At 65.7% G+C, this 57,128-nt stretch carries 49 protein-coding genes (1 of these 49 running past the window's edge); 29 read left to right on the top strand and 20 right to left on the bottom strand.

Annotated features, from left to right (window positions below):
* On the bottom strand, positions 1-1,401 hold the 5' portion of the coding sequence (locus ABWW33_RS30080) for an alkaline phosphatase D family protein (RefSeq protein ID WP_353405123.1). Its footprint begins 1,140 nt before the window's first position; only the first 1,401 of its 2,541 coding nucleotides appear in the window; the start codon lies at positions 1,399-1,401; its stop codon lies beyond the left edge, outside the window.
* A 204-nt stretch (positions 1,402-1,605) separates the two neighbouring features.
* Here ABWW33_RS30080 and ABWW33_RS30075 point away from each other — a divergent pair, with 204 nt between their 5' ends.
* The 8 genes from ABWW33_RS30075 (at position 1,606) to rng (ending at position 8,555) form a co-directional block, all read left to right on the top strand.
* A complete protein-coding gene (locus tag ABWW33_RS30075; RefSeq protein ID WP_176652658.1) occupies positions 1,606-2,331 on the top strand; it encodes a YebC/PmpR family DNA-binding transcriptional regulator in 726 nt (241 codons plus the stop codon).
* A 6-nt stretch (positions 2,332-2,337) separates the two neighbouring features.
* Positions 2,338-3,606 carry a phosphoribosylamine--glycine ligase gene (gene purD / locus ABWW33_RS30070; protein WP_176652657.1) on the top strand — a complete coding sequence of 423 codons (1,269 nt, stop codon included), beginning with the start codon at positions 2,338-2,340 and terminating at the stop codon, positions 3,604-3,606.
* Between the two features lie 6 nt (positions 3,607-3,612).
* Entirely contained in the window at positions 3,613-4,527 is a 915-nt protein-coding gene (hemF, locus tag ABWW33_RS30065; RefSeq protein ID WP_353405122.1) for an oxygen-dependent coproporphyrinogen oxidase, read from the top strand.
* 13 nt (positions 4,528-4,540) lie between these two features.
* Positions 4,541-5,200 (top strand): nicotinate-nucleotide adenylyltransferase, encoded by a 660-nt coding sequence (locus ABWW33_RS30060; protein ID WP_353405121.1) that lies wholly within the window; start codon positions 4,541-4,543, stop codon positions 5,198-5,200.
* Positions 5,201-5,905, top strand: coding sequence for a ribosome silencing factor (gene rsfS, locus ABWW33_RS30055; RefSeq protein WP_353405119.1), 705 nt, complete (start codon positions 5,201-5,203; stop codon positions 5,903-5,905).
* Positions 5,906-5,911: 6 nt separating this feature from the next.
* A complete protein-coding gene (gene rlmH, locus ABWW33_RS30050; protein WP_008451768.1) occupies positions 5,912-6,382 on the top strand; it encodes a 23S rRNA (pseudouridine(1915)-N(3))-methyltransferase RlmH in 471 nt (156 codons plus the stop codon).
* Positions 6,383-6,393: 11 nt separating this feature from the next.
* Positions 6,394-7,014, top strand: coding sequence for a Maf family protein (locus tag ABWW33_RS30045; RefSeq protein WP_353405118.1), 621 nt, complete (start codon positions 6,394-6,396; stop codon positions 7,012-7,014).
* Between the two features lie 74 nt (positions 7,015-7,088).
* A complete protein-coding gene (rng, locus tag ABWW33_RS30040) occupies positions 7,089-8,555 on the top strand; it encodes a ribonuclease G (protein WP_353405116.1) in 1,467 nt (488 codons plus the stop codon).
* Between the two features lie 34 nt (positions 8,556-8,589).
* On the opposite strand, the gene ABWW33_RS30035 is transcribed toward rng, so the two are convergent.
* The 4 genes from ABWW33_RS30035 to ABWW33_RS30020 all read right to left on the bottom strand — a co-directional run bounded on the left by ABWW33_RS30035 (position 8,590) and on the right by ABWW33_RS30020 (position 11,596).
* On the bottom strand, positions 8,590-8,976 hold the full coding sequence (locus ABWW33_RS30035; protein WP_353405114.1) for a hypothetical protein: 387 nt from the start codon (positions 8,974-8,976) through the stop codon (positions 8,590-8,592).
* On the bottom strand, positions 8,973-9,497 hold the full coding sequence (locus ABWW33_RS30030; protein ID WP_353405112.1) for a hypothetical protein: 525 nt from the start codon (positions 9,495-9,497) through the stop codon (positions 8,973-8,975). Before ABWW33_RS30030 ends, ABWW33_RS30035 begins: the two co-directional genes overlap by 4 nt.
* 112 nt (positions 9,498-9,609) lie before the next feature.
* A complete protein-coding gene (torT, locus tag ABWW33_RS30025) occupies positions 9,610-10,758 on the bottom strand; it encodes a TMAO reductase system periplasmic protein TorT (protein WP_176652651.1) in 1,149 nt (382 codons plus the stop codon).
* Positions 10,759-10,855: 97 nt separating this feature from the next.
* Positions 10,856-11,596, bottom strand: a complete 741-nt coding sequence (locus ABWW33_RS30020) for an SDR family oxidoreductase (RefSeq protein ID WP_353405110.1) — start codon at positions 11,594-11,596, stop codon at positions 10,856-10,858.
* Between the two features lie 98 nt (positions 11,597-11,694).
* On the opposite strand from ABWW33_RS30020, the gene ABWW33_RS30015 reads away from it, so the two are divergent.
* The 3 genes from ABWW33_RS30015 to ABWW33_RS30005 are packed head-to-tail and all read left to right on the top strand — an operon-like array spanning position 11,695 to position 14,074.
* On the top strand, positions 11,695-12,594 hold the full coding sequence (locus ABWW33_RS30015; protein ID WP_353405108.1) for an AraC family transcriptional regulator: 900 nt from the start codon (positions 11,695-11,697) through the stop codon (positions 12,592-12,594).
* A gap of 34 nt (positions 12,595-12,628) precedes the next feature.
* On the top strand, positions 12,629-13,285 hold the full coding sequence (locus ABWW33_RS30010; protein WP_353405107.1) for a hypothetical protein: 657 nt from the start codon (positions 12,629-12,631) through the stop codon (positions 13,283-13,285).
* A 60-nt stretch (positions 13,286-13,345) separates the two neighbouring features.
* Entirely contained in the window at positions 13,346-14,074 is a 729-nt protein-coding gene (locus ABWW33_RS30005; RefSeq protein ID WP_353405106.1) for an alpha/beta hydrolase, read from the top strand.
* Positions 14,075-14,090: 16 nt separating this feature from the next.
* On the opposite strand, the gene ABWW33_RS30000 is transcribed toward ABWW33_RS30005, so the two are convergent.
* The 3 genes from ABWW33_RS30000 to ABWW33_RS29990 all read right to left on the bottom strand — a co-directional run bounded on the left by ABWW33_RS30000 (position 14,091) and on the right by ABWW33_RS29990 (position 18,048).
* On the bottom strand, positions 14,091-15,656 hold the full coding sequence (locus ABWW33_RS30000) for a diguanylate cyclase (RefSeq protein ID WP_353405105.1): 1,566 nt from the start codon (positions 15,654-15,656) through the stop codon (positions 14,091-14,093).
* Between the two features lie 98 nt (positions 15,657-15,754).
* The gene (gene waaF, locus ABWW33_RS29995; RefSeq protein WP_353405104.1) at positions 15,755-16,807 is read right to left on the bottom strand and encodes a lipopolysaccharide heptosyltransferase II; all 1,053 of its coding nucleotides are present in this window, start codon (positions 16,805-16,807) and stop codon (positions 15,755-15,757) included.
* Positions 16,804-18,048 carry an O-antigen ligase family protein gene (locus tag ABWW33_RS29990; RefSeq protein WP_353405103.1) on the bottom strand — a complete coding sequence of 415 codons (1,245 nt, stop codon included), beginning with the start codon at positions 18,046-18,048 and terminating at the stop codon, positions 16,804-16,806. The genes waaF and ABWW33_RS29990 overlap by 4 nt, the downstream gene beginning before the upstream one ends.
* 75 nt (positions 18,049-18,123) lie before the next feature.
* Between ABWW33_RS29990 and ABWW33_RS29985 the strand changes: the two genes are divergently transcribed.
* A complete protein-coding gene (locus ABWW33_RS29985) occupies positions 18,124-18,936 on the top strand; it encodes a glycosyltransferase family 2 protein (protein ID WP_353405102.1) in 813 nt (270 codons plus the stop codon).
* A 17-nt stretch (positions 18,937-18,953) separates the two neighbouring features.
* Here the strand turns inward: ABWW33_RS29985 and ABWW33_RS29980 are convergent, their stop codons facing one another.
* A complete protein-coding gene (locus ABWW33_RS29980) occupies positions 18,954-19,565 on the bottom strand; it encodes a response regulator transcription factor (RefSeq protein WP_353405101.1) in 612 nt (203 codons plus the stop codon).
* Positions 19,555-21,177, bottom strand: a complete 1,623-nt coding sequence (locus ABWW33_RS29975; RefSeq protein ID WP_353405099.1) for a sensor histidine kinase — start codon at positions 21,175-21,177, stop codon at positions 19,555-19,557. The genes ABWW33_RS29980 and ABWW33_RS29975 overlap by 11 nt, the downstream gene beginning before the upstream one ends.
* Before the next feature lie 365 nt (positions 21,178-21,542).
* On the opposite strand from ABWW33_RS29975, the gene ABWW33_RS29970 reads away from it, so the two are divergent.
* Together ABWW33_RS29970 and ABWW33_RS29965 are read left to right on the top strand one after the other, a co-directional pair.
* A complete protein-coding gene (locus ABWW33_RS29970; protein ID WP_353405098.1) occupies positions 21,543-22,517 on the top strand; it encodes a VirK/YbjX family protein in 975 nt (324 codons plus the stop codon).
* A gap of 40 nt (positions 22,518-22,557) precedes the next feature.
* Positions 22,558-22,791, top strand: a complete 234-nt coding sequence (locus ABWW33_RS29965; protein WP_353405097.1) for a DUF6139 family protein — start codon at positions 22,558-22,560, stop codon at positions 22,789-22,791.
* A 7-nt stretch (positions 22,792-22,798) separates the two neighbouring features.
* Here ABWW33_RS29965 and dnaE read toward each other — a convergent pair whose 3' ends face one another.
* Positions 22,799-26,356: a DNA polymerase III subunit alpha gene (gene dnaE / locus ABWW33_RS29960; RefSeq protein ID WP_353405096.1), complete on the bottom strand. Its 3,558-nt coding sequence runs from the start codon at positions 26,354-26,356 to the stop codon at positions 22,799-22,801.
* Positions 26,357-26,485: 129 nt separating this feature from the next.
* Between dnaE and ABWW33_RS29955 the strand changes: the two genes are divergently transcribed.
* Positions 26,486-27,196, top strand: coding sequence for a hypothetical protein (locus ABWW33_RS29955; protein WP_353405095.1), 711 nt, complete (start codon positions 26,486-26,488; stop codon positions 27,194-27,196).
* A gap of 11 nt (positions 27,197-27,207) precedes the next feature.
* On the opposite strand, the gene ABWW33_RS29950 is transcribed toward ABWW33_RS29955, so the two are convergent.
* On the bottom strand, positions 27,208-27,627 hold the full coding sequence (locus ABWW33_RS29950) for a type II toxin-antitoxin system VapC family toxin (RefSeq protein ID WP_353405093.1): 420 nt from the start codon (positions 27,625-27,627) through the stop codon (positions 27,208-27,210).
* On the bottom strand, positions 27,624-27,866 hold the full coding sequence (locus ABWW33_RS29945) for a type II toxin-antitoxin system Phd/YefM family antitoxin (protein WP_353405091.1): 243 nt from the start codon (positions 27,864-27,866) through the stop codon (positions 27,624-27,626). Before ABWW33_RS29945 ends, ABWW33_RS29950 begins: the two co-directional genes overlap by 4 nt.
* A 141-nt stretch (positions 27,867-28,007) precedes the next feature.
* On the opposite strand from ABWW33_RS29945, the gene ABWW33_RS29940 reads away from it, so the two are divergent.
* The 7 genes from ABWW33_RS29940 (at position 28,008) to ABWW33_RS29910 (ending at position 34,945) form a co-directional block, all read left to right on the top strand.
* Complete coding sequence (locus tag ABWW33_RS29940; protein WP_353405090.1) at positions 28,008-28,895, top strand: sulfurtransferase; 888 nt, start codon at positions 28,008-28,010, stop codon at positions 28,893-28,895.
* Positions 28,896-28,982: 87 nt separating this feature from the next.
* A complete protein-coding gene (locus ABWW33_RS29935) occupies positions 28,983-30,629 on the top strand; it encodes a hypothetical protein (RefSeq protein ID WP_353405088.1) in 1,647 nt (548 codons plus the stop codon).
* Positions 30,626-31,003, top strand: coding sequence for a GtrA family protein (locus ABWW33_RS29930; protein WP_353405086.1), 378 nt, complete (start codon positions 30,626-30,628; stop codon positions 31,001-31,003). The genes ABWW33_RS29935 and ABWW33_RS29930 overlap by 4 nt, the downstream gene beginning before the upstream one ends.
* Positions 31,004-31,007: 4 nt before the next feature.
* On the top strand, positions 31,008-31,853 hold the full coding sequence (locus tag ABWW33_RS29925; RefSeq protein ID WP_353405085.1) for a glycosyltransferase family 2 protein: 846 nt from the start codon (positions 31,008-31,010) through the stop codon (positions 31,851-31,853).
* Entirely contained in the window at positions 31,850-32,731 is an 882-nt protein-coding gene (locus tag ABWW33_RS29920; RefSeq protein WP_353405083.1) for a lysylphosphatidylglycerol synthase domain-containing protein, read from the top strand. Before ABWW33_RS29925 ends, ABWW33_RS29920 begins: the two co-directional genes overlap by 4 nt.
* Position 32,732: 1 nt before the next feature.
* On the top strand, positions 32,733-34,196 hold the full coding sequence (locus tag ABWW33_RS29915) for a hypothetical protein (RefSeq protein WP_353405082.1): 1,464 nt from the start codon (positions 32,733-32,735) through the stop codon (positions 34,194-34,196).
* The gene (locus ABWW33_RS29910) at positions 34,193-34,945 is read left to right on the top strand and encodes a glycosyltransferase family 2 protein (protein WP_353405081.1); all 753 of its coding nucleotides are present in this window, start codon (positions 34,193-34,195) and stop codon (positions 34,943-34,945) included. Before ABWW33_RS29915 ends, ABWW33_RS29910 begins: the two co-directional genes overlap by 4 nt.
* Before the next feature lie 3 nt (positions 34,946-34,948).
* On the opposite strand, the gene ABWW33_RS29905 is transcribed toward ABWW33_RS29910, so the two are convergent.
* The 6 genes from ABWW33_RS29905 to ABWW33_RS29880 all read right to left on the bottom strand — a co-directional run bounded on the left by ABWW33_RS29905 (position 34,949) and on the right by ABWW33_RS29880 (position 45,046).
* Positions 34,949-35,152, bottom strand: coding sequence for a hypothetical protein (locus tag ABWW33_RS29905; protein WP_353405080.1), 204 nt, complete (start codon positions 35,150-35,152; stop codon positions 34,949-34,951).
* Between the two features lie 21 nt (positions 35,153-35,173).
* Positions 35,174-36,505 (bottom strand): TolC family outer membrane protein, encoded by a 1,332-nt coding sequence (locus ABWW33_RS29900; RefSeq protein WP_353405079.1) that lies wholly within the window; start codon positions 36,503-36,505, stop codon positions 35,174-35,176.
* A gap of 11 nt (positions 36,506-36,516) precedes the next feature.
* Positions 36,517-37,881, bottom strand: a complete 1,365-nt coding sequence (locus ABWW33_RS29895; protein ID WP_353405078.1) for an HlyD family type I secretion periplasmic adaptor subunit — start codon at positions 37,879-37,881, stop codon at positions 36,517-36,519.
* 3 nt (positions 37,882-37,884) lie between these two features.
* Complete coding sequence (locus ABWW33_RS29890; RefSeq protein ID WP_353405077.1) at positions 37,885-39,780, bottom strand: type I secretion system permease/ATPase; 1,896 nt, start codon at positions 39,778-39,780, stop codon at positions 37,885-37,887.
* Positions 39,781-40,122: 342 nt separating this feature from the next.
* Positions 40,123-43,248, bottom strand: a complete 3,126-nt coding sequence (locus tag ABWW33_RS29885) for a beta strand repeat-containing protein (protein WP_353405076.1) — start codon at positions 43,246-43,248, stop codon at positions 40,123-40,125.
* A 394-nt stretch (positions 43,249-43,642) separates the two neighbouring features.
* Positions 43,643-45,046 (bottom strand): FecR family protein, encoded by a 1,404-nt coding sequence (locus tag ABWW33_RS29880; protein ID WP_353405075.1) that lies wholly within the window; start codon positions 45,044-45,046, stop codon positions 43,643-43,645.
* A gap of 261 nt (positions 45,047-45,307) precedes the next feature.
* Here ABWW33_RS29880 and ABWW33_RS29875 point away from each other — a divergent pair, with 261 nt between their 5' ends.
* From ABWW33_RS29875 to ABWW33_RS29865, 3 genes are read left to right on the top strand one after another with little or no spacing between them, the layout of a single operon-like run.
* Positions 45,308-47,128: a CHASE2 domain-containing protein gene (locus ABWW33_RS29875; RefSeq protein WP_353405073.1), complete on the top strand. Its 1,821-nt coding sequence runs from the start codon at positions 45,308-45,310 to the stop codon at positions 47,126-47,128.
* Positions 47,116-48,423: a tetratricopeptide repeat protein gene (locus ABWW33_RS29870; RefSeq protein WP_353405071.1), complete on the top strand. Its 1,308-nt coding sequence runs from the start codon at positions 47,116-47,118 to the stop codon at positions 48,421-48,423. The genes ABWW33_RS29875 and ABWW33_RS29870 overlap by 13 nt, the downstream gene beginning before the upstream one ends.
* Before the next feature lie 54 nt (positions 48,424-48,477).
* Complete coding sequence (locus tag ABWW33_RS29865) at positions 48,478-49,230, top strand: Crp/Fnr family transcriptional regulator (RefSeq protein ID WP_353405069.1); 753 nt, start codon at positions 48,478-48,480, stop codon at positions 49,228-49,230.
* An 18-nt stretch (positions 49,231-49,248) separates the two neighbouring features.
* Here ABWW33_RS29865 and ABWW33_RS29860 read toward each other — a convergent pair whose 3' ends face one another.
* Positions 49,249-51,018, bottom strand: a complete 1,770-nt coding sequence (locus ABWW33_RS29860; RefSeq protein WP_353405067.1) for a radical SAM protein — start codon at positions 51,016-51,018, stop codon at positions 49,249-49,251.
* A 238-nt stretch (positions 51,019-51,256) separates the two neighbouring features.
* Here ABWW33_RS29860 and ABWW33_RS29855 point away from each other — a divergent pair, with 238 nt between their 5' ends.
* From ABWW33_RS29855 to ABWW33_RS29840, 4 genes are all read left to right on the top strand, one after another.
* Complete coding sequence (locus ABWW33_RS29855) at positions 51,257-52,057, top strand: ABC transporter permease (protein WP_353405065.1); 801 nt, start codon at positions 51,257-51,259, stop codon at positions 52,055-52,057.
* 21 nt (positions 52,058-52,078) lie between these two features.
* Complete coding sequence (locus ABWW33_RS29850) at positions 52,079-53,299, top strand: ABC transporter ATP-binding protein (protein ID WP_353405063.1); 1,221 nt, start codon at positions 52,079-52,081, stop codon at positions 53,297-53,299.
* Positions 53,296-54,669, top strand: a complete 1,374-nt coding sequence (locus ABWW33_RS29845; RefSeq protein ID WP_353405062.1) for a class I SAM-dependent methyltransferase — start codon at positions 53,296-53,298, stop codon at positions 54,667-54,669. Before ABWW33_RS29850 ends, ABWW33_RS29845 begins: the two co-directional genes overlap by 4 nt.
* The coding region (locus ABWW33_RS29840) for a glycosyltransferase (protein WP_353405061.1) at positions 54,669-57,128 on the top strand (2,460 nt) is incomplete at its 3' end. The genes ABWW33_RS29845 and ABWW33_RS29840, both read left to right, overlap by 1 nt.

Below are 57,128 nucleotides of genomic sequence, written 5' to 3'. Positions count from 1 at the left end.
GGTCGGCACCGCGTTCAGCGCCAGCAAGGTGGCGATGGCGTCGACCCCGTTCAATCCCATGCGCAGCAGCGATACCTCGTTGCCCCACAATTTCCAGGTCGAGGTGGCGGCCTTCATCTTGTCCATCCACCACTGGCGCTGGGTCGAGCCCAGCATCGACACGGTATCCAGCGGCGAAGCCAGGCCGATGGCGGTGGCGCCGGCCATCTTCTGCGCCTCCACGGTGTTGAAGATATCCTGTGGCACCAGGTAGCGCGCGCCGATGCGGCCCAGCGGCAGGCCGGTGGCCGGATTGATCGACGATTCCGGGATCACGTGGTCGGAGCGGTACAGGCGCTCGTCGGTCATCACCAGCTGCATCAGCTTGCCGAACTGGAAGTCGCGGTAGATCTTGATGTTCTGGAAGCTGGTGGTGGCCGTGTCGAGGCCGACGTCGGCCGGCATGTATTCGAACCAGGCCTGGTTGGCGTTGCGGCGGCGGCCCGTCTGGTGCAGGTCCGAGCCGTCGGCGGTGCTGAAGGAGCCGTCGTAGGTCTGCGCGTCCTGCCAGGCGTCGTCGGTGAACTCGTGGTCGTCCCAGATGGCGATGAAGGCGAAGCGCTCGTGCAGCGCCTGCAGGCGCGTATCGGTGCGGTACTTCTTGTACAGGTAGCGGTAGTCGGCCAGCGTGGTGGCGTACTTGGCGCCCGAGGTGCCGCTCTTGAAGGCGCCGTCCGGCAGCTTCAGCGCGTCGTGGCGCGACTCGACGGCGCCGAGCTGAAAGTCCTCGCCGACGGTCTCGTAGATGTAGTCGCCCAGGTGGACGATGAAGTCCAGGTTTTCGCCGGCGATGCTGCTCATCGCGCCCCAGTGGTTGACGCTCCAGTCCTGGCAGGTCATGTAGGCGAACTGCAGCTGCGCGACGTCGGCGTCGGCGGCCGGCGCGGTCTTGCAGCGGCCGACGTTGGAACGCGTGTCGCCGGCCACGAACTGGTAGTAGTAGACCGTATTGGCGGACAGCCCGGTCACCTTGTGCCGCACCGTGTTGTCGTATTGCGACTGCAACGGCAGCTTGACGTCGACCACGGTGGCGCCGCTGAGCGCCGTGTCGCCGCCCAGGGCGGCGCTGTTGTCGGCGGCCGTCATCACCAGGCGGATCGCGCTGTCGGCGGCGCTTGGCGCGGCGGCCACGCTGTCGGCGCCGGACGGCACGGCGCGGGTCCACAGCATGATGCTGTCGGCTTTGGGGTCGCCCGAGGCCACGCTCTGCGGGAACTTCCACGGACCGCTGGCCAGCGGCAGGTCGCCCGCCGCGCCGTCGGCGGGGGCGGAACCGCTGCCGCCGCAGGCACTCAGGCCGGCGCCCGATGCTACCGATACCGTGATGAAGCTGCCGTACTTGAGAAACTGCCTTCTGTCCATGTCGTCTCCGTGGTTTTTATAATAATGTTTAAAAAATAAATGTTAGCATCGGCATGTGACAGGCGCCCTACAAAAAGTCGAGGTGGCCCTCTAGTATCCGGGCCGATGGCCGACGCCGCCCCAGCGGCGGTTTCTGAGGGCCAGCCTATGGTAAAATACTGCCCTCACCGCATACCAACGAACACCGCCGAAGGAAGACCGAACATGGCTGGACACAGCAAATGGGCCAACATCAAGCACAAAAAGGCTGCCACCGACGCTAAACGCGGCAAGATCTGGACCCGTCTCATCAAGGAAATCACCGTGGCTGCGCGCATGGGCGGCGGCGACCTGACCTCGAATCCGCGCCTGCGACTGGCCGTGGACAAGGCGGCCGACGCCAATATGCCGAAGGATAACGTGCAGCGCGCGATCACCCGCGGCACCGGCGGCGAGGACGGCGCGGCCTACGAGGAAGTCCGCTACGAAGGCTACGGCGTCGGCGGCGCGGCCGTCATCGTCGACTGCATGACCGACAACCGCGTGCGCACCGTGGCGGAAGTACGCAATGCGTTCAACAAAAACGGCGGCAACATGGGCAACGAGGGCTCGGTGGCCTTCATGTTCAAGCACTGCGGCCAGTTCCTGTTCGCGCCCGGCACCAACGAGGACGCGCTGATGGAAGTGGCGCTCGAAGCGGGCGCCGAAGACGTGGTGGCCGATGAAGAAGGCGGCTTCGAAGTGCTGTGCGGCCCGCACGACTTCGCCACCGTCAAGGATGCGCTGGAAGCGGCGGGCTTCAAGGCCGAAGTGGCCGAGATCATCATGAAGCCGGCCACCGAGACCGTATTCACCGGCGATAACGCCGTCAAGATGCAAAAACTGCTGGACGCGCTGGAAGCACTGGACGATGTCCAGGAAGTCTATTCCAACACGCTGATCGAAGACTGAGGATTTATGAAAATATTGGTAGTCGGCTCCGGCGGCCGTGAACACGCGCTGGCCTGGAAATTGGCGCAATCGGAACGTATCCAGATGGTGTATGTCGCTCCGGGCAATGGCGGCACCGCGCGCGATTCGCGCCTGGTCAACGTTAACATCACGGACCTGCATGAACTGGCGAACTTCGTCGAGCAGGAGCACATCGGCCTGACCGTCGTCGGTCCCGAGACGCCCCTGGCCGGCGGCATCGTCAACCTGTTCCGCGCGCGCGGCCTGAAGGTGTTCGGCCCGACCAAGGAAGCGGCGCAGCTGGAATCGTCGAAGGACTTCGCCAAGGCCTTCATGCAGCGCCACGGCATCCCGACCGCCAAGTACCAGACCTTCTCCGACGTGGCGCAGGCGCACGCCTACATCGACGCCAACGGCGCACCGATCGTCATCAAGGCCGACGGCCTGGCCGCCGGCAAGGGCGTGGTGGTGGCGATGTCGCTGGAAGAAGCGCACCGCGCGGTGGACGACATGCTGGCCGATAACCGCTTCGGCGACGCCGGCGCGCGCATCGTCATCGAGGAATTCCTGGCCGGCGAGGAAGCGAGCTTCATCGTCATGTGCGACGGCAAGCACGTGCTGCCGCTGGCCACCAGCCAGGATCACAAGCGCCTGAAGGACAACGACGAAGGCCCGAACACCGGCGGCATGGGTGCCTACTCCCCCGCCCCCATCGTCACGCCGGCCATGCACGCTCGCGTGATGCGCGAGATTATCAACCCGACCATCGCCGGCATGGCCAAGGACGGCATCGTCTTCACCGGCTTCCTGTACGCCGGCCTGATGATCGACGCCCAGGGCAATCCGCGCACCCTGGAATTCAACTGCCGCATGGGCGATCCCGAGACGCAGCCGATCATGTCGCGCCTGAAGACCGACCTGGTGGCGGTGATGGAACACGCCGTCAACGGCACGCTGGACCAGATCGAGCTGGAATGGGACCGCCGCACCGCCGTCGGCGTGGTGCTGGCAGCCGCCGGCTACCCGGACACGCCGCAAAAAGGCGCCGTCATCGAAGGCATCCCGGCCGAAACGCCGGAATCGGTGACCTTCCACGCCGGCACCGCCGACGTCAACGGCCAGCTGCAGGTCACCGGCGGCCGCGTGCTGTGCGTGGTCGGCCTGGGCGACAGCATCAAGATGGCGCAGAAGCAGGCCTACGACGTGGTCGACCAGATCGCGTTCGACGGCATGCAGTGCCGCCGCGATATTGGCTGGCGCGGCCTGAAGCATTAGGATAAGATGTCGTCCTTTCCGAACCCCGAAGCCGTCAAGGCCTACCTGCTCGGCCTGCAGGACCGCATCGTGCAGGCGCTGGAGGCCGTGGACGGCAAGTCCTTCCTGCGCGACGCGTGGGATCGGCCCGAAGGCGGCGGCGGCATTTCGCGGCTGGTCGAGGAAGGCAACGTCATCGAGCGCGGCGGCGTCAACTTCTCGCACGTGATGGGCGCCAGGCTGCCGCCATCGGCGTCGGCGCACCGGCCCGACCTGGGCGGCAAGCCGTGGGAGGCGATGGGCGTGTCGCTGGTGATCCACCCACGCAACCCGTACGCGCCGACGGTGCACATGAACGTGCGCTTCTTCACCACGACCACCGCCGACGGCGAACCGGCGTGGTGGTTCGGCGGCGGCATGGACCTGACGCCGTACTACGGCAACAGGGAAGACGTCAGGCACTTCCACCAGAGCTGCGCCGACGCGCTGGCGCCGTTCGGCGACGAACTGCATCCGCGCTTCAAGAAATGGTGCGACGAGTATTTTTACCTGAAACACCGCCAGGAAGCGCGCGGCGTCGGCGGCATCTTCTTCGATGATTTCAACGAAGCGGGCTTCGAGCGGAGCTTCGCCATGATGCAGAGCGTCGGCGACGCCTTCCTCAAGGCCTACCAGCCGATACTGGAAGCGCGCAAGGACACGCCGTACGGCGAACGCGAACGCGACTTCCAGGCCTATCGCCGCGGGCGCTACGTCGAGTTCAACCTGGTGTTCGACCGCGGCACGCTGTTCGGCCTGCAGTCGGGCGGACGCACCGAGGCGATCCTGATGTCGATGCCGCCCATCGTCAAATGGCGCTATCGCTGGGAGCCCGAGGCCGGCACGCCGGAAGCGGCGCTCTACACCGACTTCCTGCCGCATCGCGACTGGCTCGCGGCGTGACGATGGCCTGCTGATGGTCTACCGAACCGCACTGCTGGGAGGCAGCTACGATCCGGTGCATCAGGGCCACATCGCATTGGGCGCGCATTTCGCGGGCCTGCTGCAGGTGGACCAGTTGCGCGTGATCCCAGCCGGCCTGCCATGGCAGAAATCCACGCTGAAAGCGACGCCCCGGCAGCGCGCCGACATGGTGGCGCTGGCCTTTGCCGGCCAGCCGTACAGCGTCGTGGTCGATCTGCAGGAAATCGAGCGCGGCGAACAGGGGCTTGCCACCTACACGATCGACACGCTGCGCCAGGTGCGCGCCGAGCTGGGGCCGTCGGCCTCCATCGCCTTTTTGATGGGCGCCGACCAGCTGCAGCGGCTCGACACCTGGCATGAATGGCAGGCGCTGTTCGACTACGCCCATATCTGCGTGGCCGCCCGCCCTGGTTTCAGCATTGCCACCGCCGGCCTGCCGCCGGCTGTGGCCGAGGCGTTTTCCAGCCGACTGGGAACGCCTGAACAAATCCGCAACACGCCGCACGGTCTGACTTATCTGGCACAAGACTTCGCGGTGGATATCTCCGCCACCGAAATACGTGCGGCATTACAACGGGGGGAACCGGCAAACTCGCTTATCCCGCCGCTAGTGCTAGACTATATTGAACAACACAATCTATACAAAAGCTAAATGGACATCAAAAAACTGCAATCCCTCGTCGTTGACGCACTCGAAGACGTCAAGGCCCAAGATATCGCCCTGTTCGATACCACCCACCTGACCAGCCTGTTCGACCGCATCGCCATCGCCTCCGGTACCTCCAACCGCCAGACCAAGGCGCTGGCCGCCTCGGTGCGCGACAAGGTCAAGGCCGCCGGCGGCGACGTCTACGGCATGGAAGGCGAGGACACCGGCGAATGGGTGCTGGTCGACCTGGGCGACATGATCGTCCACATCATGCAGGCGCCGATCCGCGCCTACTACCGCCTGGAAGAGATCTGGGGCGACAAGCCGGTCAAGATGGGCGCGGCCAAGCGCAAGTCGACCAAGGAAGGCGAGGAAGCCGACGCGCCGAAGAAAGTCAGCAGCCACCTGGCCGCCGGCAAGAAGGCCGTCGACGCGTCGCCGGTGATCGAGAAGAAGACCCCGGCCCGCAAAGCCGCCGCCGCCAAACCGGCCGCCGCGAAGAAGCCTGCCGCCAAGAAGGCAGCCGCCGTCCCGGCCGGCAAGACCATCAAGGTCGGCAAGACCAAGTCGGCTGTCGCCGCCGCCGAAGTGCTGAAAGCGCTGCCGCCTAAACGTAAAGTAGCCAAGCCAAAGGGAGATTCGGCGCTCGCCTCCGCCGCAGCGCCAGCCAAGACCGTCATCAAGCGCATCAAAAAAGTCGCAGAGTAAACCGCCATGCAGCTGATCATCGCTGCGGTCGGCCACAAGATGCCGGCCTGGATCGAAACCGGCTTCGCCGAATACGCGAAGCGCATGCCGCCGGAACTGAAGATCGTGCTGAAGGAGATCAAGCCGGTCGACCGTTCGGGCAGCAAGACCGCCGCCACCGCGATGGCGCTCGAACGCGAGCGCATCGAGGCGGCGCTGCCGAAATCGGTACGCATCATCGCGCTCGACGAACGCGGCAAGGACCTGACCTCGGTCGGCCTGTCGCAGCAGCTGGAAGCCTGGCAGCAGGACGGCCGCGACACGGCCTTCCTGATCGGCGGCGCCGACGGACTCGATCCCGAGCTGAAGGCGCGCGCCGAAGGTTTGATACGCATCTCCAGCATGACGCTGCCGCACGGCATGGTGCGCGTGATGCTGGCCGAGCAGCTCTACCGTGCCTGGTCGATTACACAGAACCACCCCTATCACCGCGTTTAAAACATAACTATATGAAGCCGGTCGACAAAAAGATTTACCTCGCCTCCAAAAGCCCGCGCCGGCGCGAACTGCTGCGCCAGGTGGGCATCGATTTCGAACTGCTGCTGCTGCGCAGCGACGGCCCGCGCGGCCCCGACGTCACCGAGGACGTGCTGCCCGGCGAGGCGCCGATGGACTACGTGGCCCGCGTGGCGCGCGAAAAAGCCGCCTTCGCGGCCGACCTGGTGGTCAAGCGCCGCATGGCGCCGCGCGTGGTGCTGTCGGCCGACACCACCGTCACCATCGACGGCGCCATCCTCGGCAAGCCGGCCAACGCCAACGAAGCGATCGCCATGCTGGGCCAGCTGTCGGGCCGCACGCACCAGGTGCTGACCGCCATCGCCGTGCAGTCGGCTGACTTCGCCGGCCAGCTCACGCAGGTGTCGGAAGTGCGCTTCGGCGTGCTGACGCCGGCCGCCATCGCCGCCTACTGCGCCACCCAGGAACCCTACGACAAGGCCGGCGGCTACGGCATCCAGGGCCCGGCCGCCCAGTTCATCGAACACATCGCCGGCAGCCATTCCGGCATCATGGGCCTGCCGGTGTACGAGACGGTACAGCTGCTCAGGCAGGCCGGTTTGCCGCTACCCTGAGCGGCGTGTATGATCGTCGTTCAGTCAACAGGGAATACAGAAGCCGATTTTCACCTAACCGGCCGTAGAGACAAATGAACGAAGACATCCTGATCAACATCACCCCGCAGGAAACCCGGGTCGCCCTCATCCTGCAGGGCGCCGTGCAGGAGCTGCACATCGAGCGCACCCTGACGCGCGGCCTGGCCGGCAACGTCTATTCGGGCAAGGTGGTGCGGGTGCTGCCCGGCATGCAGTCGGCCTTCATCGACATCGGCCTCGAACGCGCCGCCTTCCTGCACGTGGCCGACATCTGGGAAGCCCGCCCGCACGACGGCGGCCAGAACGCCGCGCCGACGCCGATCGAAAAGATCCTGTTCGACGGCCAGGTGCTGACGGTGCAGGTGATCAAGGACCCGATCGGCACCAAGGGCGCGCGCCTGTCGACGCAGATCTCGATCGCCGGCCGCATGCTGGTCTACCTGCCGCAGGACTCCCACATCGGCATCTCGCAGAAGATCGAAAAGGAAGCGGAGCGCGAAGCGCTGCGCGCGCGGCTGCAAGGCCTGCTGCCGACCGAGGAAAAGGGCGGCTACATCGTGCGCACGCAGGCGGAAGACGCGTCCGACTCCGACATCGCCGCCGACGTCGAGTACCTGCGCAAGACCTGGGGCGCCATCGTCCACGGCGCCAAGACCAAGCCCGCCACCACCCTGCTGCACCAGGACTTGAGCCTGGCCCAGCGCGTGCTGCGCGACTTCGTCCATGACGACACCGCCACCATCCAGGTCGACTCGCGCGAGAACTACCTGAACCTGGTCGAATTCGGCCAGGCCTACACGCCGGGCGTGCTGCCCCGCTTGCAGCACTACACCGGCGAGCGGCCGCTGTTCGACCTGTACGGCGTGGAGGAAGAGATCCTGCGCGCGCTGGGGCGGCGCGTCGACCTCAAGTCCGGCGGCTACCTGATCGTCGACCAGACCGAGGCGATGACCACCATCGACGTCAACACCGGCGGCTTCGTCGGCGGGCGCAACTTCGCCGACACCATCTTCAAGACCAACCTGGAGGCGGCGCACGCGATCGCCCGCCAGCTGCGGCTGCGCAACCTGGGCGGCATCATCATCCTCGACTTCATCGACATGGAAAACACCGAGCACCGCAACGCGGTGCTGCTGGAGCTGAAGAAGACCCTGTCGCGCGACCGCACCAAGGTGTCGGTGTCGGGCTTCTCGGCGCTGGGGCTGGTGGAAATGACGCGCAAGCGCACCCGCGAATCGCTGGCGCACATCCTGTGCGAGCCGTGCCCGGCCTGCAGCGGCAAGGGCCAGGTGAAGACCTCGCGCACCATCTGCTACGAAATCCTGCGCGAACTGCTGCGCGAAGCCAAGCAATTCAACCCGCGCGAATTCCGCATCCTCGCCTCGCAGGAAGTGGTGGACATGTTCCTGGAAGAGGAATCGCAGCACCTGGCGATGCTCGGCGACTTCATCGGCAAGAAAATCTCGCTGCAGGTGGAGACGGCCTACCACCAGGAGCAGTACGACGTCATCCTGATGTGATTGAAAAGACGCTAAAGGCAATCCCCTGGACGCCCTATGATGCCGCTACGCTCGGTATCCTGGGCAGTGTTTCCAGGCGTATTTCATCGTCAACGAACCGCATCCGTTGACACAATGCGTCGTCGACAATGAGCCGGCCTTCGCTGTCGATAAAGAATGCAAGATAAACCGTGCTGGCAAGGGCGGAGCGATATTGATCACGCAAATTATCAAGCTGGCGGGGAATGGAATTTTCGTCGCGAATGACTTTTACCTCAACAATAAAAGTCTCTTCGGTTTTCTTTTCTGCGCCCTTCCCCACCACCAAAATAGCAGTCCTGTGCTCGCCGCCACCCGGAACATCCTTGAATGTTTCGTAGCCGTTTCTTACCAAAGCAAGCGATATCAGTGACGTCGCAAATTTCTCGGAATTGTTCGTCATTTCCCCTCCTTACGGACGCTGAAAGCATACGCTTTCCGCGTCAATTGCGACTCAAATACCGGCATCTCGGCTTGGAAATAGGCGTGGACCTCATCATAAATCCTCAACCTGGTTTCCTTCATTGAAAGAGAAAAGATCCTGGGCACCACAGCAACGCCGCCTTGAAGTGATGCATCGACCGCCATCGCAAAAATCTCTTCCGAGTCGTCGCTCAAGCAGCCGACAGCGACCAAATATACAGGCACTTTGCGAGCGCAGGCCGTCCTCACTTCCTTTGCACTAAACCGTGCGGATATGCCTCGCCCCTGTCCCGGCACTTTGGTGGTTGTCTTGACCTGCAAAAAGAAGAATGGTCCGTACTCCGCCCCCTCTCCATCGAGCAAATTCACAATAAAATCCAGGAACTGTGTTTTCTCTCCAAGAAAAGTGACGGAGAATCGATAGACGTCATTGATTTTTCGCCGGAACAGCTGCGAAACAACGTCTTCACCAAGATTTCCAAGATGATTTGTTGTATTCACGATCTTTGACTAAGGTGACTGGATTTAGTTTATCGCAATGCGTCGAGTCTAGCGAATAGATGCAAGCGGTGCTTGCGCTGCCCCATGAAAGCGTACCGCTGCGGCGGCGTTGTCAATTCCGTGCCGGGTCGTAGGACAGCACCGGCTTGTAGCCGTCCGGCGCGATCGAGGTGTCGAACGGGTAGGTGGAGAAATTCGACTGGTCGACCACGCCCAGCTGCACCAGGATGGTGTGCGGCAGCTCCTTGCCGCGCCCTTCGAGCAGGTTGACGGCGGCGTTGATCACCACCCTGCCCTGGCTGACGCCCTTGGTGTCGGCGGCGGCGTAGATTTCCTTGTTGCGGATCAGGTGCGCGATGTCGCCCGTCAGGTCGTAGGCCACCAGCCGGATCTTGCCGTCCAGGCCGGCCTTTTTGAGCGGCGCCAGCGCGGCCGGCGCGCAGCCGGTGCAGCCGATCAGGTAATCGAGCTTGGCGCCATGCTTGGCCAGCATTTGCGTCGCCAGCTGCGCCTGCAGCGCGAAGTCGCTGTCGCCGTAGCGGATGTCGATGATGTTGACGGCGATAGGCGCTTCCTGCGCGGCGATCCGCGTGCCGTCCACCTCGCCCTTGACCCAGCCCGCCCCCATCGGCCCCGGCAGCAGCGCGATGTTGACCGACTTCAGGCCGCGCTGCTGGGCGTCGCGCACCACCCAGCGGGTCGCCTCCTGGCCCATGCCGCGCAGCGAGGTGGTGACCTTGATGTTCAGGTCGTCGCTGCGGCTGTCGTTGGCCAGCTCGAATACCGCGATGCCGGCCGCGCGCGCCTTGGCGATCGAGGCGTTGTTGGCCGTCATGCCGATCGGCGAGATGACGATGGCGTCGTATTTGGCCGCGATGGCCTGGTCCATCAGGCGCAACTGGCCCCGCAGATCGTCGTAGCCCGTGGCCGGCAGGATGTCGGCAGCGACGCCCAGCCGGCGGGCTTCGCTGACGACGGCGTAGGCGCATCCGGTCCAGTACGGGTCTTTCAGGTGCGGGAACAGAAAGGCGATGCGCCAGCGCTTGCCGGCCCGCGGCGCCATCGCATAATGGCCGGGCACGACGCGGCCGCTGGCCAGCGCATCGTCGGCCGAGCCGTTGGCCTGCAGCGGGCGGAAAATCGACAGCACCGGTATCGGCGCGAATTTCGCCGGCGCGGCGGCCTGCTCGGCGCCGGCGCGAAGGATGCCTAGCCCGAGCACGCTCAGGACCATCAGTTTTCGCACGCTGGGTATAGGCATCGGTACTTCTCATCCTGTGGGGCTTAACGCAATGTTACCTGTTGCGCGTCGATGCCGCCACCGCCGGCGCCAAAATCCCCACAAAGAACCAACACCGCTATGCCGCCGCCAGCGCCACCGCGTCGGCGCCGGCCGGGAAGCGCAGCTGCCCCGTCACATCGCTCGCCGCGCGCCACACCGCTTCGGCCACGTCGGCCTCGGTGGTCACCGCCGCCGGACTGGTGAAGGCGGCAAACACCGACTGCGCGAACGGCGCGTAGGCCGGCGGTATCAAGCCCTCCAGGCGCGGACCGGTGTTGCTGGAAAACGCGGTCGTCGGCCCATAGCCCGGCTCCACCAGCTTGACCCGCACGTCAAACGCGGCCAGCTCGTGGGCCAGCGACGCCGTGAAGGCTTCGATCGCCATCTTGCTGGCGGTGTACACGGCCACCATCGGCAGCGGCGCAAGCGTCGCGCTGGAAGTCACGTTGACCACGACGCCCGCGCGGCGTTCGCGAAATTGCGGCAGCAGCGCCTGCGTCACCGCCATCACGCCGAAGGTGTTGGTCTCGAACACCTCGCGCACCGTCGCCATCGGCGTCGCCTCGAAGGCGCCGAACAGGCCGATGCCGGCGTTGTTGACGAGCACATCGACCGGGCCGCAGGCGGCGACCGCGGCGGCGATGCTGTCCGCGCTGGTGACGTCCAGCGCCAGCACGCGCAGCCGGTCCGAGCGTGGCAGCACGTCCGCGCGCGGCGTGCGCATCGTGGCGATCACGTTCCAGCCCTGCAGCAGGAAATAGGACGCCGTCTCGCGGCCGTAGCCCGAAGAACAGCCGGTGATGAGGACGGTTTTCATGGTGATACTCCCTTGTGGTTTCGATGATGAAACGATAGTGGAGCCGTGCAGGATTGACTACAATGAGGCGTCCAGATTTCATTTGCGAGCGTCCAATCATGAACGATCCACTGTCCGAGGTCATCGCGCTGCTGCGGCCGCGGTCTGTGCTGTCGAAAGGCATCAGCGGCGCCGGCCGCTGGGGCGTGCGCTATTCGGACTTCGGCCAGCCCAGCTTCTGCGCGGTGCTGGAAGGCAGCTGCCGGCTGGCGGTCGACGGCGAGCCGGCCATCGACCTGGCGGCGGGCGACTTCGTGCTGCTGCCGGCCACGCCCGGCTTCACGCTGTCCGGCTTCGACCCGGTGACGCCCGAATACTACGACCCCAACGCCATGGCGGCGCAGAGCGGCGACGTCCGCCACGGCGTCCAGGCCGGAGCGCCCGACGTGCGCCTGCTGGGCGGCTACTTCATGTTCGACTCGCCCGACGCGGCCCTGATGGTGTCGCTGCTGCCGGCGCTGGTGCACGTGCGCGGCGCGCAGCGCCTGTCGGCATTGGTCGGGATGGTCGGCGAGGAGGCGGGCGCGCAACTGGCGGGGCGCGAGCTGGTGCTCACGCGGCTGGTGGAGGTGCTGCTGATCGAGGCGCTGCGCTCGACGTCGGAAGCGGGCGCCAGTCCGGGATTGCTGCGCGGCCTGGCCGACAGCCGCCTGGCGGCGGCGATGCGGCACATGCACGACACGCCGTCGCGCCCATGGACGGTGGCCGAGCTGGCCAAATCGGCCGCGTTGTCGCGCTCAGCGTTCTGTGCCCGCTTCCTGCGCGAGGTGGGCCTGGCGCCGATGGCCTACCTGCTGTCCTGGCGCATGGCGCTGGCCAAGGATCTGCTGCGCGGCCAGGAACTCGGTATCGAGGAGGTCGCCGGGCGGGTCGGCTACAGCTCGGCCAGTACCTTCAGCACCGCCTTCTGTCGCCACGTTGGCCAGCCGCCGCGCAGTTACGCGCGGGCGATGTTGTGATAATATAATCTTATCATAATACCAAGGAGACAGCATGACTTCGATCCAGCGGACGCTTGCCGCTCTCGCCCTCGCAGCCACCGCGCCTTTCGCGCTGGCCGACAACAACGCGCCGGTGGCCGCGCCCACGCCCGCCGTCGGCGATTCCTGGACCTACCAGTACACCGACGTGTGGAAAGGCGTGAAGGGCGGCCTCAACCGGCTGGAGGTGGCCGGCATCGACAACGCCGGCATCCACATCGACATCAAGCGCGCCGCCAGCGGAGCGCTGCTGAGCAAGCAGCTGCTCAGCGCCGAAATGAATCCCATCGATCGCGGCGCCATGCACTTCGCGCCGTCGTTCACGCGCTACGCCTTTCCGCTGGCGCCGGGCAAGGAGTGGAGCAGCGAAGTCGACGGCGACAATCCGAAATCCGGCAAGCGCTGGCGCTACTACGTCAAGGGCAAGGTGCTGAACTGGGAAAAAATCAAGGTGGCGGCCGGTGAATTCGACGCCTTGAAGATCGAGGTCGAGGCGCTGTATCGCGGCGAAGAGCCCGGCAGCAACGGCGGCAACGGCCAGCTGACCGAAACCGTGTGGTTCGCGCCGGCGGTCAACAACTTCGTCAAGATGGACTATCACGATACCGACTGGATGGGCCGGATCTACAACCGCGACAACTGGGAGCTGACCGCCTACGTGCGCAAATGAGCGCCGGCGCGGCGGGGACGGAGTAAACTAGTCCCAAAAAACCGCCACGCAGGAGGCGTGATGGCAACCGCTCCGCCCGACGCATCGCCGCCACCGCCCTACAGCGACGGCCGCCTGCACGCCCGTCCCGCCCTGCTGCATGCCGGCCTGCCGGCCGCGCCGCCGCTGCCGGCGGGCACCCACAAGCTGGCCTTCCCGGACGGCCGCCACGCGCGCCTGCATGTGCCGACACAGGATCCGCTCCAGCCGCCGAAGCCGCTGCCGCTGCTGGTGCTGCTGCACGGCGCCGGCGGCCAGCACGGCGGTGGCGACGCCATCGCGCTGGCGCACGCGGCGCGCCAAGGCTCGCTGCTGCTGATCCCCGATGCGCTGTCGACCAGCTGGGACGTGCTGCGCGGCGGCTACGGGCCGGACCTGGCCTTCGTCGACCGCGCGCTGGGCTGGATCATGCGCCGCTACGAGGTCGACGCGAGCGCCGTCGCCATCGGCGGCTTTTCCGACGGCGCCTCGTACGCGCTGTCGGTCGGCCTGATGAACGGCGACCTGTTCGGCGACATCCTGGCCTTTTCGCCCGGCTTCATGGCGCCGCTGCGGCGCACCGGCCAGCCGCGCGTGTTCGTCGCGCACGGCGTGGCGGACAAGGTGCTGCTGGTCGAACGCGGCAAAGGCATCGCGCTGCGCCTGGCCGGCGAAGGCTATGAGGTCAGGTATGCGGAGTTCGACGGCGCCCACGTCGTCTCGCCGCCGGTCGCGCGCGAGGCCTTGCGGCTGCTGGCGCAGCAGCGCTAGGCGCCAGACGACGAGGCTAGGCGCCGGGCGGCGGCGGGGACGCCGACGGCACGATAGGCGGCGCGGCAAGCACGCGGTTGCGGCCGGCCGACTTGGCGGCGTACAGCGCCTTGTCCGCCGCCTCCACCAGCATCCCCGGCAGGTGCACGCCGCGCTGCGGCGACAGCGTCGCCACGCCGGCGCTGATGGTCACCATGCCGAACGGGCTGCCGCTGTGCGGCGTGTTCTGCGCCACGATCGCCTGCCGGATGCGCTCGGCCACCGCCAGCGCGCCGTCCATGCCGGTGTCCGGCATCAGGATGCCGATCTCCTCGCCGCCGTAGCGCGCCACCACGTCGCCCGGACGCTTGGGCGTCAGCGCGCGTATCAGCTTGCTCAGCGAACGCAGGCAGTCGTCGCCGGTGCTGTGGCCGTAGACGTCGTTGTACTGCTTGAAGTAGTCGACGTCGATCATCACGAAGGCCAGCACGTGCTGGTGCCGCATCGCGCGGCTGAACTCATTGCCCAGCGTGACGTCGAACTGGCGGCGGTTGGCCAGCCCGGTCAGGCCGTCCTGCATCGCCAGCCGCTCCAGCGTGCGGTTGGCGCTTTCCAGCGCGTCGCGCGCCTGGCGCAACTCGGTCTCGGCCTGCGCCCGCAGATTGATCTGCCCCACCAGCCGCTTGCCGAAAAAGCCCAGCAGCGCCGCCAGCACCACCGCGCCGATCGAGCGGGTGAAACTGTCGTGCCGCCAGTGCTCCAGCATCTCCTGCTTCGACAGCGCCGCCGTCACGAACAGCGGATAGTATTCGAGCCTGCGGAAGTTATTCAGGCGCAGCTCGCCGTCGTTGGGCGAGGCGAAGAAGCCGCTGCCGCTTACCTCGCCGGCGCGCAGGTCGTGGATCGCGTGGAACACCTCGGTGCCGCGCAGGTTCATGCCGACCCGCTTCTCGTCGAAGGGGCGGCGCAGCAGCAGCACGCCGCTGTCGGAGATCAGCGCCACCGCTCCGCGCGCGCCGATGTCGAAGCTTTGGTAGTAGCGGCGGAAGTAATCGATGTCCAGCGTCGCCAGCGCCACGCCGCCGAAACTGCCGTCAGGCTTGTCCAGCCGGCGCGACACCGGAATGACCCACTTGCCGCTGCTGCGGCTGACCACCGGCTCGCCCACGTGCGCCTCGCTGCCGGCATGGGTGCGGTGATAGACGAAATACTCGCGGTCCGCGTTGTTGTTGGTCGGCGCCAGCATGTTGCGCGAGTTGACCACCCATGCACCGTTTTCGTCATAGACAAACAGGCCGGCCAGCTGCGGCAGGTTGGCCACGTGCACCATCATCTGGGCGTACACGCGCGCCCGTTGCGGCGCGGCGAGGCCGTCATGCTCGATGCGCTCGACGATGTCGGCCAGCGCGGTGTCGGCGGCCTTGATGGTGTCGTCCGCGTGCTGCGCCATCGCGCGCGCGACGTTGGACGTCAGGCGCTCCATCTCCTGCAACTGGGCGTCGCGGGCGGACAGGCTGCGCCAGATGTCGACGGCCACCAGCGACACGCACACGGCGCCGACAAATACGGTGGCCCAGAAAGTGATGGAAAATCGTTTAAACATGGCGAAGTGGCCCGTGATCGCGGGGCGAGGGTATTTCTGCTTTATACAGCAAATTGGAGCAACTGCGCCGTTTTGGAGGGCGCTGTTGCACAGCCGCCCTAGGGTGCCGACAGCATCGGCTGCAAACGGTGCCAGACCAGGTCCGGCGTCATCTTGACCATGCAATCCTGGTGGCCGAGCGGGCATTCGCGCTGCTTGCAGGGCGCGCAATCGAGGCGCAGCGAAATCGAGGCGGCGAGGTCGGAAAACGGCGGCGCATGATCGGGATCGGTGGGGCCGTACAGCGCCACCACCGGGCGGTTCAGCGCCGAGGCGATATGCAGCAGGCCGGAGTCGTTGCTGACCACGGCGGCGGCGCGCGCGATCAGCGCGATCGCTTCGGCCAGGCTGGTGGCGCCGGCCAGGTTGAACACCGCCTGCGCCGGCAGATCTTGCGCCACCTCGGCGCAGGCCTCCTTGTCCTTCGGCGATCCGAGCAGGGCGATCTGCGTGGCCGGGTCGCGCGCCAGGATGGCTTGCGCCAGGCCGGCGAAGTGGCGCGCCGGCCAGCGCTTGGCGCCGCCGAATTCCGCTCCCGGCGCAAACGCCACCAGCGGCCGCGCCTCATCGATGCCGGTGCGGACGCAAACGGCGGCGATCTGCGCCGCGCTGGCCGCCATCCGCGGCCGCGGCAGCGCCGCGCGCGTGGCCGCGCCCTGCACCGTCACCGGCGGCGCCGCCAGCGCCGCGTAGAACGCCGTCATCGGGCGCGGCGGCGCTTCGTCGAAGTGCATCACGTTGATCAGGCCATGGCGGCTCTCGCCCTTGTAGCCGACGCGGCGCCTGATGCCGGCCAGCCAGGGGATCAGCGCGTACTTGATGGTGTTCGGCAGCACATAGGCGTCGGCATAGCCGCGCCGGCGCAGCATGCGCGCATATTTCCAGCGCTCCTTGAGCTGCAGGGCGCCGTGGCGGAACGGCGTCTCCAGCACCTCGTCGACTTCGGCCATCTGCCGCCACACCGGCGACACCGCCGGCGGCGCCAGCACGTCGATCGGCCGCTCGGGATGGGCGGCCCGCAGCAGCTGCAGCAAGGGCTGCGCCATCACCGCGTCGCCGATCCAGTTGGGCGAGATCACCAGCGTGCGCGGTGACGAGGAATCATGGGTCATGGGGTCGTCCTTTCCTGCGCGTTCAGGCACAAGCCGATCAGCAGGAACAGCATCAGCGCGTAGAACATGCAGCTGCGCACCGACCAGAAGATCACTTCCGTCAGGCCGAAGCTGAAGTAGCTCAGCACCAGCAGCAGGCCGGCCAGCGCCGGCGCGGTGACGCCGGCCGCCGCCGATTCCGGACGGTTCAGCAGGCGCACGAAGAACAGGAAAGGCGCCACCAGCGTGGCGCCCCATACCAGCAGGCCCACCACGCCGCCGAACACCAGCGCCTGCAGGATGTCGTTATGGTAGTGCGGGAACTCCAGCACGTAGGGATGGACCTGGTGCGCCGCCACCAGCGCCGCCAGTTCCTCGCGCTCGGTGGCCGCGTTGGCGCCCAGCAGCGGACGGCGTTCGATCAGCCGCAGCGCGCCGCGCCACAGCTCCAGGCGGACGCCGACGTTGGTGTAGGTCTCGCCGCCGCTCATGTATTGCTGGATGTCGCTGATGCCCTGGTCGATGCGCATGCGGGCGCCCGTCTGCGGGATAAAGTAAGTGCTCACCATGAGCGCCAGCGCCAGCAGCGCCAGCCCCTTGCGCAGGCGGCCGCGCAGCACGTGGCCATAGCGCACCAGCACGATGATGGCGCAAATGATCGCCACCCAGCCGCCGCGCGTGCCGGAAGCGATCGAGCCGGTCAGGCCGGCCAGCGCGCCCAGCCCGGGCCAGATCGCGGCGCGGCCGGCGAAATCGAGCATGCCGGCCAGGCACAGCAGGCCCATGCACAGGACGATGTCGCCGAAGGTGATCGAGTTGATCAGGCCGCCGGGACGCTCGACGCCCATGCCCCAGCGCTGGTAGGCGATGAAGGCGGCGCCGGCCATGGAGCCGGCGATCAGGCCCCACCACAGGGCCTTGCGGCTGGGACGCAGCGCCAGCACCGTCAGCATGACGGTGGCCGCGGCCAGCATGCGGCTGGGTTTTTCCAGGTCGCGCAGCAGCGCGCCGGCGCTGAACCAGAAGTTGAGCAAGGCCAGCCCCAGCGCCAGACCGAAGGCGATCAGCACGCCGCGCACCGACGGCAGGTGGTGCTGCAGCGCCGGCCAGGCGCGGCGCCGGCAGACGATGGCCGCCAGCAAAAAGGCGAAACTGCAGAGGCCGACCCCGAAACTGCTGATCAGCGCCAGGAAGGGCAGCATGAAAATCAGGCTGTGGATAAAGACTGAGCTGGCGGAATTCTTTGGTAAGGTATTATTCATTCATTTTTATAGTTTTATATTGCAAGACGGCAATGTATCGACATCGCCATGCCCTGCAAGCGCAAAACATCCTCTATGCCATCCTCTACCATTTCCGTCGTCATCACCACCTACAACCGCCCGGACGCCCTGACCGCCGTGGTCGAGGCCTGCTTCGCACAGGACGATGCCGGATTCGAAATCATTATCGCTGATGACGGCTCCGGCCACAACACGCAGCAGGCGGTGGCGGCGCTGCAGGCGCGCTCGCCGGTGCCGCTGCGCCATGTGTGGCAGGAGGACCTGGGCTTCCGCGCCGCCCGCGCCCGCAACCTCGGCACCTTGGACGCCCGTGGCGACTACATCGTCTTCCTCGACGGCGATTGCGTGCCGCAGCGTAATTTTATCAGCCAGCACCGCAAGCTGGCGCAGCGCGGCTACCTGGTCCAGGGCAGCCGCATCCTGCTCAGCGAAGAGGCCACCGCGCGCGTGCTGGCGCAGCACCTGGACCTGCAAGCGCTGGGCACGGCCGAAAAGCTGGCCTGGCGCCGCAGCGGCGCGCTGAACAAGGTGCTGCCGCTGCTGCTGACCTTGCCGGATGTGGGCCGCACCAGCCGCCGCTTCACCTGGCGCCGCATCAAGAGCTGCAACCTGGCCGTGTGGCGCTCGGACCTGGACCTGGTCAACGGCTTCGACGAAAGCTTCCTCGGCTGGGGCCACGAGGACTCCGACCTGGTGGTACGGCTGTTCAATGCGGGGGTGATGCGCAAGGACGGCGCCTATGCCACCGAGGTATTGCACCTGTGGCACCGCGAAAACGCGCGCGACCAGGAAACCAGCAACCGCGCCACCGTGCTGCAGCGGGCCAGGGAGCGCACCGTGCTGGCGGTCAAGGGATTGAAGGACTAAAGGGTTGAAGGGCCGGCTCAGGCTTCGCCGTCGAGCATGCTGATGCGCACCAGGTCGGCCACGTTGTCGACCCCCAGCTTGCTCATCAGGCGCGCCTTGTGCACCTCCACCGTGCGCACGCTGATGCCCAGCGCCGGGCCGATCTCGCGGTTGTGGCGGCCCAGCACCACCAGCTGCATCACTTCCCGCTCGCGCGGCGTCAGCTCGTCCAGCAGGTCCCGGCTGCGGCTGCGGCGCTGCCGCTCGCTGTAGTCGGCGCGGGCGCGGCCCAGCGCCTCGTCGATGGCGGCGATCAGCTTGGCGTCGTCGAACGGCTTTTCCAGGAAGTCCACCGCGTCGGCCTTGAACGCCGCGCGCGCCATGCTGACGTCGCCGTGCCCGCTCATGATGATCACCGGTATGCGGCAGCCGCGCGCGGTCAGCTCCTGCTGCAGGCTCAGGCCGTCCATGCCGGACATGCGGATATCGATCAGCAGGCAGCCGGACCACGAGGCCTGCCACGCCTGCAGGAAGGCTTCGCCGCTGGCGAACATCGCCGTGCGGTAGCCGCGCACGCCCAGCAGCAGGCTGAGGGCGTCGCGCACGGAAGGGTCGTCGTCGACGATGAATACGGTCAAATCATGCTGCATAGCTCACCTGTTCTCCATCTTGTTCGGGCTTGTATTCCCCGCTGCGCGCCAACGGCAGCGCCATCCTGAAAATCCCGTGGTCGCCCACCTCGGCCCACAGCGAACCGCCGTGCGCCTCCATGATCGCGCGGCTCAGCACCAGTCCCAGGCCCAGGCCGCTGGCCTTGGACGACACGAACGGCTCGAACAGGCGCGCGGCCAGCGCCGCCGACACGCCCTTGCCGCTGTCCTCGACCGACAGCTGCAGGCAGCCGCGCTGGCTGTCGAGCTTTTCGGCCGACAGCGTGATGCGGCGCGCGCCGGCCGGCTGCTCCTGCACCGCCTCGATCGCGTTGGCGATCAGGTTGCGCAGCACCAGTTCCAGCTGCAGGCGGTCGGCCAGCACCGACAGCTGCGGTATCTCGCGCACCTGCAGCTCGACGCCCTGCTCGCGCAGCTGGCTGAAGAACTGCTGGCTGATGCCCGACACCAGCTGGCCGGCCTCGACCGGCTCCAGCTTCATCGCGCCGGTGCGGAAGAAATCGCGCAGCCGCCGCACCACTTCGGCGGCCCGGCCCGACTCGGCGATCATGCGCTGGATCGCGCTCTTCAGCATCTCGCTGCTGCCTGCCTCGCCCCGCTCGAGCAGGTATTCGCACGCCTTGCCGTAGGTGGCCAGCGCCGTCAGCGGCTGGTTCAGCTCATGCGCCAGCGCGGCGGCCATCTCGCCCGCCGCCGCCAGCCGCAGCGTTTGCTTCAAGTCGGCCGCGACCTTGCGCAGCTCATCGACCGCGATGCCGATCGAAAAGCCCACCAGCGCCAGCATCGCGTCGAGCATCTGCAGCTCCGGCACGGCGATATCGACCGCGTGGTTCCACTTGACCAGCGCGCCGATGCCGGCCTGCAGCGCGAACACCATCAGCGCCGTGCCGTACAGGCCCTGGCGGAACGCGGCCCAGATCACCGGCAGGAACAGGAAGTAAAAATGCTTGAACTCGGACGTGGCGATGGTGCCGAACACCATCCAGAGCACGAACAGGGCCAGCGCCAGGTAGCTCACCGTCTCGGCGCGCCAGACGATGGTGCGCAGCCGCTGGCGGCCCGGCGCGGTCGACAGCATCCAGATCAGCGGCATCGAGACCAGCACGCCCACCATGTCGCCGATGCCGAAGCGCAGCACCGCCATGCCCCACTGCCCGGCCGGGATCAGCCCCGCCGCCGACAGCAGCGAAATATAGACCAGGTCGTTGATCAGCGTGCCGAGCGCCACGATCAGCACCCAGCGGAACAGCCGGTCGCGGTTGTCGAACACGCCTCCGCCGCCGAACTGGCGCCGCAGCGCCGCGCCGATCAGGCCGTAGCCCACGGTCAGCCACAGCGACGACAGCAAGGTCACCAGCATGCCGGCCGGCATGCCGCGCACCAGCAGGTCGCCGCCGACCAGCGCGAGGAACCAGGGCAGCGCCGCGCGCCAGCCATGGCGCAGCCAGAACACCAGCCCCAGCGCCGGATCCGGATTCCACGGCGTGATGTTCAGCCCGTACAGCGGATCGATATAGGTGGCCCAGTCGAACAGCAGGTACAGCGCGATAAACGCTGGAAATTCGAGGTGGCGGAGACGGGATTGGGCCATCGGGCGATAATGCGTTCGGTAGCGTGTGATGTATCGTAATGTAGCATTATGCATGGGCAAAACCCATCGCGCATTGCTTTTTCCACCTACGTGTAACCCTTAAGGGTTTGGCATTCCCTCTATAGCACAGCAGTGAATTGCGCGCCGCAATTATTAAGTGGAATGCGTACGCCTTTACCCCAATTTACATTACGTTACACGATGGATACACTCGTTGCTTATCGTAATGGCACCTCCCATTGACTTGAAGACACAGGTTTCAACCTGTCAGATCGCCGCGCCCCACCCTAGCGCCGCAGGTCGTGTCTCTCGTGCAGCTGCCGCACTACAGCCCTTTGCAGCCCGTTTTCAAGAGAGACGTCACGATGTCGCACTTAATCACCATCCGTTCCGGCGCAGCAGATTTTCAAGGCCTGAAGCACCTGCGCGAAACGCTCAAGCTGTCGCTGCGCGCCGCCCTGCACCGCCAAGCCACCTATGGCTGGCTGCAGCTGCTCAATTCCCATCCGCTGTTCGCCGAGCTGGTCAAGGCCCGTCCGCGACTGGTCTACAAGATTTACCGCCCCTATCTGAGCAACACGATGGACTGCACGCAGCGCGTAGAACTGTTGCGGCAGCACTACCGCTTCGTGTTCCGCCACGGCCTGGGCCCGCTGACGGTGCGCGCCGCGCGCGGCCCGGTGGTGCTGGGCGGCGTGAGCGGCAAGTCCGGCCTGCCCTACCAGATCCGGCTGCGGGCGATCGAACCGATGGAGCGCGAAGGCGAGCTGGTGCTGCAACTGATGCAGGATGCCGAGCTGGTCTACAGCTGCGCGTTCTCGTTCTTCCAGGGCGAGCGGGGCACGGTGCTGGGCATAGGCTGCATGCAGGGGCCGAAGGGCGAGCAGGGCCTGCAGCTGATCAAGGACGCGACCCGCGAACTGCACGGCCTGCGGCCGAAGAACATGATGGTCAAGCTGCTGGGCCAGATCGGCCACGACTACGGCTGCGCCGAGCTGCGACTGGTCGGCAACGCCAACCGCGCCGTGTGCGGCGCCACCCGCCAGGGCAAGGTGCACGCCGACTACAATGCGCTGTGGCAGGAGATGGAGGCGCGCCCGCGCGCCGACGGCGACTACCAGCTGGACTGCGAGGCGATCAATCCGCCGGACCTGGCCGCCATCGCGTCGAAGAAACGCTCGGAGGCGCGCAAGCGCCACGACACGCTGACCGCGCTGGCCGAAGCCATCCGCGGCGGCCTGCAGGCGCCGCGCTTCGAGGCGGTGCCGACGCCGCTGAGCCAGAACTATTCCACCTTGGCACCCGGCGCACGCGACGGCGACGAATACGCATTGGCATAAAAATTCCGGTACCATGGCCTTTTCGTCCAAGGAGGGTGCCATGCGAGTGGATATTTATTGCCGAGATGAAGCGAAGGGCAAGCACAGCTATCTGGCTGTGCCGGAAGGAAAGCCCATCCCCGAGGAAGCCACCAATACCGACTGGCACCCCGAAGCCCAGCAGGTGGAAGTCGACGACAACCAGGACGACCTGTCCCGCTACCATATCGTTCACCCGCTGCAGCAGATCGGAGCCAAGGGATACGCCATCACCGGCGTGAACCAGCAGCTCTGATCACTGATCAATACTCGATCGCGACGTCCCTGGCGCCCAGCACCTGCTGCAGCGCCAGTTGCAGTTCGTCCGACGGCGCCACGCGCCAGCCCTCGCCCAGCTGCAGCACGCAGCTGACGCCCTGCGGCGTGATGCGCGCCGACACCGGCAGGCCGTCCGCGTGGCGGTGCGGCGCCAGCACCTCGGCCACCTTGCGCACGTCGACCGTGGTCGGCAAGGCCATGCCCAGCTGCTTGCCGTAGTTGACCCGCGCGGTGACGATGTCGAACACCTTCTCGGCCGAGATGCGCAAGCCGCCCGAGAAGCGGTCTTCCGACACCTTGCCCACCACGGCCAGGAACTCGTCGTCCTTGAACATGCGCTTGTTCTCTTCGAACACCTCGGCATACACGGTCACCTCGACCACCGCGGTCTTGTCGTCCAGGGTGACGATCAGGATCTTGCCCCGCTGCGTCATCTGCGGACGGATGCCGGTGATCACGCCGCACAGCATGCGCGGCTCGCGCGACGGCTCCAGCTCGGACAGCTTGGTGCGGGCGAAGCGGCGCGCTTCCGGCGCGAACGAGTCGAACATGTGGCCGGACAGATAGAATCCCAGCGCGATCTTTTCCTCGGCCAGCTTCTGGCGGTCGGTGAACGGCGCGGCCTTGACGTATTCCGGCGGCGCCACCAGGTCGGAATCGTCGCCGCCGAACAGGCTGACCTGGTTGGCCGCCTTGGCCTCCTGGTCCGCGCACTCCATGGCGAAGCTGACCGAGGCCAGCAGGATCGCGCGGTCGATGTTCAGGCAATCGAAGGCGCCGGCGCGTATCAGCGATTCGATGGTGCGGCGGTTGATCTGCTTCTTGTCGACGCGCTTGCAGAAGTCGAACAGGCTGGTGAACGGACCGCCGGCGGTGCGCGCGGCGATGATGGCCTCGATCGCGTTCTGGCCGGCGCCCTTGCAGGCGCCCAGGCCGTAGCGGATCTGCGTGACCTTCTTGCCGGTCACCGAAGGCGGCGGGCCGTCCGGCATGAAGCGGAAGTCGGACTTGTTGATGTCCGGCGGCAGGATGGTCAGGCCGCAGATGTCGATCGAGTCCTCGACCAGGATCTTGACCTTCTCGGTGTCCTCCATCGCCAGCGACATATTGGCCGCCATGAACGCGGCCGGATGGTGCGCCTTCAGGTAGGCGGTGTGGTAGGACAGCAGCGCGTAGGCGGCGGCGTGCGACTTGTTGAAGCCGTAGCCAGCGAACTTTTCCATCAAGTCGAAGATCTCGTCTGCCTTCTGCGCGGACAGACCGTCCTTGGCCGCGCCGGCGCGGAAGATCTCGCGGTGCTCCGCCATCTCCTCGGCTTTTTTCTTACCCATCGCGCGGCGCAACATGTCGGCGCCGCCCAGCGAGTAGCCGCCGACGATCTGCGCCATCTGCATCACCTGCTCCTGGTACACCATGATGCCGTAGGTTTCGGACAAAATGGATTCGGTGCGCGGATCGGGATAGTCGAATTTCTCGCCGTGCTTGCGCTTGCAGAAATCCGGGATCAGGTCCATCGGGCCCGGACGGTACAGCGCCACCAGCGCGATGATGTCCTCGAAGCGGTCGGGACGCGCGTCCTTCAGCATGCCCTGCATGCCGCGCGACTCCAGCTGGAACACGGCCACGGTCTTGGCCTTGGTCAGCAGCTCGTAGGACGGGCGGTCGTTCAGCGGCAGCTTGGCCAGGTCGAAATCGGCCTCCTTCGGATCGAGCGCCTTGATGTAGCGCACCGCGCGGTCGAGGATGGTAAGCGTGGTCAGGCCCAAAAAGTCGAACTTGACCAGGCCCACGGCCTCGACGTCGTCCTTGTCGTACTGCGACACCACGCCGCCGTCGCCGCCCTGCGTGTACAGCGGGCAGAAGTCGGTCAGCTTGCCCGGCGCGATCAGCACGCCGCCGGCGTGCATGCCGATGTTGCGGGTGATGCCTTCGACCTGCTGCGCCAGGTCCAGCAGCTGCGCCACTTCCTCTTCATTTTGCTGGCGCTCCTTGAGCATCGGCTCTTCCTCGATCGCCTCGGCGATCGACACCGGCTTGCCCGGCTTGAACGGAATCAGCTTGGACACGCCGTCGCAGAAGTTGTAGCCGAAGTCCATCACGCGGCCGACATCGCGGATCGCGCCCTTGGCCGCCATGGTACCGAAGGTGGCGATCTGCGACACGGCGTCGCGGCCGTACAGGTCCTTGACGTGCTGGATCACCAGGTCGCGCTTCTCCTGGCAGAAGTCGATGTCGAAGTCGGGCATCGAGACGCGTTCGGGATTGAGGAAACGCTCGAACAGCAGGTTGTACTTGAGCGGATCGAGGTCGGTGATCTTCAGCGCGTACGCCACCAGCGAACCGGCGCCCGAACCGCGGCCGGGCCCGATCGGCACGTCGTTGTTCTTGCCCCACTGGATAAACTCCGCCACGATCAGGAAGTAGCCGGGGAACTTCATGTTGATGATGGTGTTGTTCTCGAACTCCAGCCGGTCCTCGTAGCGCTTGCGGTTGGCCTCGCGCTTTTCCGGGTCCGGGTACAGCTGCACCAGGCGCTCCTCCAGGCCCTTCTTGGTTTCCGCGCGCAGGAAGTCGTCGATGGTCATGCCCGGCGTGGGGAAGTTCGGCAGCTGCGGCTTGCCCAGGGTCAGCGTCAGGTTGCAGCGCTTGGCGATCTCCACCGAGTTCTGCAGCGCGGCCGGCAGGTCGTGGAACAGCTCGCGCATTTCCGCCTGCGACAGGAAGCGCATCTGCTCGTTGAACCTGCGCACCCGCTTGTTATTGGCCAGCATCTCGCCTTCGGCGATACAGGTGCGGGCTTCATGGGCGATGAACTCGTCCTTGGAAATGAACTGCACCGGATGGGTGGCCACCACCGGCAGGCCCAGCTTGGCCGCCAGCGCGACCGCGTGGCGCACCTGGGTTTCCTGGTTGGCCTGGCCGGCGCGCTGGATCTCGACGTAGAAATGACCGGGGAAGAGCTTGGCCCACTTCTCGGCGTTCTTTTCGGCCAGCGCCGGGTTGCCGTTCTCGATGGCCTGGCCGACGTCGCCGAAGTGCGCGCCGGACAGCACGATCAGGCCGTTGGCCGGACTGTCGTCGGGCAGCAGCGCATAGGTCTTGGAAGTCAGCTCGGCCAGCCACTCGGTGCGGATCTCGGCGCGGCCCTTGTACTGGTTGGTCAGCCAGGCTTGCGACAGCAGTTCGCACAGCTGCAGATAGCCCATGCGGTTTTTCGCGAACAGCATCAGGCGCGACGGCTTTTCCCGGTTGTCGTCGTTGGTGATCCAGACGTCGACGCCGACCACCGGCTTGATGCCCTTGCCGCGCGCGGCCTTGTAGAACTTGACCATGCCGAACATATTGGCCAGGTCGGTGACGGCCAGCGCGGCCTGCTTGTCCTTGGCGGCGGCGCCGACCAGGTCGTCGATGCGGACCAGGCCGTCGACGATGGAATACTCCGAGTGCACCCGCAGATGGACGAAAGCCGGTCCGACCGGGGCTACCGCTGAAGTTACCGCCGGGTTGGCCACCACTTCTTGTTCGTTTGCTACCATGTTCATATGCCGCTCGTTGCTGGTTCGATATCCGGCTATTTTACCGTGCGGCGGCCTGGTGCGATGGAACAATATGGCGGGCATGGCTACTCATGGGCATACGCCCACCGCCGGGCCCAGCCATCCACGACAACCATGCCCAGCTTCCCGACCAGTCTTCCCCCCTTGCCGCCGGCCGACGCCGGCGCGCAGTATCTGCGCCCCGGCGAAGCCGGGACAGCCCAGGCGCAAGCCGGCGTGACGCAGGTGACGACAACCAACCGCCACGGCATCTCCAAGGCGGTGCTACGCATGGGAAATCTGCCAGACGAATTGATTGCCGACGTCGGTGTGTACTTGCAAGATCCACGCGACCTGCTGGCCCTCAGCCTTACCGGATCCGTCCAGCGTGCCGCGCTGGACGCGCAGATGCGCACGGTCCGCGCCGACGCCCTGATACCCAACATAGCCAACCCGGAGCAATATGCCACGGCGCGCGCGGCAGTGCGCCGCGTGCGGGAGCCGCTGCGCGCCGAACGCATCGCTGCGCTGACCAACAAGATCCAGCACAGCGGCGACCGGCCTGTGGCCGCTTTCCAGCACCTGGTCGCAGACCTGACGGAACTTTCGCCGCCCCATCGCGCAGACGCGTTCGCCCGGCTAACCGACCTGTTGCGTCTGATGAGTGTGGGCCACATCCCGCTGGAGCGCGATCAGCGGCGCGGCCATGCGGCCCTGCTGAAGCTGGCGCAGGAAATGCCGCCCGCCCTTCAGCGCGAGCCGCTGAGATGCCTGTCGCAAGCCTGGCTGCCACCCGACTGCGTCGCGCAAGCAAGGGCTGCGCTGGCGGCGCTTGGCCCCGGCTGACGGCCGGCGGGCTATTGAAATACGGCGATGCCCGCCGCGCCCGCAGCTTTGATCAGCTTGGCATCGAAGCTGGCGAGTGCACCGCTGCTGCGCAACGCCAATTCCAAATAGCACGCATCGTACGCGGTCAGGTCGTATAGCCTGGCCAATGCCATGATCGCGTCCCGATGCGCCGCGGTTTCGGCGACGTCGACGCGGATAGACAGCCGATCCAGCCGCCGCAGGAAATCGGCGCCCTGGACGGGGGTGATGACGCGGCGGCGCTCTCCGACCAGCAAGGCATTGGCAACTTCAACATGCCACAGCGCAGGCACGCTGGCCGACGCCCCGGACAAAGCCTGCAGCGCCCGGTCGGCGAGATCCCGCTCTGCGGCGTCCGCCCGCTCAAAGATCCAGGACAGCACCATGGACGCATCCAGCACCAACATCATCGGCGCCCCTCGCCTATCCATTCCAGCACCTGATGTCCATCGACGCCCGTGATTTTCTTGAGTTGCCGCATCGCCTCCACTGCGGCATGACTGCTGCCAGCCGTGGCACTGCCAAACGGCACCAGATCCGCCACCGGCTCGCCGCGAACCGTGATGGTATAGCGCTGCCCCCCGCGCACTTCGCGCAGCAATTCAGAAAGTTTTGCCTTCGCATCAAATGCGCCGATCTCTTTGTACATGGCGACCTCGACCTAGTTCACGACCTAGTTTGATTTTACGCTTGTTCAATGCGTTGCGGTGCTCATTTTTTGTGCAGACCCTCGATAAAATGCCACACTAACGCGTATAATGTCGGCTCTTCAATTTGATCTCATTCCATCATGCACGCTAATACTGCTTTACAAGCTGAAGCGCATGCCGCCGCCATCGCTGCCGCTGCCGCTCACGTCAACATTGCCGCCTACAAGTTCGTCACCTTCGACAACACCGAAGAGATGCGTCCGCTGTACCAGGACATCTGCAAGCGGCTCGGCCTCAAGGGCACCATCCTGCTGACGCCCGAGGGCATCAATATGTTCCTGTCCGGCCCGCGCTCGCACATCGACGAGTACCTGGCCTGGGTGCGCGCGGACGCCCGCTTCGCCGACCTGGAAGTGAAGGAAAGCTATTCGGTCGAGCAGTCGCACAAGCGCATGCTGGTCAAGATCAAAAAAGAAATCATCACCATGCGCATGCCGCTGATCAAGCCGGAGGAAGGCCGCGCGCCGTTCGTCGAGGCGCACACGCTCAAGCGCTGGCTAGACAACGGCGTCGACGACCACGGCAAGCCGGTGGTCATGGTCGACACCCGCAACGACTTCGAGGTCGACGTCGGCACCTTCGACAACACGGTCGACTACCGCATCAAGAAGTTCACCGAGTTCCCTGAAGTGATCGCCGCCCACAAGGGCGACTTCGAGGGCAAGACCGTGGTCACCTTCTGCACCGGCGGCATCCGCTGCGAAAAAGCCGCGATCCACATGCAGAACATCGGCTACGAAAACGTCTACCAGCTCGAAGGCGGCATCCTCAAGTACTTCGAGGAAGTCGGCGGCGCCCACTACACCGGCGACTGCTTCGTGTTCGACTACCGCACCGCGTTGAACCCGAAACTGGAACCGACCGAGACCGTGCAATGCTTCGTCTGCCGCGCCGTGGTCACCCCGCGCCAGCAACTGTCGCCGGAGTATGTGTACGAGAAGTCCTGCCCGCACTGCTACAAGGGTTAACCGGGCCGGCTCGACAGTTGTGGTTCGTTCCCAGGCTGATAAGCTTTATAATCAGGCAATTCCCTGCCGGAAACGAACACAACAACAATGTCCATCGAAAAAATCAAACTGGCGGCGGCCTGGCTGCTGCTTGCCGCCACCGCTACGCTGCTGCGCTTCAAAGTCACGCTGAACAGCGACACGCTGTTCCTCGATTCCCTGTTCACCGACCTGTTCCAGCACGGCGGACGCTGGACGGAATGGAAATTCGTCCAGGCCCCCGCCTTCGTGCCCGACATGCTGCTGTACCTGATCGCCTATCCGCTGTGGCCCGACGCGCCCGGCCGCATCTTCGCGGTGTCGGCCGCGCAGGTGCTGCTGCTGGGCGCCGCCGCGCTGTGGTGCGCGCGCCAGGTCGCGCCGCAACTGAGCCGCTCGGCGCAGGCCGCGCTGCTGTTGTTGCTGGCCTACGTGACGCTGACCGCGTCCGCCTCGGGCATGTGGTTTTATTTTTACAGCACCAACAACCACCTCGGCGCCACCATGGCCGGCCTGGTCGGGCTGGGCCTGCTGCTGCGTCACCTGGCCGCGCCGCGCTGGAGCACGGCGCTGCTGCTGGTGTTGCTGATCGCCGCCGCCAAGGCCTCGACCCGGCTGTTCGCGCTGACCTTCGTCACGCCGCTGGTGGTGCTGGCGGCGCTGGCGCTGATCGCCCTGCCGAAACAGTCGCACCTGCCGCTGCGCTGGCGCCGCCAGGCCTGGCGCCTGCTCGGCCTGCTGGCCGCCTCGCAGCTGCTGGCCTCGGCGCTGGAAGCGCTGCTGATCCGTAACATCCCCTACGAAGGCCACGCGCACGCCTCGCCCGAGACGGTCGGCAACTCGCTCAAGCTGTTCATGCAGGCCACCGCCGCCGCGTTCTCGCCGTCCAACCACTGGGTGCAGGCGCTGGCCATCGCGCTGCTGCTGGTGCTGGGCTACCTGCTGGTGGCGCTGCTGCGCCGGCTGGAGCTGGATCCGGCCGGCCCGGCGCTGCGCTGGCCGCGCCTGGGCGGCGATCTCGGCTGGCGCTACGGCGCCGCCGCCGCGCTGCTGTGCGTGGCGCTGCCGGTCACCGTGGCCGGCTCGGTGCTGTCGTCCGGCTTCGGCGACCTGAACTCCTACCGCTACTTCACCTTCCCGCTGACGCTGGCCTGCGTGCTGGCCGTGATCCTGCTGGACCACCATCACCGCCGCCGCGCGCTGGCCTGGCACGTGGGCGCCGTGCTCGGCGCGGCCGTCATCGCCGCCGGCGCCGTCCAGGTCACGCGCCAGCAACAACCCAACGTCGACATGGCCAGCAGCGTGGCCGACTGCCTGAAGGCGATCGAGGCCGGCGGCTTCCCGCTCAAGGCCGGCATCGGCGACTACTGGAACGGCAGCGCCATCAGCTACTACCTGCCGCGCCACAATCCGGTGACGATCACCACCAACGACACGGTGCCGATGTTCTGGGTGACCACCCTGGGTCCGCTGCTGCGTCCGCAAAACTATCCGGCGCACCAGCACTACAACTTCGCGCTGCTGCGCGACAACGGCGCCGGCGGCCAGTTCGACTACACGCCGGACACCATCGGCAAGCTGCTGCCGCCGCCCAGCCGCATCCAGGCCTGCCCGGTCGACCGCATGCAGATCTGGCTGTACGACGGCGACCAGCTCGACACCACCATGGCCCGCGTCAAGGCCGACTACCTCGCGCGCCGCGCGGCCAAGAAATGACGATGCTGCTGCGCTTCGTCGCGCTGTCCGGCCTGGGCTGGCTGTGCGACATGGCCACCTTCACGCTGCTGGTCAAGCTGGCCGGCTGCCCGGCGCCGCTGGCCAATATCGCGTCGTCGTACGCCGGCGTCACCTTCGTCTGGTTCACCTCGCTCAAGTCGGTGTTCCAGCACAGCGGCCCGCGCGGCGGACGCCACCTGCTGATCTACTGGGGCTACCAGCTGCTGTCCATCCTCGCCTACTCCCACATCCTGGGACTGGTCGCGGCCGCGCTGCCCAACCCGCTGGTCGCCAAGATCTTCATCACCCCGTTCAACCTGGTCACCAACTTCATCTTCATGAAGACGCTGACCCGCACCATGCGAGCACCATAAAACCATGAACACACCCCGTCCACGCATCCTGGTCTTCATTCCCGCCTACCGCTGCGAGGCGCAGCTGGTGCGCGTCATCGACCAGTTCGACCAGCGCGTCCAAGGCTGGATCGACACCGTGATGGTGGTCGACAACCGCTCGCCCGACCGCACGCTGGAAGCGGCCATCGAGCGCGGCCGCGAGAAGCTGACCGGCTGCCACTTCATCGCATGGCGCAACGACGACAACTACGGTTTGGGCGGTTCGCACAAGGCCGCCATGCGCTACGCCATCGAGCAGGGCTACGACTACCTGGTGGTGCTGCACGGCGACGACCAGGCCAGCATCGCCGACCTGATCCCGCAACTGGAGCAAGGCGCGCACCTGGACGCCGATTGCCTGCTGGGCGCGCGCTTCATGCGCGGCAGCCGCCTGCAAGGCTACTCGACGCTGCGCACGGTCGGCAACGTGGTGTACAACAAGCTGTTCTCGCTGGTGGCCTGGCGCCGCATCAGCGACCTGGGCTCCGGCCTGAACCTGTACAAGCTGGCGGCGCTGCGCGAGTTCTACTATCGCGGCTTCCCCGACGACCTGACCTTCAACTACGTGATGCTGCTGGCCAGCTATCACCGCGGCCAGCGCGTGCGCTTCTTCCCCATCAGCTGGCGCGAGGAAGACCAGGTCTCGAACGTGCGGCTGTTCCGCCAGGCCTTCAAGGTGCTGTCGCTGCTGGGCGGCTTCCTGCTGGGACGCGGCGGCTTCCTGCGGCGCGACCTGCGCGCCCGCGCCATCGACGCCTATACCGGCCAGATCGTCCACAACCAGGCGCCGGTACAGGACAAACCGTCCGCCGCAGGCTCGCATCCATGATACGCGCGGCGCCCCGGCTGGTCCCGGCCTACTGCACGGCGCTGGCGCTGCTGGTGCCGCTGTGGCTGCTGATGCACTGGACGCCGGTGGCCGAGCTGCTGCACCACGGCGACACGCCGCTGCTGCTGGCCGTCTGCGCGCTGTATGGCGCGGCCCATCTGTCGCGCATGCTGCGGCTGGCGTTGCTGACCTTGAACCAGCGCGACAAGGCGCCGGCGCTGGCCGCCGCCCACGCGCTGACCGCCTTCCCTAGCAGCCTGCTGCCGTTCAAGATCGGCGAAGTGCTGCGGCTGGCCGCGCTGTTCCACGTCTACGACTACCGGCGCGAAGCGCTGGCCGTGTGGCTGGCCGAACGCTTCGGCGACGTGCTGGTGCTGGCCACGCTGATCCTCGGCCTGTATCTGCTGCGGGTCGACGTGCCGCCGGCGATGCGGCTGGTGTTCGTGCTGTTCGTCGTCGTCAGCGCCTTCGCGCTGACCGCGCTGTTCGCCGTGGCCAAGACCTTCGTCTACCTGAACCGGCACCTGGTGTTGAGCAGCCACAGCGCGCGCGGCCTGCGCCTGCTGCGCGCCAGCCATGCGCTGCGCCAGCTGGAGCTGGCCATCTACCGCGCGGTCGAGGGCCGGCTGGCCGGCTTCCTGCTGGTGTCGCTGCTGATCTGGGTGCTGGAGATCGCCGCGCTGGCACTGTTCATCCAGCTGATGGCCGACGGCTGGTCCGGCTTCGCCGGCCTGTTCGCCAGCGGCGTCATGGCCAGCCTGGCCGGCAGCGGCTCGGCCGCGTATGGCCTGTACCGCTCGCTGGCGCTGGTCGCCCTGACCCTGCTGTTCCTGGCCGGCCTCGCGCTGGCCGCCCGCATCCGACACACAAGGCCCTGATATGTCCACCCTGCACGACAACATACTGCTGATACTGGACGACCGCGAAATCGCCGCCGGCGACGTGCGCGGCGTGGTCGGCGCGCGCCGCTTCGGCGACATCATGTTCCAGCGCCGCCGCCTGGTCGACCACTTCCGCGCCGGCCTGCCGGCCTGGGCCGCCAGCCGCCTGATCCACCTGCGCGGCGCCGACGACCTGCCGGCGCTGCGCGCCGCGCTCGAAACCAGCGGCGAGGAATGCGGCGTCTGCGTCATCGCCGGCCGCGCCGGCTTCGCCGAGGCCGAACGGCTGCTGCAGCTGGTCGAGCGCCTGCCCTATGCCGAGGAAGATTTCACCGACCGCCTGTACCAGCCGCTGCTGGTATTCCTGCGCAACGCCCACCGCCTGGTCGAGCAATGGCAGGAATTCAGCGCCGCGCCGCTGCACCGCTGGGAACTGGCGTGGCACGGCTGCCAGCGCATCGCCTCGGTGCAGCCGCTGGACCTGGCGCGCATGCGCGACTTCCTGTCCTTCATCAGCGGCGCCACCGCCGCGCGCCACTTCAATCAGGTCAAGCTGGACGCCTACTACTACACCAAGAGCTCGGCCGACGTGGCCAAGATGCGCGCCGAATACGCGTTCTACGGCCTGGTGCCGGAAGCCATGCGGCCATGGCTGGTGCAACCGTTCGACTACCAGGAGAGCGACGGCCGCGCCTCCTACCGCACCTTGCGCTACTACCTGGCCGACGCCGCGCTGCAATGGGTGCACGGCGCCTTCGACGCCGACGCCTTCGACAGCTTCGTCGAGCGCCTGCTGTTCTTCATGGCCGAGCGGCCGCGGCGCGCCTGCGGCAAGGCCGAGTCGGCCGCCGCCGCGCGCGCGCTGTTCGTCACCAAGCTGGAGCAGCGCGCCGAACAATTCCTGGCCACCGACGCGGGCCGCCGCATCGACGCGCTGGCCGCCAGCGCCTCGCCCCACCTGACGCTGGCGGCGCAGGTCGAGCGCTTCCGCCGGTTGTACCAGCGCCACGAGAAAAGCTTTGCCTTCGACCACATGGCGATCGGCCACGGCGACCCGTGCTTCTCGAACGTGCTGTACGACCAGCAGCGCTACCTGCTGCGGCTGATCGATCCGCGCGGCGCCGTCAGCGAGGAGGCGCTGTGGACCCATCCGCTGTACGACATCTGCAAGCTGTCGCACAGCGCGCTGGGCGACTACGACTTCATCAACAACAACCTGTACCGCATCGGCTTCGACGACGGCAACGCGCTGCAGCTGCACCTGGAGCACAGCAACCACGCGTCGCTGAAGCCGGTGTTCCAGCGCCAGCTGAAGGCGTCCGGGCACGACGAGCGCATCGTGCGGCTGGGCGAGGCCTCGCTGTTCCTGTCGATGCTGCCGCTGCACCTGGACGTGCCGAACAAGGTCATGGCCTTCCTGCTGAAGGCCGACGCCATACTGGATCTGGTGGAAAATCAATGAAGCAAAACATCGTCATCACCATGGCCGGTCGCGGCTCGCGCTTCACGGCGGCCGGCTACACCATGCCGAAATACGAAATCATGGCGCACGGCGCCAGCCTGTTCGACTGGTCGATGCGCTCGCTGCAGCACTTCCTGACGGCCGGCAGCCGGGTGATTTTCGTCTGCCTGAAAGAGAACGATTCGGCGCCGTACGTGCGCGCACGCTGCGCCGCGCTGGGCATCGCCGACATCCGCATCCTCGAGCTGGACGAGCTGACCGACGGCCAGGCCACCAGCGCCTACCTGTCGCGCGCGCTGTGGCTGGCGGATGCGCCGCTGCTGGTCTACAACATCGATACCTATGTCGAGCCGCAGGCGCTGCAACCGTCGCAGATTCGGGAAGGATCGGACGGCTGGGTGCCGTGTTTCCAGGTGCCGGGCGAGCACTGGAGTTTCGTGCGCCTGGGCGCCGACGGCTGGGCCGTGGACCTGGCGGAGAAGCAGCGGATTTCGGAGTATGCGTCGATCGGCCTGTACTGGTTCGCCGACGGCGCCGGCTATGCCGATGCCTACGAACGCTTCTTCGCCGATCCGGCCAACCTGGTGCGGGGTGAACGCTACATCGCGCCGCTGTACCGCCAGCTGCTGCGCGACGGCGGCAAGATCTCGATCAGCGACCTGGCGCCGGACAGCGTGCACGTGCTGGGCACGCCGGCCGAGCTGGAGCTGTTCCTGGCGCGCGGCCCGGAGCAGCTCAAGGCGGATTGAGGTTTATTGCGTGGTGCGCGGCACCAGTTGCTGCAGCGCCGCCTGGTAGGCGTTGCGGGCGGTCTGGTACACCGCCAGCTTGGCGTTCAGCTCGCTCATCTGCGCATCGACGAATTGCAGGTTGCCGACCTGCTCCTTGGCCTCCTCGCTCAGCTCGCTGAGCTTGAAGGTGACGCCGTCCACGGTGACTTCGATTTCGTCGTCCATAATTCCTTTCGCCAACCGCAATCAGCGGAAATACGCCGCCATTTCGCGCACGTCATCCACATTCAGCGTGCCCACCGATGCACGCATGCGCAGCGACGTCAGCAAATAGTTATAACGTGCCTGCGCCAGATCGCGCTTGGCGGTGTACAACTGCTGCTTGGCGTTGAGCGCATCGAGGTTGATGCGCACGCCACCCTTGATGCTTTGCTCGGTCGCCTTGATCAGCGTCTCCGACGAGGCCACCGACTTCAGCAACGCATCGACGCGCTTCACGCTGCTCAACATTACGCTGTAGTCCTTGCGCAATTCCAGCACGATCTTGTCGGTCTGGGCTTGCAGGTCAGCCTTGGCCTTTTCGCGACTGGCCACCGCCTGGCGCGACTGCGCATTGACCTGGCCGCCGGAATACAGCGGGATATTGACCTGGATGCCAACGCTGCGGATGATCTGGTCCTGGTCAAAGGTGTTGATCGAATCGGATGCCGTTTTGCCATAGGTGCCAACAAAGTCCACACGCGGCATATGGCCGGCACGCGCCTTGTTCACTTCCTGCGAGGCGATTTCCACGCCGTAGGTCAGCGTCTTGATGTCCGGATTGGTCTCGATGGCGACCTTCTTCCAATATTCGAAAGGTTGGCCGTCATCCGGGCGAATCCGGAAATCAGGCGACAACTCGTCGACCTCTCCGACTTCGCCGCCGATGATCGTGGCCAAGGTCTCGCGTGACGTCGTCAGATTGTCCTCCGACTCCAATACCTGGGCTTCGGAGACGTCCAGCCGCGCCTGGGTTTCCAGCATGTCGGTCTTGGTACCCTCGCCTTTGTCGAACATTCGGTCATTGACTTTACGCTGCTCGACATACATGTCGTGCTCGACCTTGGCCAAGGCCAGCAGATCACGCTTGTACAGCACGTCCAGATAGGCATTGACGACGCGGAAAATCACTTCCTGCTTCTGGCTGTCGAACTGCGACTGCGCGTAGTTGCTCTGCGCGACGCCCTGTTTGTAACGCGCCCAGCCATCCAGGTTGAACAGCGACTGCCGTACTGATATCGTCGCCGAACGCGAAATATAGTCGCGCGGAAAATCCTTGCCCGCTTCGGTCAACGTGGTCCGGTTCTGGCTGCCGCTCCAGTTACCGGAAATATTTGGCAACAGATTGGACAGGCCCAGCTTGCGGTTTTCCTTGCCGCCTTCGTTGGAGTAGTACGCCGCACGGTAGGTCGGATCGTTTTTCAAGGCCATCTCGTAGGCCTGCATCAAGCCCAGCGCAAGCGCACCCTGGCTGTACAACGACAGCGCCGCACCGACGGCGATCACACCAGCCAACAGACGCGGACGTACTTTCAGCATAGGGGCCACGATCAGTCCTCCGCCATCGACGATTTGGAGCGGTCGAAGACCGGCTTCAGCAGGTAGCTCATCATGCTGCGCTCGCCGGTCTTGACGAACATCTCCACCGGCATACCGGCCTGGATGTCTAGCTTCTTGGCGGCGATCAGCTTGCTGCCTTCCGGCGTGACGCGTGCCCGAATCTTGTAGTAAGGTTGTCCGGTGCGCTCTTCCACTGCACGGTCGGCCGATACCTGGATCAGCGTGCCCGGAATATGCGGCGTCTTGTTGGCGTTAAAGGCCGAGAAGATCAACTCCACCGGCATGCCGACACGCACCTTGTCGATCAGATTGACCGCCAGTTGCGCTTCGACGATCAAGGCGTCATCGGTCGGCACGATATCCATCATGTGGAAGCCCGACTGCACCACCCCCCCCTTGGTGAAGACGTTCAGGCCGACGACCACCCCATCGACCGGGGCCTTGAGCTCAACGTTGCCTAGATCGTATTTTTGCGCGCGTAACTTGCTTTCGGTAACTTCACGGTCGCGCTGGATTTCCGCCAGCTGCGAACTGACTTCCTTCTGGTATTCCTGTGCACGCTGGGCACGGCGCAAGGTGATTTCCGCGATCTGGCGCTGGGTGCGTCCAATATTGCCTATGTCTTCAGATACGGCGCCGCTCAGCTGTACATTGGTGCGCTCCAGATCCAGCAGGCGGCTGCGGGCGACATAGCCGTCCTTGGCCAAGTCACGCAAACCTTCAAGCTGTTCCTTCAGGATCACCAGCTGTTCTTTCTTACTATCGCGCGAAGCCGTCAGGCCACTGAGCTGGCTTTTCAGACCCGCGATGTTTTCATCGAAGGCCGACAATTCGTTCTGCAACGCCATCTGGCGCGTGATCAGCAACTGATCCTGCTGCATCATGGCCTGCGCCGTCTGCGGGTCGGTACGCTGGGCCTTCAACTCTTCAGGATAAGCGACGCTCTTGCTGCCGGCACGCTCGGCCAGCAGGCGCGCTTCCATCGCGCGCGCTGTCAGATACTGGCTCTGCGAGATGTCGACTTGCGCGCGCGCCTGGACATCGTTCATCCGCACCAGCACCTGGCCAGCCTTGACCACGTCGCCATCCTTGACCAGGATTTGCTCAATGGTGCCACCGTTCAGGTATTGAATCGTCTTGCGATTCGATTCACGTGCCACCGTACCGCTGACAGGCACCCCCTTGTCCAGCGGCGCGAAGATGGCCCACAACAGAAAGCCGCCGACGCCCAGCAGCACGATCAGCCAACCCAGCTTGCTATACGCACCCGCATCCGTATTGACGGTCAGCGGAGTGACGTCGTGGCTGATGACTTCCGCAACGTCAGTCTTGCTGTTGGTAAGTAAGTTCCGCATGATTTATTCCTGTTCCTTAGCTTCGACGGCGGCCTGGGCCGCGCGCTCCTCGGCCGCCTGGGCCGCATGTACTTGTGCCAGCTGCGCGTCGGTCTGTGCCTTGCGCTGCGCGTCCAACTCCTGTTCTTGTGGAGTCGGGGCCTGCTGTGCCTGTGCTTGTTGTGCCTGGGCTTGCTGCTGCGCTTGCGCTTGCTGCTGCGCCTGCAAGGCCTTTTGCGTGTTTTCCTGCAGTTTGGCCAGCACCAGATTGGTCGGGCCAAACATTTCCGCCACGCCGTCGCGCAGCAACAGCAGCTTGTTGGTGATGCTGATGACGCTAGTCCGGTGGGTGATCAATACGATGGTCTTGCCGCGCTGACGCAAATCCTGGATCGCGTTGACCAGGGCCTGTTCGCCGACTTCGTCCAGATTGGAGTTCGGTTCGTCAAGCACGATGATCGACGGATCGCCGTACATCGCGCGGGCCAGGCCCAGACGCTGGCGCTGGCCGCCGGACAGGCCGGCACCGCCATCGCCGAGCCTGGTATCGTAGCCCTGTGGCAGATGCAGGATCAGATCGTGAACGCCGGCGCGCTGCGCCGCCTGTACCACTTTGTCCGCATCGATCTCGCCGAAGCGGGCGATGTTTTCGCTGACGGTGCCGGCGAACAATTCGATATCCTGCGGCAGGTAGCCGATGTATGGACCCAATTCACCCTTGTTCCATTGGAAGATGTCGGCGCCATCCAACCGCACCTTGCCCATCATCGCCGGCCATACGCCCACCAGCAGGCGCGCAAGCGTCGACTTGCCGGAACCGCTGGGGCCGATCACGCCCAGCGCATCGCCCGGTGCGATGGCGAAATTGACGCCCTTGAGCACCGGCAGGTTGGCGCCGGGCGGCGCGGCGGATACGCCTTCGACAGTGATACGGCCTTCCGGTTTCGGCAACTGCATGCCGGCCGGCCGCGCCGGATTGGTTTCCAGCAGAGCGGTAAGGCGCTCATAGGCGCTGCGGGTGCTGCTCCATGATTTCCATACGCCGATCACCTGCTGCACCGGCGCCAGAGCGCGGCCCATCAGGATCGACGCGGCAATCATCATGCCCGAGGTGATTTTTCCTTCGATCACCAGCAGCGCGCCGAAGCCCAGCACCAGCGACTGCAGCGATACTTGCACGAACTTGGTCACGGCGTTGACCTTGCCCGACTTTTCGCTCGCTTCGGCTTGCAGCGTCAAGAACTTGCCGTGCAGTTTGAACCAGCGCGACATCAGGTTGGGCAGCATGCCCATCGATTCGATTACCTCGGCGTTGCGCAGATTATTCGTGGCCAAGGTGTTGGCGGCGATCGACATGCTGTTGGCTTCGGCCAGCGGCTTGTGCGACACCTTTTCATTCACGTACGCCAGGATCACCAGGATGACGGTGCCGCACAGCGCGAACACACCCAGTGACGGCTCGAAGAAGAAGATCACGATCAGGTAGACCGGGAACCATGGCGCGTCGAAGAAGGCGAACAACGCATTGCCGGTCAGGAACTGGCGGATATTGGTCAAATCCTGCAGCGCCTGGCCGGCGTTGCCGCCGGCGCGCTTCAGGTTTTGCTCGAAGGCGGCCGTGTAAATGCGCTTGTTGAGCTGCATGTCGAAACGTGCGCCGACGCGCACCAGCACGAAGCTGCGTATCAGTTCGAGTGCGCTCATCGCCAGATAGGCGCCCAGCATCAGCAGCGTCAGCATCAGCAACGTAATCTCGTTGCGGCTGTTCAGCACGCGGTCGTAGACCTGCAGCATATACAGTGACGGCGCCAGCATCAGCAAATTGGTGATCGCGCTGAAGGTGCCGACCGTATAGAACGTGCCCCGAAAATCAGACAATACCTGCTGAATTTCATTCTTGGGAGTGAGGAGTTTTTTCATGTAAGTGCTTGGTACAGTCCAGTGTATGTAGCAATGTACAGCGGCAGGCAGGTGATCACAACAGCTGCAGCGGTGACGTGGCAGGTCAGAGCCGAGCTCGGCGCAAGACACTGCAATATTTATGTTAGGCGAGAGATTATAGATCAACTGCGCACCAAAATGTGATGCAAATCACATTTTGCCACACATTTATCGTGTTTTTTAAAAACAGACGGCAAGGAAGAAAATTAATCAATAGTTGTATTGATAATTTTTACAGGCGGCGCGAACGCGCTGCCGATGAAAAAAGGCCGGGCTTGCGCCCGGCCTTTCAGAGTAATGCTATTCCGCGAGGAATATTAATTACACGGTGAACACGCCAGCTGCAACGGTGGTTGCAGCGGTGGTTGCGTGGTAGCCAACCAGGATGATGGTCTCGAAGTGGGTACCACCGCTCGAGTCAGCATCGTAGGTCAGGGCGGTGTCGGTACCAGCGGCACCGTAGGTGAACACGCCGTTAGCCGCATCGTACGTACCAGCCGAGAACACCGCGGTGTTGTCGGCGCCAGCTGCCAGGTTGGTACCTGCCAGGGTGGTGGTGCCGGTGATGATGTTGGCATTGCCCAGATCGATCTTGTCGCCAGCAACCAGACCTTTGATGACGTCGAAGGTCGAGGTCAGCTCAGCGGTTTGGATCGTGGTCGAGGTGTTCACGCCGGAATCGCCCATTGCTTGGACGATCTTGGCAGTGTTGCCCGACACGGTGATCAGGTCAGCGCCAACGCCGCCGTTGATAACGTCGGCACCGCCACCACCAACGATGGTGTCTTTACCAGCACCGCCGTGGATGGTGTCAGCACCGGTACCACCGGTCAGGGTGCTAGCGATGGTCGACGAACCGGTGATGGTGTTGGTACCAGCGACTTCGGTGATGGTCACACCTTTGCCGATAACAGCAGCGGCGTTGATGGTGTCGCCACCAGCAGCGCTACCCTTGATCGTTACAGCAGCGCTGGTTGCGGTCAGGGCGCCGGTGGTCCAGATGAAGCCGCCAGCGCTAACGCCGGATGCATCAACCGAGGTGATTGCCACGTCGGCGGTGTCAACCAGGGTCAGGCCCATGGTGCCAGTCACTTTGATGGTGGTCACAGCGGAATCAGCCAGGGTCAGCTGACCAGCGAAGGCGGTGTGGCCTGCGGTGGAGTTGCTGTCGTTGGTGGTGATGTTGACGGTTTCGATACCAGCGGCAGCCAGCGAGTTGGTAGCAGCAGCGGTGGTCGAACCTTTCAGCGAAACGTTCAGCACGTCGGTGGTGCCAACGGTGCTGGCCAGTGCGTAGGTCACAACTTGACCAGCAGCAGCGGAGAACGCCAGGTCGGTACCAGCGGCTACGTTGTTGAAGGTAGCGGCACCGGCGATGGCGTTAGCCACTTGCAGGTGGGTGAAGCCGGTTGCGTCGTACAGGTGTGCATCAGCCAGGGTGCCCAGACCCAGGGTTTCGAAGCCCGAGATCTTGGTGTTGCCCGAAGCGCTGAAGTCAGCAGCGATGTTGGCAACCAGAACGTCAGCGGTGCCGGCGCCGCCGCTGATGGCTGCGGTAGGAGCTGCAGCGATGGTGACGGTGTCAACACCGGAACCACCCAGGTACGATTGGCCAGCGCCAACGGTCACTTTGTTTGCGCCGGTCGATGCGGTTGCGGTAATCACGGCAGCAGCGTCAACACCAGCGAAGGTGCCGGTGAAGCCACCAGCGCCGGTCAGGGTAACAGCGGTTGCCAGACCAGCGGTCAGGGTAGCGCTCAGAGCCTTGTCGCCAGCGAGGGTGACGGCGGTTGCAGCAGCAGCCGAGATAGTCACGCCCGACGACGACGAGCCGGTCGAAGTCACGGTCAGGGTTTTAGCAGCTGCGTCGGTGATCGTGCCGCCAGTCACCTTGTTCAGGGTGATGGTTTCAGCATGAGCCGTGGTGCTGTTGTTGATGGTTACGCTTTGCGCGGTGTTAGCCACGGATACCGAGGTCAGCAGTTTGCCGGTCAGGGTAGCGGCGCCAGCATTGCCATCCAGCGTTACCGATTTCAGAGTGCTGTTGCCACCATCGCTGAGGGTAACAGTGTTACCGCCTTTGATCGTTGCGCTAGCCAGCGCGCTGTTCGAGGTTGCGCCGACGTTGAAGGTCAGCAGGGTAGCGGCAGCGGTAGCGGCCGTGGTAGCGTCAGCAGTAGCGATGGTGCCAGTTGCGGTGGCAGCAGCAGCGACCGAGGTACCAGCAGCGGTATCGATGGTGGTTTTCTGAGCGGCGGTCAGGGTGCCTGCGGTCACTGCAGCAGTGGTCAGCACGCCAACAGCAGTAGCATCGGCAGCAGCGGCAACAGCGGTTTGCAGAGCAGCGGTCGCGGCAGCTTGAGCAGCAGCGGCGGTCGAGGTCGCAGCGGCAGCGGTCGAGCCGGTCGAGGTGACGTTGATCGATGCACCACCAACCACGGTAGCGCCAGCGGTGTTCGACACGGTCACTGCGGTAGCATCACCAGCGGTGATGGTCTGTACAGCTGCCGACTTCAGCAGGAAGGTTGCTGCGGTCAGGCCGGTGAAGCCGGACACGTCAGCAGCGTTCGAAGCCAGGGCACCGGTCGATTGCACGTTCAGGGTCTGAATGTTTTTGACGGTACCCAGGGACAGATCGATACCGCCGTTGGTGTCGGTCAGGGTCAGGGTGTTGTTGCCAGCGCCGCCGTTGATCGAATCCAGGCCGCTCCAGGTGGTGGTGGTGGCCGAACCGGTGTTAGCGCCGAAGAACACGTCGTCGCCGGTCGAACCGGTCAGTACGTCCACGCCAGCGGTCAGCTGGGTGTTCACAACTGGGTGAGGAATCAGAGCGGTGATCGAGCTAACGATGGTTGCGTGGAAAGCGGTCAGGTCGGTGGTCGAGTCCACCTGCTTCAGCAGGTCACGTGCGGCAGCAGCAGCAGCGTCGCCCGAGTACGAGTTGATCTTAGGGATGGTGTCCAGCGAGGTGGTGAAGTCGGCAGCGGCAGCGGCGGTCTTGGTGACCAGGGCTGCATCGATCAGGCCTTGGGCGCTGGTGTTGGCCAGTGCGCCGTTGGTGATGGCCAGAGCGGCGTTTGCCTTGCTCAGGTTGCCCGAAACGATGGCGTTGATCCAGTAGGTGCCGCCTTCGGTGTCAGCATCGCGGTGCAGCACGTTGTTGTAGATCGCGTTGACGAACTTGGAGATCGACAGGATGTCGTTGCCGGTGCCGTACAGGGCAACCGATTCAGGAGCGGTGTTGAAGCTGGCAACCAGCTTGGCAACTGCCGAAGTTGGGTTAGCTTGAACAAACGCGTCCACGGCTGCGGTGGTGGTCAGGCTACCGTCGGTATCCGCGGCTGCCAGTTGGGCTTCGAAGGCCTGCAGACCATAGGTATCGGCAGGACGGCCAAAGTAGGAAATGTACAGTTGTTGTACGATTGCTGCGTAATCAGTTGCCGCCATGATGTTAGTTCCTTAAAAAGTTTGGTTTAAACCATAAATTTCCGCAGTTCAGAGCATACAGCGCCGTATGACACTGAACCCTTTTTGCAGAAGGTGGGAGTATATTGCCATACCAAGGGACAATTGTTGTGACGGGCGTCACAAATCAAATGTTTTTCTTCCGACTTTGCAACTAGTTGTAAATTATCTGCTGCATATTTATGCAATATCTTTAAATATTCACAAATAATCACATTAACATTGCGCTATCAGCCCCATCCGGCCGCCTTTATATCACAGGTGCCGGGTATACACAAAAACGGGTAATGCTGCTGTTGCAACATTACCCGTTTTCTTAGTCCGACTACAGCGCCGGAGCCGTTTCAGAGCGCGCTCCGACCAATGCCAGCTGATATTAACGGCTCCATTTGGTGGCGCCGTTGACGGTCACCGTGCTGGATTTAACTTGGAACAAATAGGCAGCCTCTTCCACATTGGCTCCGCCCAGATAACCTTTGATCTTGGAATCGGTCAATAAGGTGGTATTCACCAGCTCGCCCGTTTTGGTGATATTGCCATTAATGTTCACCGGTACCCGCAACTCGTCGCCGACGACGGTCAGGCCGGTCTTAAAGGTCCGCGTACCGAAATCGACATCCAGATGCGCATCTTCCACCGCCGCCTGCACCGCATCGCGGCCGGTACGCTGGAGCACCGCATCGCTGCCGGTCAGCACGAACGAAGCCGTGCCTTCCCTTGGCGCCACATACGCAGTCGATTTCAGACGGGCGATCTGATAAGCGCCCAGGAATTCCTGCGCGGCGTAGGTACCACCGCTTAGCTTGGCCTGCACCTCGGCATCCGGCGAACCGCCGGCAATCGCCTGGTAACGCCCCCAGATCACTTCCTCCGGGCCGCGCACGATGACCGGCGGCAGTACCGGCGGCACCACCACCACTGGCGGGGGCGTCACCACCGGCTGATCCGCGTCCGGTTTTTGGTCCACCTGGGGCGGCACCAACGCGCCACCGCCATTACCGCCAGGGTTGGTGGTCTGGGTGATCTGCTTGCCGCTGGTCAGCGCATTGCCGGATTTTTGCGCGTCGAGATTGACATCGGTGCTCGGATTGCTCGCGCCAACCTTGCCAACCGGCTCATCCGGACGCGCCGGCGCGCCCTGGTCGGCCGGCGACATCACCGGACTGCGCAACAATTGCGGGCTGGTCTGGCCGCGCTGCACCTGCAGCATCAACCCGGCCTGGCCGGCGAACAGTTCGCGGCTGGCGCCGCCCTCGCAGGGGCCGCCGCCTTCGGGGCCGCAGCCGCCGGCAAAGCCGCTGACCACCACGCCGCCCGAGATCACGGTCACGCGCGAAGTCTGCTGGTCGGTATAGACGACGAAGTCGGTGCCGCGCACGCCGATCGCGGCGACCGGCGTGTTGAAGCGGAAGTTCTGCCGCGCCTGCTTGACGCCGACGCCGGAAATGCTGCGCGCCACGCCGCTCAGCAACTCCAGCTTGACGCGGGTGTTAGCCGGATTTTGTGTATCTATATGGTAGGCGACGATGCGCGCCTTGCTGTTCGGCCGCAATACCAGGAAACCCTGGTCGACCGTCTTGACATAAACATAGCCATCGGCGCCGGTGGTCAATTCGTCACCCTCTTGCACGGCGGCGTCGAGCACGGCGGGACGCGCGGCGACACTGACCTGGCCAGTGACGAACACGAGCTTCCCGGCTTCGCCGGCCTGGGCGGCCGATGCCAGCATCCCCAGCCCCAGCAGCATGGCCGCTAACATGGTGTGAAATTGATTGCGCATAATAAGTATCTCCCTCAGCCTACATTGTCCGCTATCCTCGATGAAAGTATGTGACTCGGGTCACATTCTTTCATTTGGATACAATTGACCGGAGGCTGCCGCGACAGTTGCGGCCGGGACGGACGAAAGCGATATAAAAATACCAATACGCACTATTCCTTCCAAGCACAAGCCGTTATACTGGGCGACTATTCTACCTTAGCAATCACTTTATTTTGTGCGGCCTGTGAGCCGCCGCACCCACCTGGATCAGCCGTTATTTTGCGCATTCCGTTTCCATCCACCTCCGTCGCACGCGGCTGCATCGCCATTGCCGCACTGCTGATCACCGCCTGGGTCCAGTGGGACCACGGCAGTGCGGCGCAGCGGCTCGATAATTGGTTGCGCGACCGCTACACGGTGCTGCACGCGACGGCGCAGCCGGAACAGCGCGTGCTGCTGGTGGACATCGACGAAACCAGCCTGGAACGCTATCCCTGGCCGTGGCCGCGCACCCGCATGGCGGAAATGGTGGAGGCGCTGCTGGCCGACGGCGCCCGCGGCGTGGCGCTCGACATCCTGCAGGAAAAGCCGGCCGATGCGGCCGGCGACGCGCGCATGGCCATGCTGTCGCAGCATGCGCCGCTGGTGGTGGCGCAGCTGTTCGACTTTGGCCAGCGCGAGGATCCGCTGCACAGCGGCGTGCTGGCCGGCGGCGCGCCCGGCGCAGCCCCCGGCGCCGTGCCCGCCTACGGCTACATCGCCAACCACGGCGGCCTGGCGCAGGCGGCTCATTTCGGCAACATCGGCGTCGCCCCCGACACCGACGGCGTGCTGCGCCAGGTGCCGATGCGCACCGTCTTCAACGGCCGCAGCTACCCGACGCTGTCGCGCGCGCTGCTGGACTGCTGCGCCGGCGGCCGTCCGCTGGCCGAAACCGCCTCCGGCTGGGTCCGCATCCCGTACGCGCGCTCCTGGGAGGCCTATACCGTGGCCAAGGCCGCCGACCTGCTGGACCAGCGCGTGCCGCCCGAATTCATCCAGGGCCGGCTGGTGCTGATCGGTTCGTCCGCGCTGAGCATCGGCGACCGCGTCGCCACGCCGCTGGGCGCGCTCAGCGCCGGGCTGATGGTGCACGCCTCCATGCTGACCGGCTTGCTCGACAGCCAGGCCGGCCTGGCGCCGGCGCCCTGGCCCGGCAGCCTGATCGCGCTGCTGTTCTGCCTGGGCGTGACGACGCTGGCCACCTATACGCTGCCGCGCCGCACCGCCGCCGTCAACATCACGCTGCTGACCGCCAGCTCGGCGCTGTGGCTGCTTCTGGCCTACGCCATCGCCCCGCACGACGCCGCCTTCGGCCCGTCCGGCCCGCTGCTGTCCAACCTGTTCCTGCTGATGGTGGCGGTGCCGTTCCACTGGCAGCTGGCGCAGACGCGCTCGCGCCGCCTGCTCGACACGCTGCGCCAGTACGTGGCCGGCGACGTCGTCGACGAGCTGTTGCGCAGCAACCTGGAAGACCCGCTGGCGCCGCGCCAGCTGCAGGTGACCACGCTGATCGCCGACATGGAAGGCTATACCACCCACGTCGAGGCGCTGCCGGTCGAGGAGGCCGCGCGCCTGACCACCGACTTCCTCGACTGCCTGACGCGCCCGGTCCTGGCGCTGCGCGGCACGCTGGATAAATACACCGGCGACGGCATGGTGGCGTTCTGGGGCGCGCCGCTGCCCAATCCCGACCACGCCAACCTGGCGCTGGACGCGGCGCGCGCCATGCTGCTGGCGGTGCAGGAGCTCAACGCCCGCCGCGCCGCCACCGGCCAGCCGCCGCTGCGCGTGCGCATCGGCATCGAAAGCGGGCTGGCCATGGCGGGCGACTTTGGCACCGCCATGCGCAGCATCTATACTGCGGTGGGCGACAGCGTCAACACGGCCTCGCGGCTGGAACAGGCGGCACGCGACTATCCTTACGACATCATCATCGGCGAAGGAACCGTGAGCCGCGCCAGCCGCCACCGTTTCCGCCAACTGGGCCAGCGCGTATTGCGCGGCAAGGAGCACCCGATTAATCTGTACACCCTCGAGGACGCGCCATGCGCGCGCTGAAATCCCTGCCCCTGCTGGCGCTGCTGCTGCCGCTGCTGTGGAGCGGCGCCCCGGCGGCCGCCCAGGCGCTGCCGCAGGGGCCGGACACCGAAACCGCCGCTGCGCCGGCCGAACCCGGCGACCAGCCGCCGTCCTACCCGCCGGTTCAGCAGGAAGAGCTGTATCTGGAGGCGATGCGGGCGCTGGCGGCCGACCAGCCCGAGCGCGCCAACGCCCTGCTGCTGCGCTTCCTGGAACACGAGCCGCGCCACGCCGGCGCCTGGCTGGACCTGGCGTTCAGCCAGTGCACGCTGGGTCACGGCGCCGAGGCCGAACGCCTGTTCCGCGAAATCGAAACCCGCTTCAAGCCGCCGCCGGCCATCCAGGAGCTGATCGACGACCACCGCGCGCGCGGCTGCAACACGAGGCCGTCGTGGCGCCCGCTATGGGCGCTGTCGCTGGGGCGCGGCTACGACAACAACATCAACCAGGGCGCCAGCAGCAACCAGTTTGCCACCGGCAGCGGCAGCACGCTGACGCAATGGGACCTGGGACCCGACTACCTGCCCAAGGCCGACCATGTGACGACGGCTGGTGTTGACTACCTGCAACAGCTCGACGAGACCGGCTCGCTGCTGATCGCCCAGCTGCGCATGCGCCAGAACGACCACGTGCACCAGCAGGATTCGGCTTCGCTGCTGCTGGGCTACGAGCGGCCGTGGCAACTGGGCGCCTGGCGCGGCTACGGCACGGTCGCGGTCAGCGCGCTGCAGCTGGAACGCCAGTTGTACCAGCGCCAGGAGCAGGTGCAGGTGCGCGCCACGCCGCCGCTGAACCTGCCGGAAAACCTGCAATGGTCGCTGCTGGCCAGCCTCAGCCATGTACGCTATCCGACCCGCACCAAGTACGACTCCAACACGCTGGAACTGGGCACCAGCCTGTACTGGCGCGGCACGCAGCAGGTGTCATTCTCGCTCAGCGGCCTGTCGGACCAGGGCCAGAACGGCCGCCTCGGCGGCAACCGCCAGGGCTGGTACGGCGCGCTGCAGCTGACCCAGCCGCTGCCGTGGAATCTGAAGGGCGAACTGGGCTGGTCGCGCCAGGCCTGGCGCAGCAGCGATGTGTATTCGCCGGACTTGATCGACATCGTCCGCCACCAGGACACGCGGCAGTTGCGCGCCGCCGTGCAGATGCCGATGGGCACCCATCAAACCCTGCAGCTGGAATGGCGCGCGGTAAGAAATCAGGAAAACATCTCGTTGTTTCAATATAATAGCCATGCAATCCAGCTCAATTGGCGCTGGGACAACTTTTAGCAGACCGATGATTCCAACCCGCACCACCACCGCTGCCGTCGCGGCGCCGCCCGCATGACGGCGCCCGAGCAAGAACCAGCCGCCGCGCTCCCAGTGGACCCGGTGGCGGCGGCGCTGGAAAGCGAGCAGCCGGTCAACCTGCAGATTCACCTGCGCAATATCCCGCTGCTGGCCAACCTGACCGAAGAAGAAATGCTGATGGTGCGCTCCGACCTGCGTATCCGCCAGTACGCCAAGCGCGAGGTGGTGCTGCAAAAGGGCGCCAGCGGCGACAGCCTGCTGTTCCTGCTGCAAGGCCAGCTGCAGGTGGTCGACATCACCGAGGATGGCCGCGCGATCGGCCTGCGCATGCTGGCGCCGGGCGACTTCTTCGGCGAAATCGCCGTCATCAACGGCACCATGCGCTCGGCCTCGGTGGTGGCGACAACGCCGGTGCTGATCGCGCTGCTGCCGCGCGCCACCGCGCTGCACCTGTTCTCGCACTCGCCGTCGGTGGCCAACCAGATGCTGCGCTTCCTGGCCGCCAAGGTGCAGCGCGACTCGGAGTTCCGCGCCCTGCTCAGCATCCACAACACCGCCAAGCGCATCTACAGCTTCCTCGAGCTGGTCAAGGAAAAGAAGAGCGACGACATCGAGGTGGTCGAGAACCTGCCGACCCACCAGGACATCGCCAACATGATCAACACCAGCCGCGAGACGGTGACCCGCACGCTGCTGACGCTGGTCCAGCAGGGCATCATCAAGAAAGGCACGCACCGGCTGATCATCGTCAACCCGGAAGCGCTGCAGAAACTGGCGCAGAGCTAGCGGCAGCCGCGGCAGGCGTCAGGCCTTGCCGGTCAGCGCGGACAGCCAGCGCTTGAAGCGGCCGCCGGTGGCCGCGTCGGCTTCCGCCGCGACGGCCGGCGCCGCCGGCAGCGGCTCGGGCTCGGGTTCGACCAGCGGAGCCGGCGCCGCCGGCTTCAATTCGCCCTGGCGCACGCTCGCGTCGAACAGCATCAGGCCCAGCGCACGGCGGTCGTCGCCGCCATGCGTTTCTGCCGGGACAAACGTCGGCGACAGCAAATCGATGCGGTACAGCTGCCCCGGCTTCAGCAGCACCGGCAACTCCACCTCGGTCAGCCGGTTCTGCACGCCGAAGAACACCTGCTGCTGGACCACGTCGCCGAATTCCTTGCTGGCCTCGTCGTATTCGCGCACCTGCACCGTCATCGGCGTCGACGAATCGTAGATGCTCAGGATGCGCAAGGCCAGGATGTTGCTGTCCTGGCGCGCCAGGAAATAGGACCAGGCGTTGCCGTTCGACCAGCGTCCGCCGATGCCGTTCATGTCCGGCTCGAACGCATGCCAGCCGCGGCCGAACTTGTCGATCCGGGTGATGCGCTCGTCCCTGGCTTCGGTATCGAACACGAAGATATTGCCCTGGCAGCGGCGGCATACTTCGGCCTTCATCGAATCCTTGGCGATGGCCTCGCGCTCGGGCGCGCGCAGCAGTTCGACGATCGAGGTGTCGCGCAGGTTCGGCAGGCCCATCTCGCCCTCGTAGTCCAGGCAGCACAGCGACATCTGGCCGTCGGCCAGCATCGACACGTTGTGCGCCATCGAGCAGTCGAGCGCCTCGACCCGCTCTTCCACGTACACCAGCGACTCCTTCGGCAGGAAGGTCTTCATGAACGACTCTTCCTTGGTCCACAGGCCGAAGGTCTTGAAGCGGATGAAGCAGTTCGGCGCGAACATATAGCCCCAGAAACGGTCCTCGGTCATGTCGACCGCGCCCTCGGGCACCGTGTCGCGGCTGGCGGCCAGGTGGTTGCGCGCGATCTGCTCGGCGTACTGGTCCAGCGCGCGCGCGTGCTCGGTGGCGAACTGTTCGGGGAACTCGGCGCGCAGCTGCTCCGCATAGCCGTCGAAGCGGTTCAGCAGTTCCAGCACGAAGGCGTCCTTGTCCTCCAGCGCGAACGGGTCCCACATATTGAATTCGAAGTCGGACTGGATGGTCGAGTCGGTGCGCATGTTCGAGGTCGACGTCACGTGCACCTCGACCCGCGATTCGCTGCCGTTGGCGAATTTTTCGCGCAGCGCGGGGAAGATGCGGTCGAAATACTGCTGGAAGTTCAGCTTGTCGTAGCCGCGCATGCGCTGGTACGAATCCTCGGTCGGCGTCTGCAGGCTCAGCACCAGCGCCACGTTGTTGTGCTGGAAGATCTTGCGGGCCCGCTCGGCGTCGAGGATGGCGAAGTTGCTGATCAGATAGACTTCGATGCCGTACTGCTCGCACAGGTCGATGTACTTGTAGATTTTCTTGTTCAGCAGCGGCTCGCCCAGCACGTTGAACTGGATCGGCTTGTTCATGCCCAGGTCGCGCACCTGCTCGATGAAGCGCACCGCCAGCTCGTCGTCGGCGTTGCCGCGCTCCTTCTTCAGGTAGTCCGACGGGCAGAAGGTGCAGTGCATATTGCAGTGGTTGGTCAGCTCCAGGAAAAACACCTCCGGCTGCACCGACCAGTCGTTGACCGGCGCCGGCCGCGCTTCGGTCACGGGCAGCGGCGGGCTGGGGACGGCGGCGGCGTCGGTTTGCAGGTGGATTTTGATCATGGGAGGTGGCTGGGACTAGTGACGGGAGACGAGCCGCGATTATATAGCAATCGGCCGCGCTGCCGCGCCCCGTGGCCGCGCGCCCGGCCGGCCCGGCCCGCTCTGGTGCGCAGGGGCGGCATGCTATAATCCGCCGCTTTGCCACCCGGCCCGCGCGCCACCGCACCATGACGAAAACCACCTGCCCGCTCCACCGCCGCGCCACGCGCCGGTCCACCAGCCAGACCGGAGCGGCACGATGATTTCGCGCGCCATGTTCAGCGGCCTGTGGCGCTACCGCGGCTTCGTGTTCGGCAGCGTGCAGCGCGAATTCCAGTCGCGCTACCGCAATTCGCTGCTGGGCGCCGCCTGGACCGTGCTCAACCCGCTGGCCATGATCGTGGTCTACACGGTGATCTTCTCGCAGGTCATGGGCAGCCGCCTGCAGGGCAGCAGCGCCACCTTCGCCTACAGCATCTACCTGTGCGCCGGCGCGCTGACCTGGGGCCTGTTTGCCGAGATCACCGGGCGCAGCCAGTCGGTGTTCATCGACCACGCCAACCTGATCAAGAAACTGCAGTTCCCGCGCATCTGCCTGCCCATCATCGTGGTGCTCAACGCGCTGGTCAACTTCGCCATCATCTTCGGCCTGTTCACCGCCTTCCTGCTGATCTCCGGCAGCTTTCCCGGCTGGGTCTACTTCGCCGTGTTCCCGGTGCTGCTGCTGCAGATCCTGTTCTCGATCGGGCTCGGCATGGTTCTCGGCGTGCTCAACGTTTTCTTCCGCGACGTCGGCCAGTTCTTCAGCATCGTGCTGCAGTTCTGGTTCTGGTTCACGCCCATCGTCTACCCGGCCAGCGCGCTGCCCGAGGGCGTGCGCGCGCTGCTGGTGTGGAACCCGATGGCGGCGGTGATCGGCGCCTACCAGCAGGTGCTGGTCAACGGCCAGCTGCCGCACTGGGGCAGCCTGCTGCCGGCCGCCGTGCTGGGCCTGGCCTGCTGCGTGCTGGGACTGCAGCTGTTCCGCAAGCGCGCCGGCGAGATGGTCGATGAACTGTAAGCGCCACACCGAGAGCACACCATGGGCACCATAAGCGTCAAACAACTGGGCAAGGCCTACAAACAATACAGCAACCGCTGGGGACGGCTGGCCGAGTGGGTGCTGCCGTCGCTGGGCCGGCGCCACCGCCTCAAGTGGGTGATCCAGGACGTCAGCTTCGAGCTGGCGCCGGGCGAGGCGGTCGGCATCATCGGCATCAACGGCGCCGGCAAGAGCACGCTGCTCAAGCTGATCACCGGCACCGCCCAGCCCACCACCGGCAGCGTCCACATCACCGGCCGCGTGGCCGCGCTGCTGGAGCTGGGCATGGGCTTCCATCCCGAGTTCAGCGGCCGCCAGAACGCCTACATGGCGGGCCAGCTGCTGGGCATGTCGGTCGAGGAGATCAGCGCGCTGATGCCGGAGATCGAAGCCTTTGCCGACATCGGCGACTACATCGACCAGCCGGTGCGCGTCTATTCATCCGGCATGCAGATGCGCCTGGCGTTCAGCGTGGCCACCGTGCGCCGGCCGGACGTGCTGATCGTCGACGAGGCGCTGTCGGTGGGCGACGCCTGGTTCCAGCACAAGAGCTTCGAGCGCATCCGCCAGTTCCGCAAGCTGGGCACCACCTTGCTGATCGTCAGCCACGACCGCGCCGCGATCCAGTCGATCTGCGACCGCGCCATCCTGCTCGACCGCGGCCACCTGGCGTTCCAGGGCAAGCCGGAAGAAGTGATGGACTACTACAACGCGCTGATCGCCGAGCGCGACGGCGTCAACATCGAGCAGACCACCGCCGCCGACGGCCGCACCCAGACCAGCTCGGGCAACGGCAAGGCGACGGTGACCGCCATCAGCCTCGAGAGCGCCGACGGCGCGCCGCTGGAAGTGGTCAACGTCGGCGTGCCGGTCACGCTGCGCATCAAGGTCCAGGTCCACGCCGACCTGCCGCGCCTGGTGCTGGGCTATATGATCAAGGACCGCCTGGGCCAGCACATCTACGGCACCAACACCCACCACATGGAGCAGCCGCTGACCGAGCTGAACGCCGGCGAGCAGATCGAATACTGCTTCCGCTTCCCGCTCAACCTCGGCCCCGGCAGCTATTCGGTGACCACCGCGCTGACCAGCAGCGAAACCCACCTGGCCGACAACTACGAGTGGCGCGACCTGGCGCTGCTGTTTATCGTCATGAACATGAACCGCAAACCATTTGCCGGCACCAGCTGGATGGAACCGGCGATCGAGATCGCCCGATGAGCGCCGGCTTCTACCGCGCCTTCGAGGACCGCTACCGCGGTTCGCGCGACATCATCAAGGACAGGCTGCGCGCCTACCAGCCCTTCATTGCCCCGCTGGCCGCGCTGCAGGATCCGCCGGCCGCGCTCGACCTCGGCTGCGGCCGCGGCGAATGGCTGGAACTGCTGGGCGAACAGGGCTTCCGCGCCCACGGCGTCGACCTCGACGACGGCATGCTGGCGGCCTGCCGCGAGCGCGGCCTCGACGTCGAGCTGGGCGACGCCATCGCCTGCCTGCGCGCGCTGCCCGAACGCAGCCTGGCGCTGGTGTCGGCCTTCCATCTGGTCGAGCACATCCCGTTCGAACTGCTGCAGACGCTGGTGGCCGAGGCCCAGCGCGTGCTGCTGCCGGGCGGCCTGTTGATCATGGAAACGCCCAACCCGGAAAACCTGGTGGTGGGCGCCTCCAGCTTCTACCTCGACCCGACCCACCTGCGCCCGCTGCCGCCGCAGCTGCTGGCCTTCGTCACCGAGTTCGGCGGCTTCGGCCGCCACAAGGTGGTGCGCCTGCAGGAACAGGCGGAGCTGCGGGGCGACGCGCCGATCGGCCTGATCAACGTACTCAACGACGTCAGCCCGGACTACGCCGTGGTGGCGCAAAAGGATGCCGAGGCCCCCGTGCTGGCGCCGTTTGAAAGCGCCTTCGACGCCGGCTACGGCCTGGCGCTGGGCCAGCTGGCGCAGCGTTTCGAGCAGCGCCTGGCCGGGCGCGACGACGCGCTGCGCGCCGCGCTGGCGCAGCTGGAACAGCACACCATCGACAGCAAGCTGCGCCTGGCCGGCGCCGAATCCGGCCTCGAGGGCGTGACCCGCCTGAGCCAGCGCAACGACGCCCGCAACGAGGAGCTGGCGCGCGCGCTGGCCGCGCTCGACGGCCGCATGCACGGCGCCGAACAGGCGATACAGCACGCCACCCATGCGGCGCAGCTGTCCGAGCAGGCGCGCCAGGAAGCGGCGGCGCAACGCGCCCAGGCCGAGCAACAGATCGCCGCGCTGCTGGCCAGCAGTTCGTGGCGCATCACCGCGCCGTGGCGCATGGTCGGCGGCTGGGTGCGCGATACGCGCGCGGCCGCGCGGCCGCGCGCCAAGGCCCTGCTGCTGCGCGTGGCGCGCGCCGCGCTGCGCCGGCCGCGCGTCAAGCGCCTGCTGCAGCCGCTGCTGGCCCGGGTGCCCGGCCTGCAGGGACGCCTGCAGGCGATGCTGTACCACGCCGCCGTCCAGGCCAGCCAGACGATGCCGCCTGAACCGCCGGCGCCGCTGGGCGACCTGTCGCCGCGCGCGCTGCGCATCTACCACGATCTCCAATCCGCGCTCAAGACAAGGAAACATTGATGCGTATCGTCATCGATTTGCAGGGAGCCCAGTCCGAAAGCCGCTTCCGCGGCATCGGCCGCTATTCGCTGGCGCTGGCGCTGGGCGTGGCGCGCAACGCCGGCCAGCATGAAGTGTGGCTGCTGCTGAACGGCGCGCTGGCCGACGCCATCGCCGACCTGCGCGCCGCCTTTGCCGACCTGGTGCCGCCCGAGCGCATCTGCGTGTTCGACGTGGCCGGTCCGCTGGCCGAGCTGCATCCAGAAAACAGCGCGCGCACCCGCGCCGCCGAACTGCTGCGCGAATACGCGATCGCCCAGCTGCGGCCGGACGCGGTGCTGGTGACCAGCCTGTTCGAAGGCTTCGTCGACGACGCCGTGGTGTCGGTCGGCGGCTTTGCCGGCGCCGAGCGCACCGCCGTGGTGCTGTACGACCTGATCCCCTTCCTCAATCCGGACGCCTACCTCGGCACGCCGGCCCAGCGCCGCTACTACGAGCGCAAGATCGCCTCGCTGCGCCAGGCCGGCCTGCTGCTGTCGATTTCCGACTACTCGCGCCAGGAAGCGATCGACGCGCTGCAATTGCCGCCGCAGCAGGTGGTGGCCATTTCCACGGCGGTCGACGACAGCTTCCGCCCGGCCGCGCCGGACGCGGAACGCTGGGCCGCGCTGCGCCAGCGTTTCGGCGTGACGCGCGCGATGCTGATGTACGCGCCCGGCGGCTTCGACGCGCGCAAGAACATCGACGGCCTGATCACCGCCTACAGCCTGCTGCCGGCGGTGGTGCGCAACGGCCACCAGCTGCTGGTGGCCAGCAAGCTGGGCCAGCACGACCGCGACACGCTGCTGGCGCACGCCGCCCGCGCCGGCCTGGCCACCGATGAGCTGATCCTGACCGGCTACGTCAGCGACGCCGACTTGATCGAGCTGTACCGCAACGCCGCGCTGTTCGTGTTCCCGTCGCGCCATGAAGGCTTCGGCCTGCCGGCGCTGGAGGCAATGGCCTGTGGCGCGCTGGTGATCGGCGCCGACAACACCAGCATCCCGGAAGTGATCGGCTGCGACGAAGCCATGTTCGATGCCCGCGACCCGGCCGCCATCGCCGCCAAGATCGCCGAAGTGCTGACCGACGCCGCCCTGCAGCAGCGCCTGCGCGAGCACGGCCGCCGGCAGGCTGCGCGCTTCTCATGGGACGCGACGGCGCAGCGCACCGTGCGCGCGCTGGAGGCTTGGCGCGGCCAGGCCGGCGCAGGCCAGCCCGCCCCGGCCCCGCGCAAGCCGAAGCTGGCCTTCGTCTCGCCGCTGCCGCCCGAGCGCACCGGCATCGCCGACTACGCCGCGCAGCTGCTGCCGGCGCTGCTGGACCACTTCGACATCGAGCTGGTGCTGCAGCAGGACAAGCTGACCCTGCCGCCGGCGCTGGCCGCGCTGCCGCGGCGCGACGTGGCCTGGTTCGATCAGCACGCCGGCGACTACGACCAGATCCTCTACCAGTTCGGCAACAGCCCCTTCCACAGCCACATGTTCGGCCTGCTGCGCCGCCATCCGGGCGTGGTGGTGCTGCACGACTTCTTCCTCAGCAGCGTGCTGGCCTACGAGCAGATGACCGGCGGCATGCCGGGCGCCTGGTCGCAAGCGCTGTTCGACAGCCACGGCTATCCGGCGCTGCTGGCCGGCCAGCAGCCGGACGGCACCGACGCCGCGCGCGACCGCTATCCGTGCAACCTGGCGGTGCTGCAGGACGCCACCCGCGTCATCGTCCATTCCGAACACGCGCGCGGCCTGGCGCGCCAGTGGTACGGCGCGCAGGCGGCGGCCAACTGGAACGTGGTGCCGCTGCCGCGCGCGCTGCCGGCGCAGCAGGACCGCGGCGCCGCCCGCCGGGCGCTGGGCATCGCCGACGACGCGCTGCTGGCGTGCAGCTTCGGCTTCATCGCGCCGACCAAGCTGACGCTGGAACTGATCCAGGCCTGGCTGGCCTCGCGGCTGCACGCCGATCCGCGCTGCATACTGGTGCTGGTGGGCGCCAACCACGGCGGCGACTACGGCGCGCAGGTCAGCGCCGCGATCGCCGGCCACGAGCGCATCCGCATCGCCGGCTGGACCGACGAAGCCGTCTATCACCAGTATCTGCAGGCCGCCGACATCGGCGTGCAGCTGCGCAGCGTGTCGCGCGGCGAGACCTCGGCCGCCGTGCTCGACTGCATGAACTACTGCCTGGCCACCATCGTCAACGCCAACGGCTCGATGGCGGCGCTACCCGCCGACGCCGTGTGGCAGCTGGCCGACCATTTCGAACTGCCGGCGCTGACCGCCGCGCTGGACGGCCTGCGCGACGACGCCGGCCGCCGCCAGGCGCTGGGCGCCGCCGCCGCCCAGCTGCTGCACACCGCGCACAGCCCCGAGCAATGCGCCCGGCTGTACGCCGACGCGATGGCCGAAGCCGAAGCCGACGCGCGCCACGGCCGCCCGGCGCTGCTG

Source organism: Duganella hordei, assembly GCF_040369125.1.
GTDB classification, from domain to species: Bacteria; Pseudomonadota; Gammaproteobacteria; order Burkholderiales; family Burkholderiaceae_D; genus Rugamonas; species Rugamonas hordei.
Note: the sequence above shows the minus strand (reverse complement) of the source record. Positions and strands in the feature narration are given on the sequence as shown.

What these genes read in the sequence shown, in the direction of transcription:
- ABWW33_RS30075 (WP_176652658.1), top strand. Translation starts at nt 1,606, where the DNA reads ATGGCTGGACACAGCAAATGGGCCAACATCAAGCACAAAAAGGCTGCC.
- purD (WP_176652657.1), top strand. Translation starts at nt 2,338, where the DNA reads ATGAAAATATTGGTAGTCGGCTCCGGCGGCCGTGAACACGCGCTGGCC.
- hemF (WP_353405122.1), top strand. Translation starts at nt 3,613, where the DNA reads ATGTCGTCCTTTCCGAACCCCGAAGCCGTCAAGGCCTACCTGCTCGGC.
- ABWW33_RS30060 (WP_353405121.1), top strand. Translation starts at nt 4,541, where the DNA reads ATGGTCTACCGAACCGCACTGCTGGGAGGCAGCTACGATCCGGTGCAT.
- rsfS (WP_353405119.1), top strand. Translation starts at nt 5,201, where the DNA reads ATGGACATCAAAAAACTGCAATCCCTCGTCGTTGACGCACTCGAAGAC.
- rlmH (WP_008451768.1), top strand. Translation starts at nt 5,912, where the DNA reads ATGCAGCTGATCATCGCTGCGGTCGGCCACAAGATGCCGGCCTGGATC.
- ABWW33_RS30045 (WP_353405118.1), top strand. Translation starts at nt 6,394, where the DNA reads ATGAAGCCGGTCGACAAAAAGATTTACCTCGCCTCCAAAAGCCCGCGC.
- rng (WP_353405116.1), top strand. Translation starts at nt 7,089, where the DNA reads ATGAACGAAGACATCCTGATCAACATCACCCCGCAGGAAACCCGGGTC.
- ABWW33_RS30035 (WP_353405114.1), bottom strand. Translation starts at nt 8,976, where the DNA reads ATGACGAACAATTCCGAGAAATTTGCGACGTCACTGATATCGCTTGCT.
- torT (WP_176652651.1), bottom strand. Translation starts at nt 10,758, where the DNA reads ATGCCTATACCCAGCGTGCGAAAACTGATGGTCCTGAGCGTGCTCGGG.
- ABWW33_RS30020 (WP_353405110.1), bottom strand. Translation starts at nt 11,596, where the DNA reads ATGAAAACCGTCCTCATCACCGGCTGTTCTTCGGGCTACGGCCGCGAG.
- ABWW33_RS30015 (WP_353405108.1), top strand. Translation starts at nt 11,695, where the DNA reads ATGAACGATCCACTGTCCGAGGTCATCGCGCTGCTGCGGCCGCGGTCT.
- ABWW33_RS30010 (WP_353405107.1), top strand. Translation starts at nt 12,629, where the DNA reads ATGACTTCGATCCAGCGGACGCTTGCCGCTCTCGCCCTCGCAGCCACC.
- ABWW33_RS30005 (WP_353405106.1), top strand. Translation starts at nt 13,346, where the DNA reads ATGGCAACCGCTCCGCCCGACGCATCGCCGCCACCGCCCTACAGCGAC.
- ABWW33_RS30000 (WP_353405105.1), bottom strand. Translation starts at nt 15,656, where the DNA reads ATGTTTAAACGATTTTCCATCACTTTCTGGGCCACCGTATTTGTCGGC.
- waaF (WP_353405104.1), bottom strand. Translation starts at nt 16,807, where the DNA reads ATGACCCATGATTCCTCGTCACCGCGCACGCTGGTGATCTCGCCCAAC.
- ABWW33_RS29990 (WP_353405103.1), bottom strand. Translation starts at nt 18,048, where the DNA reads ATGAATAATACCTTACCAAAGAATTCCGCCAGCTCAGTCTTTATCCAC.
- ABWW33_RS29985 (WP_353405102.1), top strand. Translation starts at nt 18,124, where the DNA reads ATGCCATCCTCTACCATTTCCGTCGTCATCACCACCTACAACCGCCCG.
- ABWW33_RS29980 (WP_353405101.1), bottom strand. Translation starts at nt 19,565, where the DNA reads ATGCAGCATGATTTGACCGTATTCATCGTCGACGACGACCCTTCCGTG.
- ABWW33_RS29975 (WP_353405099.1), bottom strand. Translation starts at nt 21,177, where the DNA reads ATGGCCCAATCCCGTCTCCGCCACCTCGAATTTCCAGCGTTTATCGCG.
- ABWW33_RS29970 (WP_353405098.1), top strand. Translation starts at nt 21,543, where the DNA reads ATGTCGCACTTAATCACCATCCGTTCCGGCGCAGCAGATTTTCAAGGC.
- ABWW33_RS29965 (WP_353405097.1), top strand. Translation starts at nt 22,558, where the DNA reads ATGCGAGTGGATATTTATTGCCGAGATGAAGCGAAGGGCAAGCACAGC.
- dnaE (WP_353405096.1), bottom strand. Translation starts at nt 26,356, where the DNA reads ATGAACATGGTAGCAAACGAACAAGAAGTGGTGGCCAACCCGGCGGTA.
- ABWW33_RS29955 (WP_353405095.1), top strand. Translation starts at nt 26,486, where the DNA reads ATGCCCAGCTTCCCGACCAGTCTTCCCCCCTTGCCGCCGGCCGACGCC.
- ABWW33_RS29950 (WP_353405093.1), bottom strand. Translation starts at nt 27,627, where the DNA reads ATGATGTTGGTGCTGGATGCGTCCATGGTGCTGTCCTGGATCTTTGAG.
- ABWW33_RS29945 (WP_353405091.1), bottom strand. Translation starts at nt 27,866, where the DNA reads ATGTACAAAGAGATCGGCGCATTTGATGCGAAGGCAAAACTTTCTGAA.
- ABWW33_RS29940 (WP_353405090.1), top strand. Translation starts at nt 28,008, where the DNA reads ATGCACGCTAATACTGCTTTACAAGCTGAAGCGCATGCCGCCGCCATC.
- ABWW33_RS29935 (WP_353405088.1), top strand. Translation starts at nt 28,983, where the DNA reads ATGTCCATCGAAAAAATCAAACTGGCGGCGGCCTGGCTGCTGCTTGCC.
- ABWW33_RS29930 (WP_353405086.1), top strand. Translation starts at nt 30,626, where the DNA reads ATGACGATGCTGCTGCGCTTCGTCGCGCTGTCCGGCCTGGGCTGGCTG.
- ABWW33_RS29925 (WP_353405085.1), top strand. Translation starts at nt 31,008, where the DNA reads ATGAACACACCCCGTCCACGCATCCTGGTCTTCATTCCCGCCTACCGC.
- ABWW33_RS29920 (WP_353405083.1), top strand. Translation starts at nt 31,850, where the DNA reads ATGATACGCGCGGCGCCCCGGCTGGTCCCGGCCTACTGCACGGCGCTG.
- ABWW33_RS29915 (WP_353405082.1), top strand. Translation starts at nt 32,733, where the DNA reads ATGTCCACCCTGCACGACAACATACTGCTGATACTGGACGACCGCGAA.
- ABWW33_RS29910 (WP_353405081.1), top strand. Translation starts at nt 34,193, where the DNA reads ATGAAGCAAAACATCGTCATCACCATGGCCGGTCGCGGCTCGCGCTTC.
- ABWW33_RS29905 (WP_353405080.1), bottom strand. Translation starts at nt 35,152, where the DNA reads ATGGACGACGAAATCGAAGTCACCGTGGACGGCGTCACCTTCAAGCTC.
- ABWW33_RS29900 (WP_353405079.1), bottom strand. Translation starts at nt 36,505, where the DNA reads ATGCTGAAAGTACGTCCGCGTCTGTTGGCTGGTGTGATCGCCGTCGGT.
- ABWW33_RS29895 (WP_353405078.1), bottom strand. Translation starts at nt 37,881, where the DNA reads ATGCGGAACTTACTTACCAACAGCAAGACTGACGTTGCGGAAGTCATC.
- ABWW33_RS29890 (WP_353405077.1), bottom strand. Translation starts at nt 39,780, where the DNA reads ATGAAAAAACTCCTCACTCCCAAGAATGAAATTCAGCAGGTATTGTCT.
- ABWW33_RS29885 (WP_353405076.1), bottom strand. Translation starts at nt 43,248, where the DNA reads ATGGCGGCAACTGATTACGCAGCAATCGTACAACAACTGTACATTTCC.
- ABWW33_RS29880 (WP_353405075.1), bottom strand. Translation starts at nt 45,046, where the DNA reads ATGCGCAATCAATTTCACACCATGTTAGCGGCCATGCTGCTGGGGCTG.
- ABWW33_RS29870 (WP_353405071.1), top strand. Translation starts at nt 47,116, where the DNA reads ATGCGCGCGCTGAAATCCCTGCCCCTGCTGGCGCTGCTGCTGCCGCTG.
- ABWW33_RS29865 (WP_353405069.1), top strand. Translation starts at nt 48,478, where the DNA reads ATGACGGCGCCCGAGCAAGAACCAGCCGCCGCGCTCCCAGTGGACCCG.
- ABWW33_RS29860 (WP_353405067.1), bottom strand. Translation starts at nt 51,018, where the DNA reads ATGATCAAAATCCACCTGCAAACCGACGCCGCCGCCGTCCCCAGCCCG.
- ABWW33_RS29855 (WP_353405065.1), top strand. Translation starts at nt 51,257, where the DNA reads ATGATTTCGCGCGCCATGTTCAGCGGCCTGTGGCGCTACCGCGGCTTC.
- ABWW33_RS29850 (WP_353405063.1), top strand. Translation starts at nt 52,079, where the DNA reads ATGGGCACCATAAGCGTCAAACAACTGGGCAAGGCCTACAAACAATAC.
- ABWW33_RS29845 (WP_353405062.1), top strand. Translation starts at nt 53,296, where the DNA reads ATGAGCGCCGGCTTCTACCGCGCCTTCGAGGACCGCTACCGCGGTTCG.